Raw genomic sequence first — 45,642 nt, 5'->3', positions numbered from 1 at the left:
GTCAAAAAAAATCTGGGCGGATGGTGGTTATAGAGGTGAAAAGTTTGTTCAATGGGTCAAGGAACAGTTCGACTGCATTTTTGAAGTTGTTGAAAAAAAAGAAAACGGATAAGGGATTTCAGGTTTTACCTCGGCGATGGGTTGTAGAGCGAACCTTTGCTTGGCTCGGGCGATCTCGCCGCTTAAGCAAAGATTACGAACGGAAACCCACATCGAGTACGGGCCATGTTTATATGGCCTCAATTCGACTCATGCTGCGAAGAATTTGTAAAGAACGAGTATTATTACAAGGGACTGCTTTAGAGGTAGCTTAGGTAATTGAGTTTTTTTCACAGCTTCTCAACAAGTAAAGTGCTGGCCGTATATCCAGCAGATCTCGTTCCATTTTGTATAAGTGGATAGTTCTCAAACAGAATATCGTTATAAAGTGGTTTGAAGGTACTTACCAAGAAAGCCTCTGTTTCAGTAGTAAGAAGCTGTACAAAAAACTAACACATTGATATTATTGTATTATTTTTGATAAAATAAGCCAAAATCCAGCAATTATTTTAATTTCAGAGATTCTATTCGAGGTACTGTATGGCTTGGCCAAAAGAAATTCCTGGTAAGAGGTATCCCAGTGATTTGACAGATGAAGAATGGGAAATCTTGGAGCCGATTTTAAAAAAAGCCGATCCTTATACGACGGGTCGGCCGCGTAAAGTCGATCTCCGCGAAGTGATAAATGCCATTTTTTACCTGAATAAGACGGGTTGTCAATGGCGGTATTTACCTAAAGATTTTCCCCACTATACCTTAATAAGTTACTATTATCACAAATGGGTTGACAACAATACTATCGAGCAAATCAATACAGCGATTCATCAGCAACTCCGAAAAGAAATGGGTCGAAATGAGCATCCGAGTGCAGGGATTATCGATAGCCAAACCGTTAAGGGGACACCGGAATCAACCCGGGAATCCGGGTTCGACGGTGGTAAGTTGATTCAGGGCCGCAAGCGGCATATTATCGTAGATACAACGGGTTATCTCATTGTTGCTCTGGTTCATGCGGCAAATATCTACGATGGTCATGCGGCTCGCCAAGTCTTGACCACCTTGTTTTCAATCGTGGATAGCGTCAAAAAAAATCTGGGCGGATGGTGGTTATAGAGGTGAAGAGTTTATTCAATGGGTCAAGGAACAGTTTGACTGCATTTTTGAAGTTGTTGAAAAAAAAGAAAACGGATAAGGGATTTCAGGTTTTACCTCGGCGATGGGTTGTAGAGCGAACCTTTGCTTGGCTCGGTCGATCTCGCCGCTTAAGCAAAGATTACGAACGGAAACCCACATCGAGTACGGGTCATGTTTATATGGCCTCAATTCGACTCATGCTACGAAGAATTTGTAAAGAGCGGGTATTATTACAAGGAGCCGCTTTAGAGGCAGCTTAGGTAATTTGAGTTTTTTTCACAGCTTCTAAGCTCTTCCGATCTTGGAGAGAGATTTGGAGTATGGTAGTTTTCAAACAAGTCATTGTCATCTTCAAAAATCAAAGTGATGAACAATAGGTTCTATTCCTTTTGGTACGGCAAAATCGAACAATGGGAATATATTGGCCTCATCAAATCCATCTATGTCCAATAATAGGAGCGATATTTCAAACGGAGCTTTCAGTGCCCTGGTGTTGAGCGAGTCTTCCAAGGTCAGAATTTTTTTGCATCTTGTGATGACCTGTAAGCCTTTTCCAAATATCTTGCGAGAACGCTTTCCCGATATAGTGAACCGTGTAATCTAAGTAATCCTTGATGTTGCCGCTAATTTCAGCCTTTATGCTCCTCGAAAAGTATTCATACATGAACTTTTGAGGACTAAACCAAACCAAGAACTCTTCATTCACTGTGAATATTTTGAACCCAGCCATGTCATTAAATGGCTGAGACGAATCCGCTGTCTTTTTTATAAAACTGAGCATTGATTAGAAATTCTTCTTCAGGGTTACCAATTCCATTTTCTGATGGCACAAAACTACAATTTAGAGGTGGCGTATTACGATCATCGTTTACATTGAATTTAATAATTCCGTCTTTTGCAGTGAAGTTTTCAATGTAAATCAGCGGACGTTGCAGAATAAAGTAGATTGTGCATGGCTTTAACAGGGACTGAATCTCTTTTTCTGTTTTCAGGAACTCAAATTCATAAGCGGAAACAATCGGATACCTAGTAGTCGCATGTATCTGAATATTCTTTATTCCTTGGCTAGATTCATCTTCCATTCCTGCACCTCTTCTGCACCAATGACTATTTTTAGCGCATAACGGGACGGCGGATAAGCCGCGAGGCCGGAAAAGCCGAAGGCTTTGACGGCCGATGTTGGCTTGATCCGCGTGGTTGTGCGGCGCAGAGTGCCAATCAACCCTGCGGATTGCAATCCCCCGCCCCGCAGTGCGGGCGCGAAGCGTCCGCACTGCAAGTGATTATACGGTTTCTGCATATCTACCAGAATTTGTGATGATTGACAACAACTATTTGATCTAGCTAATCTTTATTAGCGGCATACCCATTCAGTGCTGACCTCGCCACCCTGAAAATCCCACCAGGCTTGCCGTTCTCCGGAACTTACCTATCACTACGAGGCACGGCGTGGTTGACACAACGAGTCTCCTGGCTAGACAGCGTCTGCCCTATCACTTCGTGGTGGCGCTATTAACGGGACTTCTGTCACAAGCATAACCTTACCTCGACAGTTTAGTTGCCGGCCAAGCTGCTGGCGGCGAAGGCGGCTGGTGCCGGGAGGCGCGCTCAAGCAGTGCGGCGGCAACATGGTCGGCGGATGAGCGGTAACGGACGGCGGCGGGCGATGCCGCCCAGCCGCGCCGGCATCCGTCAGCAACGGTGGCATGGCTGTCATGGGGCGAAGCGGTGTACGTGGTGTGTCCCGCATGGCGGGAAAGCGAACAGCGTGGCCTTGGCGGCGGGCGGCGGGTCACGAAGGGGTGGGCTGCCGAGGCAAGGCGAAGCCGGTCAGATAATGGTCCAACAGCGAGCCGGCCACCTCCTCGATCGAATGACCGCCGACGGCTTCCAGTTTCTGACCCAGGCCGAGAATGCAGATGCCGTGAATGCCGCTCCACAGCGCGCGGGAGGCCAGGATGCTGTCGTCCGGCGGTCGTTGGGGACATAGCAACATGAGTTGTTGCTGCACCAGCGCGAACATCCGTGCCACTTTCTCGCTGAAGGAATCCGGCACGGTTTCCCCCTCCGGCAAGCGGTGCTGGTAAATTGCCAGCCAGCGATTGGGTTCGTTCAGCGCGAAGGCAATGTAACCTTGAGCCAAGGCCCGAATGGCGACGGCCGGCGGTGGCTGTCCGGCAACGGCGGCGACCAGTCGCGTGTGCAGCGCATCCAGCGTTCGTTCGTTCATCTGCGCAATCAGGTCGTCGAGGTTGCGAAAGATCATGTACAGGCTGCCGACCGTATACCCGATGCGGGCGGCCACCTTGCGGGTACTCAAGCCGGACAGCCCCTGTGCGGCGACCAGTTCCTCGGCGGCCTCCAGGGCGATCTGTCGGAGTTCCTCGCGCGTGTGCTCGTTGCGTCTGCCCATCAGAACCTCTTCGCCACAATCGTCTAGCCGCCGTTGCGCCGCCAGAAAATGCCGAGATCGGGATAGAAAACCCGCAGGTCGGCCTGCGCCTGCGCTTCCCGCATCGCTTGGCGGATCAGAGCGATGTTGAGCTGGGCGCGCTGCTTGAGGATGTCTGCCTTGATTCTAGACAGTTCTTCGGGACCCGCCAGCAGTTCCCGTTCGATCTGTTGCCGTTGTTGGGCGTGTTGCTGGCGTAGGTTGGCGACGGCAGTCGGATTGGCGGCACCCTTGTCGGGATCGTAACGGAACTGGCGCTCCAGGGTCTGACGCCAAGCCAACAGCGCCGCATAGCGCTGCTGGCCCAAGTGTCGACCAAAACCGGGCACCGCCTGGATCGCGGCCGGGGTGACGTCGGCGGCGGTTTCGATGCCGTAGGATTCCAGCGCCATTCGGTCGGTGGCGCGCAATCCGGCAATCCGGGCCGCATCGACGAAGTGACCCTCCAGAAACGCTTGCAACTGAAGCTGGCGCTGGCCGGTTTCCAGTTGTCGCAGATCGCGTTGGTATTCGGCGTCCAGCTTGCGGTGGCGCTCGCGCAGTTCGCGCAGTGCTTGCAGCTTGTCGGCGAAGGGTTGTGCGGTGGCGTGCCGTTGCCAGGCCGCCCGCAGATCCATCAGCTCCCGGCGGGCGGCCAGCAGCGCCATGCGGCGGCGCTGCCGTTCCCGCCGCGCCGCGTTGTCTCGGGTCAGCGACCAAGCGACGGCCGCCAGCGGCAGCCACAGCCAGCTCAATTGCGGGTGGATCGACGTCACCACTAGGGCGATGCCGGCGATGGCTGCCGTCTTGAGCACGTTGCGATGGCGGATCAGGCGCAGCGGCTCCGGTAGCGGGGTGGGGGGTGATCGGCGTCAGTGGCGTCGAGGCCGGTGCCGGTGGCTCCTCATCCGTCGGTGGCTCCACCGCCAGGATGCGGTTCCAGATCGGTTCCAGATCGGTGTCGCCGAGGCCGGCGCCAGAGCCGCCAGCCGCCGATTGATGGGCCGGTGGCACGAAAAACAGGGTTCCGCTGGTCTGCTCCAACGTACACCATGGACAGGCCGGCGACCGTTGCGGGTATTTGTGCAAGGCGCTGTGCCGGCAGGTGCGCAACTCGCCACCGAGCTGTTCCAGCGCCAACAGCCACTCGCGGGCGGAAGGCCGCCGCTGGGCCGGGTTGGGGGGCGCGAAGGCGCGTTCGAACAGATGCGCGATCGGATGCGGCAGGGCGGTGAATGGCAGGGTGTGCGGCGGCGACTCCATCGAGCGGGCGGCGGCGTGCTGACCGAAGGCGAACCGGTATTCCTTGATGGCGCGCTCGATCGGCATGTCGCCCTTGCCCCGATAGCGGCCGGCGAAGGGGTGGCGCCCCATGAACAGCAGGTGAAAACACAGCAAGGCCAGACCGAAGGCGTCGTGGTCCGGGGTGCGCCGCAGTCCGTGAAACGGCCGGTCCTGCAATTCCGGCGCAGTGAACTGCGGTACGCCGACGTCGCAGGGGAACAGTCGGTTGCCGGTGTCGATCTGGAAGGAGTCGCAATCGATCAGTTTGACCAGCGCCTGGGCCGAGATCACCACGTTGCCGGGATTGACGTCGCCGATGACGTGGCCGCGAGCGTGGATGGTCTCGAACGCGCTGGCCAGATTGCGGGCGGCATGGACCAGAAAGGACCAGTCGGCTTGCGGGAAGGCCCGCTTGCGGTGCGCGGGACCGTACAGGCTGTGGATTTCCTGATAGCCGCTGACCTTGGGCATGACGAAGCCACAAATCGGGCCGGTCGGCTGGGCGCGCAGCACGTCCACCGGCCAGGCGGCGATTTCCAGCAGGCTGGGATGGGCTTGCCGGGCCATCCCTTCCAGTTTGAGCGCCTTGTCGGCGCCGACCGCCTGATGGTAGATCTTGGCGACGAAGCCCGGTCGGCCGACGATGTCATGGACCGCGCCTTCGCCACCACGCCCCAGTGCCTTGCCCGGTTCGACGAGGTGGCCAGCGCCGCTATACAGCCTCGTCACCGGATTCGTCCCGGAGCGCGGATTCGGGGGATGCTGCTTCGCCCCCGTCTTCCCCGGCGGTGGGGTAGAGCGTTCTTGCGGGGTCGCTGGCCGGTTCTCCCGTGCCGTTGGGGGCGGCGGCTGGAGGGAGAGGGTCGATGCCGGTATCGGTGGCGCCCTCGACGGACCGTGTCGCCGCTAGCCGGGTGGCCAGGATCAGGGTTTTGTCGTCGTGGGTGCGCTGGTTGATGGCTGGGCTGGCCAGCAGGCGTTCCAGCGCGGTCACCAGCACCGTCGGACAACCGGGTTCGGGGTGTTCGCGCAAGCGCTGGAACAAGGGACGGAAAAACGGTTGGTGGGCCTGACGGGTTTGATAGTGCAGCGCCAGCCGTTGCAGGCCGTCGGTCAGTAGCGCGATTTCAACGATGGGTTCGGTCAGGATCGCACATTCCAGATGGGCGGCGGCGTCGGTATCGGTGACGAAGTAAGTCTCGTTGGCATATTCGCCGCCCTGTGGCCAGAACACTGGCCGATAGTCCTCGTCCGGGGTGCCGACCACGATGGCGCCGTCACCGATTTGCAAAAACAGCGCGCGGCCGGTGGTCACCACCGCACCCAGCAGGGTGCAGGCGAATTCCCGGATCGGTTGCTCCATGTCCGTTGCGAGACGCTCCAGCGCGTTTCGAACCTGTTGGAACAGTTTTTCGGCCACGGTCGGCGTCCAATCCCCGTCGATGGGAGCCGCCGCCAGCCAGGCCGCGCATTCGACCAGCAGGGTCTGGCAGGCCAACTCGGCGCCGACGCCAGAGAGGCTGGCGCTGCCGGCGCCATCGGTGGCGGCCAGCACCAGCACGGGACCCGATTCCGGTCCGGGCAGTAGTTGGGCCGCGCAGGCATCCTGGCAGCCGATCCCTTCGGCGAGGTGCGCCACGCCCGCCACGCTGGCATGGACATAGCGCCAGCCGTCCGATTCGTTCACACCGAGGCCCAACCATCGGGCGCTGTGGGATTGCCCAGCGGTACTTCGGTGCCTGGCACCGAGCGCGACACCGAGCGCATCGAGTTGGACAGCCATTGGAACATTTCGCGGAATCGCAGTCCCTTCAAGCGCAGCGGCTGACGCGCGGAAATTTGCTGAAGGATATCCAGGTTGGCGCCCTCGACCCCGACCGCGAAGAAGGCGAAGGCGCGGTTTTCCTCGCCCTTGCGGACTTCCCGAGCGGCGGCCTTCCAGTCGTCGGTGGGGCTGCCGTCGGTGATCAGGAACACCCAGGGACGAAAGAAAGGGATACCGTGCTCGCGGTACAGCGCCTTGCGCTGATCCAGCAATTCCAGCCCTTGGATGATCGCCTGGCCCATGGGCGTATCCTTGCGCGCCGTCAGTTGCGGCGGCGTGAAGTGCTCGGCGGTCTGAAATTCGTTGACCACCTGGACCGGACCGAAGCTGACGATGGCGATTTCGACCCGCTTGGCCGCCAAGCTGTCGGCCAGCAGTTCGTCCTTGAAGGTGGCCAGTCCTTCGTTGAGTTCGGCGATCGGGTGGCCGCTCATGGACCAGGAGTTGTCCAGCAGCAGCACGCAGGGACAGCGCGGCTCCGGGTTGTCGGCGAATTCGGCGACGCTGAAATCCGCGCCGAACGGGGTTTGTCGGGACAGATCGAGTTCGTTCATCCTGGGGGTTCCTCTCGGGAAACACTGGTGAAACTGCGTGAAATATACCCTATCCGCAGTGGTTGCAAGCGAACGGGAATCACTATGGCTCGGTCGCTATAATGCTTGATTCATTCCAATGGAAAGCGATCGGGAAAATGACATGAAGTTGCTACGGATCTGGGTGTTGTCCGTCCTGAGCGGGATGCTGGCGGCAGGCTGCGCGACGCTGGAACCGGAACCGGAGCCGCCGGTGGGACAAGCCGTATTGGAGGCGAGGTTGACGGCGCTCGATACCCGGTTGGCGGCGCTGGAACGGCAGATCGTCGAACAGCGGCGAGAACAGTGGGTGACGCTCGATCAGTCGCTGGCCGAAGTCGGCCGCGACATCCAGGGCACACGGGAGAGTGTCGCCGCTCTGCGGCGCAAGGTGGAAAAGCCCGCTGTGGTGGCGAGGCCGGTGAGCGTGGTCGACGATGCGATCTGGAAGGCGTATCGATCGGTCGATGTGCCCTTGGGCGCGTTTCCCGAAGGGGTCGGCAAACAGGTCGTGTTCCCGATCCCCACCACCATTCCGGATTCGGCGCGCGAAATTCTGGTGTATGCGCAAGTCGCCACTGGCTACGTCGAGGGGGGACCCCATCGGTTTCGAGTGGCGGTGGCGCCGGATGGCGGCCGCGAGGTGTCGTTTTACCTGTACGCCACCGGCCAGTCGCAGGCAGGGTGGGGCTACAATTCCGACAACGTTTGGCTGCCGATGCCGCAAAACCGGCAACTGGTCCTGCAGGCGGAGGGCAAGCCGTTTTTCGGTGAGTGGAACAGCGAGACGCGCATCATCGGCTATCGCTGAGGCCGTGCTGCCTGAGGCATGGTTTTGCACGGCCGTTGGCCCGGCACGTTCGCGCCCAGGGAATTTAGCCGGTGGGGCGCTTTGGGGTATGATCGATGGCGAGAGTGGTTGGCGAGAGCCCGGGCGAACTGCCTGTCAGGCGAGTTCCGTGGAGGGTCGCGATGTCGGTATGGGCAAAGGTGTTCTTGATACTGGGCGGCTGTGGGATGCTGCTGGCGGTGATGATGGGCGCGTTCGGCGCGCACGCTCTGAAAAAGACGCTGGCGCCCGACCTCATGGCCATTTACGAAACCGCGGTGAACTATCATTTCTATCATGCCCTGGGATTGCTGGCGGTTGGGCTGCTGATGTCGCATGTGCCGCCGACGGCGCTGCTGCGTGGTTCGGGCATCCTAATGATTGTGGGCCTGTTGCTGTTTTCGGGCAGTTTGTATGCGCTTGCCCTCAGCGGTATCCGCTGGTTGGGCGCCATCACCCCGCTGGGCGGGACGAGCTTTCTGCTGGCTTGGTTGCTGTGGGTGATCGCGGTCGTACGGGCGGGTTAGGCCGGGCAGCGATTCGCGAGGAGCATATCCGGGGCGGACACGACGACGGCAAGCCCTTCAGACGAGGAAGATGGAGTTGAACGTGGAAAGAACCTACGCCTTGGGATTCGATGTCTACGGCACGTTGGTGGATCCGCTGGCCTTGGCCGAACCCCTGCAAGCGCTGGTCGGCGAACAGGCCGTCCGGTTTGCCGAACTGTGGCGGACCAAACAGTTGGAATACTCGTTCCGGCGCGGTCTGATGCAGCGCTACGTGGATTTCGACGCCTGTACCCGGCAGGCGCTGCTTTATACCCAGCAGGCGCTGCGCTGCGACTTGCCGGAATCCGATCAGGGCCGATTGCTGGAGACCTATCTTTACCTGCCGACCTTTCCTGAAGTCACTGCCGCCCTGACCGCGCTCAAGGCCCAAGACCATCGGTTGATGGCTTTTACCAACGGGGTGGAGGTCAGCATTCGCGCGTTGCTGAGCAACGCCGGGGTATTGCCGTATCTGGAGGATGTGGTCAGTGTGGACGATCTGCGCACGTTCAAGCCCGATCCGGCGGTCTATGCCTATCTGGCGCGGCGGGCCGGGCACGCGCCGGGCGACACCTGGCTGGTGTCCAGCAACGCCTGGGATGTGATCGGCGCCAAGGCCGCCGGTTTGCGGGCCGCCTGGGTCCGGCGGCAGCCCGAGGCGGTGTTCGATCCCTGGGATGTCGAACCGGATGTGGTGGTCAGCCGCCTGGACGAACTGGCGGACTGGTTCGCTGGCCAGCCGACGTAAGCCCCCTTACCGGAGATCCGGATTGCGGTGACCGGCCGGAGCAAAACCGCTCCGGCCGGTCACCGCGCTTCGATCCCGGACGGGCGCGGCGGTTCCGTTCTCCTCGCCTCAGGTGATGAAAGGCACCAGAATCAGCGAAACGATGGAAAGCAGCTTGACCAGGATGTTCATGGCCGGGCCGCTGGTGTCCTTGAAGGGGTCGCCCACGGTATCGCCGATCACCGCCGCCGCGTGCGCATCGCCGCCCTTGCGCGAGCCTTCCAGCTTGCCGGCCTCGATCGCTTTCTTGGCGTTGTCCCAGGCACCGCCAGCGTTGGACATCAGCAGCGCCATGGTCATGCCGGTCAGCAGGGCGCCCAGTAGCATGCCCCCCAGCGCCACCGGTCCGAAGAAGAAACCGACGATCACCGGCGCGATCACCGCCATGAGCCCCGGCGGGATCATTTCGCGCAGCGCGGCGTCGGTCGAGATCGTCACGCAGCGCGCCGTATCCGGCTTGGCGGTGCCCTGTAAAAGCCCCGGTATTTCGCGGAACTGGCGGCGGATCTCGGTGACCATCTCCATGGCCGCTCGACCCACCGAACTCATGGTCATGGCTGCGGCCAGCAGTACCACCACCCCGCCCAGGAAGACGCCGATCACCACCCGTGGTTCGGTGATGTCCATCGCCACGGGATGACCGACAGCCAGTTCGACCGCTTCCTTGTAGGCCACGAACAGCGCCAGCGCCGTCAACGCCGCCGAACCGATGGCAAAACCCTTGCCCGTGGCGGCGGTGGTATTGCCGATGGCGTCGAGTTCGTCGGTGATTGCGCGAACTTCGGGGGGTTGGTGCGACATTTCGGCGATACCGCCGGCGTTGTCGGAGATCGGGCCGGAAGCGTCGATGGTCATGGTCACGCCAGCGGTCGCCAGCATCCCGACCGCCGCGATGGCAATCCCATACTGGCCGGCGGTCTGGTAGGCGACGAAGATGGCCAGCACGATGATCAGGATCGGCAATGCGCAGCTTTCCATCCCCACCGCGAGACCATTGATGATATTGGTCGCCGGCCCGGTCTTCGATGCTTGGATGATGCGCATCACCGGCTTGGACGAGGTGTAGTACCAGGCGACGCGGCCAATGGCGACGCCGGCCAGGTTGCCGGCCAGAATGGCGAAGTACACTGGCCAGCCGTAGCCGAACAGCAGCATGACCAGCATCGTGAGGATCAGAAACAGCCCTGCGGAGCTGAACTCCGAAATCGCCAGCGCCTTTTCCGGCCCGTATTTCTTGAAGGCGCTCATTCCATAAATCCCGACCAGCGACGAGAGCAGGCCGATACCCGCCAGCACCAGTGGCAGGGCCAGCAGCATCGGCCGGCTGACGCCTGCCCCGAAATAGTGGGTCAATTCGGCAACGCTGGAGGTGGCGGCCAGAGTGATCGCCGCGACCATCGCGCCGACATACGATTCGTAGATGTCGGCGCCCATGCCGGCGATGTCGCCGACGTTATCGCCCACGTTGTCGGCGATTACGCCCGGATTGCGCGGATCGTCTTCGGGAATGCCGGCTTCGACCTTGCCGACCAGGTCGGACCCGACGTCGGCGGCTTTGGTGAAGATACCGCCGCCGACTCGGGCGAACAGGGCGATGGAGGACGCGCCCATCGAAAAGCCCCAGATGGTGGCGGCGGATTCCGGATTGATGGCGAACTGGTCCGACAACCCGGTGAAAAACAGGCCCAGGCCCAGCAGGCCGAAGCTGGCCACGGCCAAACCCATGACCGCGCCGCCGTTGAACCCGACCAGTAGCGCCTCGCCGGCACCGTGCTCCCGCGCCGCCGCAGTGACACGGACGTTGGCCTTGGTTGCCGCCCGCATTCCGATCAGGCCGGCCAGCGCCGAGGTCAGGGCACCGGTCAGGAATGCGATGCTGGTGCCGAAACCGTGCTGTTTGGAAACGGCCAGCAGGATGGCCACCACCAACGCGAAAATGCCAATTTTCACGTATTGGGCGCGCAGGTAAGTCATGGCCCCCAGTTGGATTTCGGCGGCGATCGAAGTCATCAACTCGTCACCGGTGGAGCGGCGGACAATGCCCCTGTAAAGCCATGCGGCAAAAATGAGCCCGCCCAAGCCCAACACCAGCGATAGAATTCCGACAATCATATAACTCCCTCCACAATGTACTTGTATTTGCGTGGTTCGCATGCGTGGCGGCTAAAGCTGGGTAATAATACCTGAATGCAGCGTTGCCAAGCCGACTAATGTAAGTTCAGATTCCAAACACGGTTTGGGGCGACGACCGAAGCCCGGTACCACCGGTCAAACCCAGCGGGAGAAATAAAATGAAGTGCAAACACTACATGATGTCCGCGCCCACTTACGTGTTCGACACCGCGCCGCTGTCGGAAGCGCTTGCAATCATGGAACGCAAGCACATGCAGGATCTGATGGTGGTCAACGACCAACTGCAATTTGTGGGTACCATCACCTCGTTCATGTTTTCCAAGATGTTGCTACCGCCGGAGCCGCAGTTGCCGGACGACGCCGAAATCGAGACCGCCGAGGATGTCGATAATCGTCTCATTCCGCATTTACACCGCAAGGTGGGCGATTTCGCTGTCGCCCATCCGGTGGTCGAGCCGGAAGCGCCGCTGTCCGATGCGCTTAAGCTGTTGGCGGAGGGCTATATCCGCCTGCCGGTGGTCGGGCCGGATCGCAAGCTGGTCGGCTCGTTGTCCTCGTTGACCATTCTCCGACGGTTCCGCTTTTAAACCGTATCGGGAAAGTGAGTGACGCTCCCCGGCAACGGGGAATGGCCGTGCCGCCGGGGATGTCGTCGCGCGATGATCGCCGTTTGACCTGATGGTGGAGGAAATCGACCATGCAACGTCGTCGTTTTCTCGCGGCCCTCGGCGTGGGGGCATGGACCGGCGCCGGTTTGGCGCTGGGTGGTTATGGCCGCCGGTCATACGCCGGTGAGTCGCTAGCCGGAACCCCCGATCTGGTGGCGATCAGAAACGGCGAACCGGAAGCGCTGTTCGACCATGGCATCGAGGCGCTGGGTGGCATGGGGCGCTTCGTCAAAAAAGGCCAGAAAGTGGTGGTCAAACCGAATATCGGTTGGAACGTGCCACCGGAGCGAGCCGCCAACACCAATCCGCGATTGGTCCGCCGCATCGTCGAGCACTGCCTGCAAGCCGGCGCCAAAGAGGTCTACGTCTTCGATCACACTTGTGATGCCTGGCGCGACAGTTACCGCGCCAGTGGCATCGAGCAGGCGGTGAAGGACGCTGGCGGCAAGCTGGCGCCGGGCAACAGCGAAAACTATTTCCAGACCGTCGCGATTCCAGGCGGGCGTCGGCTGCGTCGAACCCAGGAACACGAGTTGGTGCTGGGAGCCGACGTGTTCATCAACGTGCCGGTGCTGAAGAGTCACGGCGGTGCCCGGCTGAGTGTGGCGATGAAGAACCTGATGGGCGTGGTCTGGGATCGCGGCGAATGGCACTCCAACGACCTGCATCAGTGCATCGCCGACTTCGCCACTTATCGCAAACCCGATCTGAACGTGGTGGATGCTTGGAACGTGATGCTGCGCCATGGACCGCGCGGGGTCTCCACGGCCGATGTCATGAATATGCGATCGCAATTGTTGTCCACCGATCTGGTGACGGCGGACGCCGCCGCCGCGCGGTTGTTCGGCTTGAAACAGCCCGAAGAGGTTGGCTATATCCGCATCGCGGGCGAAATGGGCGCCGGCCGCATGGATCTGGAGAATCTCGCCATCCGGCGGATCGTGCTCTGAACCCGGTGGCGGGAAACTCCCGAACCAACCGGCGCGATTTTCCGCGAGAGAGCCGTCGATGAACCAGGCGTGGCTGAAGAAGATCCGGGTAGTGGTCTCGTTGGTTTTTCTGGCGCTGACCACCTTGCTGTTCGTCGATTTCGACCGCATCGGCGAAACGCCGACCGCGACGGCGGCGTTGTATCCGCAGTTCGTGCCCTCGCTGCTGAAATTCAGCCAGACCATTGCCTGGGGGGCGGCTGGTTTTCTGGCGGTGCTGGCGCTGACCCTGCTGTTCGGTCGGGTGTACTGCTCGACGATTTGTCCGCTCGGCACCTTGCAGGATATCGTGATCCGTGTTGCCGACTGGCTGCGTAAGCCCCGCAAGGTCAAATTCCGCTACCAGCGGTCGCACGATGTCCTTCGTTATGGAGTGCTGGCGCTGGCGGTTGGCCTGTTCCTGAGCGGTAGCACGCTGGCGCTCAGTCTGTTGGACCCGTTCAGCAATTTTGGCCGCATCGCCGGCGACTTGATCCGACCGTTCTATGTCGTTGTCCACAACGGGTTCGAACAGTTGCTGGAAAGCTTCGGGGTTTACGGGCCGTTTCCGCTGCACTGGAAGGCGCCGCCGCTGGCCGCCCTGATCTTTCCGGCGTTGTTTTTGCTCGGGCTGATCGGGCTGAGCGCCGCCAGAGGCCGACTGTTCTGCAATACCCTCTGTCCGGTGGGTGCGCTGCTGGGGCTGGTTTCCCGTTTCGCCCTGTTCAAGATCCGCATTCCCCAGGATGCCTGCGTGCTGTGCGCCCAGTGTTCCATTCATTGCAAGGCCGGCTGTATCCGGCTGAAAACCAAGGAAGTGGATTTCAGCCGCTGCGTGGCCTGTTTCAACTGCATGACCGTGTGCGAGACGCACGGCATCGGTTATGCGTGGTCGGGGCCGGTGCCATTGCGCCGTTCAAGCCCGGTTGCCTTGCCGCCGCGACCGTCGAATTCCCCCGACACCGTGCATCGCGCCGCCTTGTCCAGGGACGGGAAGGCACGACGGGCGTTGCTGCGCGCGGGCGCGACGGCGCTGGTCGGGTTGGCGAGTCTGCCTCGGTCGTCAAACGTCGAAGCCAAGCCGAGCAACCGTGTTCCCACGCGATTGGCCAATGCCAAGACCTGGCCGGTGGCGCCGCCCGGTGCTCGCGACATCGTCCGCTTCAACGATCTGTGCACCGCCTGTCATTTATGCGTAAGCGCCTGTCCTTATGGCGTGTTGCAGCCATCCTTGCTGGACTATGGGTGGTCCGGCCTGTTGCAACCGCGCCTGGATTTCGCGACCGGCTATTGCAGCTACGAGTGCAATCGCTGCGGCCAGGTCTGTCCGACCGGCGCGATTCTGCCGTTGGCATTGGTCGCCAAGCAGACCGTGCAGTTGGGCGTGGCTCATTTCGTTCACGACAACTGCATCGTTTATACCGATCACACCGCCTGTGGCGCTTGCGACGAGTACTGCCCCACCAAGGCGGTGCACATGATCCCGTACCGGGATGGCTTGAGCATCCCCGAGGTGCGACCGGCACTGTGCGTCGGTTGCGGGGCTTGCGAGAATGCCTGTCCGGCCCGGCCGTATCGGGCGATTTACGTGGACGGCCATCCAGTTCACCAACAGGCGCTTCGGCCATCGGCCAAGCCGCTTGAGCACCAGCCAGATAGTGGATTTCCGTTCTGACGGCTGTATTCGCCGCCACCGGAAGCTGTTTCCGAGAGCGGCCTGGATAAGTTGGGAATTTTCCCAGAGGCCGTTTTGTTTTTCCGGGCCGTTTTGCTCACCGACCACCGATTCGAGCGATGAACATCCTTTATTACGATTGTTTTGCCGGTATCAGCGGCGACATGCATCTGGCGGCGCTGCTCGATCTGGGGCTGGATTACGACGAGCTGGTGTTGGAACTGGCTAAGCTGGGGCTGGATGGTTACGGCGTTCAGGCCAGTCGCGCCACCCGCCGAGGAATCGCCGGTACTCAGGTGCGGGTGGTGGTCGATCCCAAGCAACCCGATCGCCGTAACCTGCGACAGATCGAGGCGTTGATCGGCGCCAGCTCGCTCAAGGACAGCGTGCGGGCACGGGCGGTGGCGGTATTCCGCCGTCTGGCCCAGGCCGAAGCTCGTATCCACGACACGTCACCGGACCAGATTCATTTTCACGAGGTGGGCGCCTGGATGCCATCGTCGATATCGTCGGCGGTGCTATCGCCCTGGAGCGATTGCATGTGGACCGGGTTTTGTGCTCGCCGATCGAACTGGGCAGCGGCGTGGCGCACTGCGCTCACGGGATGTTGCCGGTGCCGGCGCCAGCCACGCTGGAGCTGCTCAAGGGAGCGCCGGTCAAGCTGGGCGCGGTGCCGTTCGAGGCGACCACGCCGACCGGCGCGGCGCTGCTGGCGGCCTTCGTGGATGAATTTGTGGCCCGTCCCATGCTGCGGGTCCAGCGGGTCGGCTACGGTATCGGCCATCGCGACGGTCCGATTCCCAACGTGTTGCGGGTCTTGCTGGGCGAAGCCTCCGACGAGGAGGGCGAGCAGAATGAGCTATGCGTGCTGGAATGCAATATCGACGACATGAACCCGGAATGCTACGACCATGTACTGGAACGGCTGTTCGCGGCCGGCGCCCACGATGTCTGGCTGGTGCCGGTGCTGATGAAAAAGAACCGGCCGGGTATGTTGCTTGGCGTGTTGTGCGCCCCATGGCTGGCGCCGGTGCTGACCGACGTCTTGCTGATCGAGACCACTACGCTGGGCGTGCGTCGGCATGGAGTGGCACGGACTGCCCTGAAGCGGGAGGTTCAGCGGATCGCCACCCGTTACGGCGAAGTCGCGGTCAAGATCGCCTACCATCATGGCCGACCGCTGCGCGGCAAGCCGGAATACGAAGACTGCAAGCGGCTGGCGCTGGATAGCGGCGTGCCGATTCACCGGATTTACGAAGCGGCGCGGCAGGTGTTGGCGGAGCGGGACCTGTCGTTGGAACCGGTGGAATGGTTACCGTGACCGCCGAATCGCCTTCTCCCCTGGACGAGCCTGGTTACCGAGATCTGGTGGAATTGCTGCGTAGTCTGGGTTCGGTCGCGGTGGCCTGTTCCGGTGGGCTCGACAGCAGCCTGCTGCTGGCGGCCGCCCACGCGACCTTGGGCGAGCGGGCGCTGGCGCTGACCGCGATGACACCCTATATGGCGTCCTGGGAAATCGCCGAGGCTCGGGAGTTGGCCGCGATGCTTGGCGTGCGCCACCAGGTGCTGGAATTACCTCTCGCGGCGGAAATCGCCCACAATCCCCCGGACCGTTGTTATCGCTGCAAGCTGAAGCTGTTTTCCGAACTGAAAGCCGTTGCCACCGCCGAGGGTTGCGCCTGGTTGGCCGATGGGAGCAACCGGGACGATTTGCACGACTACCGGCCCGGAATGCGTGCCTTGCGCGAGTTGGAGATCCGCAGCCCGCTGCTGGAAGTCGAGTTGGGCAAGGCCGAGATCCGCCGCTATGCCCAGGCCTTGAACCTGCCAGTCTGGAACAAGCCGGCCTACGCCTGCTTGTTGACCCGCCTGCCGCACGATGCCGAAGTCCGGCCCGAACTGCTGCGGCGGGTGGAAGCAGCCGAACGGGCGTTGCTGGCGTTGGGTTTTGGCACGGTGCGGGTGCGTTGCCACGACGATCTGGCGCGGATCGAAGTGGATCGCGCCGGTCAAGCGCGCCTGCTGGACGAGACGGTGGCTGATCAGGTCGTGGCGGCGCTGACCGATTGCGGCTTCCGCCACGTCACCCTGGATATGCGGGGCTATCGCCGGGGAAGCTTCAACGTCGTGACCTGAACGGAGAGACCAGGCATTCTTCAATCACCATCGAGGATCGATGGGGGGTGGGGGCGCCGGCGCCGGGATGCAGGATTTGCTGTCGTAATGCTCCTGATCGCTGCAATCATTGTTCATATAGGAAGGTTCAACCTTGGGAGATGGTGAACCCAGGTTATTGGCGCAGCCTGACACGACAGATAGCGCCAAGCCGAGGAAGGCAAGCAGCAGAGTGGGTTTACGCATGGAATAGTATCGGACAAGGTAGCTTTGATGGAGCTGGACGCGGGCGCCCGGCAGGATTCTTCGAAATGTATATGAAGTGTTGTCAGCAACACAATGGGGCCGCGTTGGCCCATCGAGGGTGATGGTGAACGAAGCCTCCTTGCGCCTGCTGCTGGAACAAGTGCGCTCCGGTGAATTGGCGGTGGATGGCGCAATCGACCGATTGCGGGATCTGCCATTTCGCGATCTGGGCGAAGCGGTGCTCGACAATCACCGCGAACTGCGACGTGGCCAGCCCGAGGTGATCTACTGCGCGGGCAAGACTGTCGCGCAGGTCAAGACCATCGTGGCCGCCATGCTGGAGGGAGACAGCACCATTTTGGCCACGCGCGCCACGGCGGAAATGGCCGACGCGATCACGGAATTGTGTCCCGATGCCCGTTATAACGCCTTGGGGCGTACCGTCGTCGTGCAGCGTTCCTCCCCATCGTTGACCGATGGCTACATTGCAATCGTTACCGCCGGCACCTCCGATCTGGCGGTGGCGGAGGAGGCGGCCGAAACCGCGTTATCGTTCGGCAACCGCATCGAGCGCATCAACGATGTGGGTGTGGCCGGTTTGCATCGATTGTTGGCGCGACTGGAGTCGATTCGCGCCGCGCGGGTCGTAATCGTGGTCGCCGGCATGGAAGGAGCCTTAGCCAGCGTGGTGGCGGGCTTGGTGGCCCGTCCGGTCATCGCGGTGCCGACCAGCGTTGGTTATGGCGCTAGTTTCGACGGGCTGGCGGCGTTATTGGGCATGTTGACGTCCTGCGCCGGAGGCGTGGGGGTGGTCAATATCGACAACGGTTTCGGCGCCGCCTGTCTGGCCAGCATGATCAATCAGCCGTGATGACAGCGGAATCGGGTGGATGAGGGCGGTATGGCGATCAAGGTACATGTGGACATCGTCAGCGCGGAGAAGGAACTGTTTTCCGGGTTGGCCGAAATGGTGGTGGCGACGGCGGAGCTGGGCGAGGTGGGCATTCTGCCGGGGCACAGCCCGTTTTTGGCGCGCTTGAAACCCGGACAGGTGCGAGTACAACTGTCGTCGGAGGAAATGCAAGTGTTCTATATCTCCAGCGGTTTGCTGGAAGTCCAGCCGCAGATAGTCACGGTGTTGGCCGATTACGCCGAAAATGCCGCCAATCTCGACGAAGCCGCCGCCGTTCGCGCCCGCGAAGCGGCCCGATGCACGTTGCTGCAATGTTTGAGCGATATGGAGTGCGCGAGGACCTTGGCGGAAGCCACGGCGCAATTGCAGGCCATCGACCACTTACGGCGCCGAGGCCGACGGTCGATCAAATGATGGAGAACGAGTATCGATGACTGCATCCAATCCTTGCGTGCTGGTGGATGGTTCGTCCTGGCTGCACCGGGCTTTCAATGCGCTGCCGGCCCTGAGCACCAAAGGAGGCGAACCGACCGGCGCCTTGTACGGGGTGCTGAACATGCTGCGCCGCTTGTTGGCCGACTACCGCCCGGACTATCTGGCCGTGGTGTTCGACGCGCCCGGCAAGACGTTCCGTCACGAACAGTTCGCCGATTACAAGGCCCATCGGCCACCCATGGACCCGCTGCTGGTCCAACAGATCGAACCGTTGCATGCTTGCATTCGCGCCTTGGGATTGCCGTTGCTGCAAGTGGGGGGGGGTCGAAGCCGACGATGTGATCGGCACCTTGACCCAGCAAGCGACCGCCAAGGGCTTGCCGGTGTTGATCGTCAGCGGCGACAAGGATCTGACACAGTTGGTGGGCGAGCGGGTGCGCATGCTGGATACCATGAAGAATCTGGTGACCGACGTGGCCGGCGTGGAACAAAAATTCGGCGTGCCGCCGGCGCTGATCGTCGATTGGCTGGCCTTGGTCGGCGATACGTCCGACAATATTCCCGGCGTGCCGGGCGTCGGGCCAGTGAACGCCGCCAAGTGGCTACGTCAATACGGCTCGCTGGATGCGCTGATCGCCGATGCCGCCGCTATTACCGGCAAGATCGGCGAGAAACTGCGCGCCGGTTTGGAACAACTGCCATTGTCGCGGCAACTGGCGACCCTGGATTGTCAGGTCGCGCTGCCCGTCACGTTTGAGGAACTGCGGCCCGCGCCGCCCGATACCGCCGCGCTGCGGGCGCTGTACGAGCGCTTCGAATTCCGTTCCTGGTTACGGGATTTGTCGTCCGCCCCACTAGCCAATCCGGCGCCGACGCCGACTCAGCCGGCGCTCGATTTTCAGGAAACCGCCGCCGAACCGGTGACCTATCAACTTGTCCTGGATCAGCCAGCTTTCGAGGAATGGCTGACGCGATTACAGGCGGCGGATTTGTTCGCCTTCGATACCGAAACCACCAGCCTGAATTATCTGGACGCGCGAATTGTCGGCGTATCTTTCGCGGTGAATCCTTGCGAAGCTGCTTATGTGCCCTTGGCGCACGACTATCCCGGTGCCCCGGATCAATTGAGCCGTGAATGGGTGTTGGAGCGGTTGCGCCCATTGCTGGAGGACCCGGCGCGACCCAAGTTGGGTCAGCATCTCAAATACGATTCGCATGTGCTCGCCAATCATGGCATTACCTTGCGCGGCATCCGGCACGACACCCTGCTGGAGTCCTACGTGCTGGATTCCACCGCCCGCCACGATATGGATTCGCTGGCGGAGCGGCATCTGAAGCTGCGTACCATCCACTTTGAGGATGTGGCGGGGAAGGGTGCCAAACAATTGACCTTCAATCAGGTGGCGCTGGAACAGGCCGGACCCTATGCGGCCGAGGATGCCGACGTGACCCTGCGGTTGCATCGCTGCTTGTGGCCGCGCCTGGAACGGGAGCCGGGCTTGCGGCGGCTGTATGAGGAGCTGGAAATTCCGCTGATCGACGTGCTGGCGCGGATGGAGCGGATCGGGGTGCGGGTGGACGCGGCGGCATTGCGCCAGCAAAGTGGTGAACTCGCCAAACGCTTGTGGGAGCTGGAACAGCAAGCCCACGATTTGGCTGGCGGACGGTTCAATCTGGGTTCGCCCAAGCAGTTGCAGGCGATTTTGTTCGAGCGACTGGGATTGCCATCCGGCAAGAAAACCGCGACCGGTCAGGCATCCACCGCCGAGGACGTGTTGCAGGAACTGGCGCTGAACTATCCGTTACCGAAAGTGATTTTGGAGCACCGCTCGCTGAGCAAGTTGAAATCGACCTATACCGATCGGCTGCCCGAGCAGATTCATCCGCATACTGGCCGGGTCCATACCTCCTATCATCAGGCGGTGGCCAGCACCGGCCGCTTGTCGTCTTCCGATCCTAATTTGCAGAATATCCCAATCCGCACCTCGGAAGGGCGGCGCATCCGGCAAGCCTTCGTGCCGGAACCGGGTTGGGTGATGCTGGCGGCGGATTATTCGCAAATCGAACTGCGGATCATGGCCCATCTGTCCGGCGACGACGGCTTGCTGCGCGCTTTCGCCGCCGGCGTCGACGTGCATCGCGCCACCGCCGCCGAGGTGTTCGGCGTGGCGGTGGAGGATGTCGGCGCCGAGCAGCGACGTAGCGCCAAGGCCATCAATTTCGGGCTGATCTACGGTATGTCGGCGTTCGGATTGGCCCAGCAACTCGGCATCGAACGCGGTGCGGCGAAGGATTACGTGGATCGTTATTTCACCCGCTATCCCGGCGTCAAGGCGTATATGGAGAACACCCGACGCTCGGCCGCCGAGCGGGGTTACGTGGAGACGGTATTCGGTCGCCGGCTGTATTTGTCGGACATCCGCGCCCGCAACCCACAGCTTCGGCAAGCGGCGGAACGGGCCGCCATCAACGCGCCGATGCAGGGCACCGCCGCCGACATCATCAAACGGGCCATGCTGGCGGTGGATCGCTGGTTGCGGGAATCCGGTTTTCCGGCGCGGATGTTGATGCAGGTTCACGACGAGTTGGTGTTCGAAGTGGCCGAGGATGCGGTGACGGAAGCCGGGGAGCGCATCCGGGCGGCGATGATCACGGCGGCGGAGTTGCGCGTACCGTTGGAGGTGGATATCGGCGTGGGCGCGAATTGGGATGAGGCGCATTGAGCGGAGCGGCGCGAAATCGGGAGAACAAGCATGTCCGCGACCAACTTCAATACCAAGAACGATACCTACCGCAAGTTGATGGGTAACGGCCTGACCTATCGTATTCCCCGTTTTCAACGCGACTACAGTTGGGGGGAAGACGAATGGGATGACCTCTGGCAAGACATACTCGGCACTATCGTGGAAGGCGGCGAGCCCGCGCACTATATGGGTTACCTGGTCCTGCAATCGGCGGACGACCGGGTTTTCGACGTCATTGATGGCCAGCAGCGGCTCACCACCCTCAGCATCATCGTGTTGACGGCGCTCAAGAACCTGCAACGCCTGATCGACGAAAACAAGGAGCCCGAGCGCACGCGCCAGCGACTCGACCAACTTCGTCAAACCTATATCGGCTATCTCGACCCCGTCACCTTGGTGCCCCGGTCCAAACTAACCCTGAATCGAAATAACGACAACTACTACCAAACCTATCTCGTTCCTTTGGCCGAGAACCTGCCACAGCGCAGAATCCGTGCTTCGGAACACGGTCTGCGTAGGTCTTTTTGAATGGTTCGATCGGCGCATTCGCGATTATGTCAAGAGCAACCCCTCAGCGGATGTTGGCATGGTAATCGCCCAACTCATTGAGAATATGAGCGATCGATTGTTTTTTTACCGTCATCACCGTCACCGATGAACTCAACGCCTATAAGGTGTTCGAGACCCTCAACGCGCGTGGTGTCCGTCTTTCCGCCACCGATTTGCTGAAGAACTATTTGTTCTCGGTATTGCACCGGCAGCGGGAATACGAGTACGAACTCAAGAATCTGGAAGATCGTTGGGAAAACATGGTGGGACGATTGGGCAGCGAAAGTCTCCCAGATTTTCTGCGCATGCACTGGAATAGTCGCAACGCTTTCGTGCGTCAATCTGATCTGTTCAAGGTAATTCGCAGACAGGTGGCTACTCGCGAGCAAGTTTTCGAGTTACTGCGTGGCATGGATGAGGATGTGGATCTCTATCTCGCCTTGACCAGCCCGGAGGGGTCGCAGTGGCCGCCGGTATGGCGTGGCTATGCCAGCGAACTACGCATGTTCAGCGTGCGGCAGCCTTTTCCTTTACTGATGGCCGCCAAGCGCCGCCTGACGGACCCTGAATTCGAGATGCTGTTGCGTGCCTGCGTGATGATTGCTTTCCGTTATAATGTAATCGGTGGTTTGCATACCGGTGATCAGGAGCGGGTTTACCACGGTGTGGCGCAGCGCATCGCCAATGGCACGCTCACAACGTCGGCCAGCGTGCTAGAGGCGCTGAAAAGCATCTATCCGGCCGATGATGCTTTCCTCGACGCTTTTGCCGACAAATGCATCAAGACCACAGCGAGTCGAAACAAGAAAAATCGTACGCTACATCCTATGCGCGCTGGAGAAACAGGCTTCCGGTCAGGATGTTGAATTTGAGAGCGCCAGCTACAATCTGGAACATATCCTGCCGCAAAATCCCTCGGCCGGGTGGGAGGCGTTCAGCGATGAAGACCTGGATACATTTGTGTACCGTCTCGGCAATATGGCGCTGATGGAAACCGGACCGAACCGCGAGGTTGGGAACGCCGATTACGCCACCAAGCGAGCTGTCTACGCGGTCAGCATATTCTCGTTGACCCGCAAGGTGGCCGAAGAAAACGCGGACTGGACATCATCGCGCATCGAGGCCAGACAGCGGACACTAGCGAAGATGGCTACCAGCGTTTGGCGTGTGGCCCAATTGGCTTGAATGTTGGGTGCTGTTCGCACCCAAACTGGATCGGATACTGGCGCAGTATGGGTGGCTTTTTCCGAGCGTAGGACCTGGCCAGTCGCCAATATCCGAGTGATGCGCCATGCTCGTTGCCGCATTTCGTCGGTTGGCAACGGAATGCGGCAGTCGCCACATGCTCAGCTATTATTTTCGAATAGAGGTTCGGCGCATCCCTGGCTTCCACGACCGCGCCGCGCCGGTTTTCGAGGTGGCTGAAGTTGTTGAAAAGCAAGTGTCAGATGCGGTTTTATGAGGAGCTGAACGACTTTTTGCCGCTCGCGCGACGCAAGGTCCGTTTCATTCACGAATTCCAGCGGCGGGCCTCCATCAAGGATATGATCGAGGCGCTTGGCGTACCGCATACGGAAATCGATCTAATTTTGGTCAACGGCCAATCCGTGGATTTTAGCCATATCGTTCGGGATGGTGACCACATCAGTGTCTATCCCCTGTTCGAAGCGCTCGACATCCAGCCACTGGTTCGGGTTCGCCCGCACCCGCTGCGAGTCAGTCGCTTCGTGCTGGATGTGCATCTGGGCAAGCTGGCGCGTTATCTGCGTCTGCTGGGATTCGATACGTTGTACCGCAACGATTACGAGGATGCCGAACTGGCGCGGTTGGCCAGTACCGAGCGACGGATTCTGCTGACCCGCGACCGTGACTTGCTGAAGCGGGCGGTGGTGACGCACGGTTACTACGTGCGCGCGGTCGAGCCGCGTCGGCAGGTCGAGGAGGTGGTGGCCCGGCTGGATTTGTACCGCGCGATCCAACCGCTCCAGCGCTGCGCCCGCTGCAACGGCCTGCTGGCGGCGGCGCCCAAGCAACGCGTCTGGGAACGACTACCACCGGAAACCCGCCGCTACATCGAAACGTTCTGGGAATGCGGCGAATGCGGCCATTTATATTGGGAAGGCAGCCATATGCCGCACATCCGTCGCTTCATCGACGGCCTCCGGGCGCGCGCCGGAAACGACATGCCGAACACCGACTCGGTTGCCGAGCCCAACCCATGATGCGCACGGCTTCGACGTGCGAGTTGCACGGATTCGGACGGAGCCATCGGCGCATTCACTTACTCCACCATTCTTGAAAGGATCAACCATGCGCTCGCGCTTTATTTTTCCGTTGTTGCTGGTGTCGGGCCTGGTTTGGGCCCAGGACGCTTCACAGCCGCCCGCCGGTTTGGAACCCATTCCAGACGGCTCGCCGACCGGGAGCGCCGAGCAAAACGTCCCGGCGCCGGAAGTGACCATCCGCCGCCGCGGCAGTGAAGGTACGATCGAGGAATACCGGGCCGGCGGGGTGCTGTATATGGTCAAGGTCAATCCCGCCAAGGGGGCTTCCTACTATCTGGTGGATACCGACGGCGATGGGAGCCTGGAAACCCGCTTCAACGACCTGGCAAGCAATTTGGTGATCCCGGCCTGGGTGCTGTTGCGCTGGTAGCGGATTTGGCGGGGGCGAGGAAGGCCAAACCTTCAGTCACGCCACTGCCGCCACTCGCTGGCATCCCGCTTCAATTGGGAGCGGGTCTTGGCGCGTTCCGCCGTTTTCGATTTCAGGTGCGCGCCGCCCTTGCGCAGGATCGGCGCGGCGGCGACCGGGTTGCGGCGCTGCCGCTGGCGATTGTTTTCCATGAGGTATCCTCCATCCCTGTTGGTGGTCAGCCCTTGACGCACATGACTTGCTTGAGGGTATGCACCACCTCGACCAGGTCCGACTGGTTGGCCATTACGGCGTCGATGTCCTTGTAGGCACCCGGAATTTCATCCAGGACGCCGGCATCCTTGCGGCATTCCACCCCGGCGGTCTGGGCGATCAGGTCTTGCGGGTCGAACTTCTTTTTGGCCTGACCCCGGCTCATCCGCCGGCCGGCGCCGTGCGAGCAGGAGCAGAACGATTGCGGTTCGCCTTTGCCGCGCACGATGTAGGACTTGGCGCCCATGCTGCCGGGGATGATGCCTAAATCGCCCGCGCCGGCGCGGATGGCGCCCTTGCGGGTCACGAACAGCTCTTCCCCAAAATGATGCTCCACCGCCACGTAATTGTGGTGGCAGTTGATGGCCTCCTTGGTCGCGGTGAACGGCGGCAGTTGCCGGGCCAGCGCCTCCAGGATCAGCCGCATCATCTCGCGGCGGTTGGTCATGGCGTAATCCTGCGCCCAGTGCACGGCGTCCACGTAATCGTCGAAATGTTCGGCACCTTCCCGCAGATAGGCCAGGTCGCGATCCGGCAGGTTGGCCAGGTGCTTGCCCATGTCCTTGCGGGCCAGTTCGATGAAGTAGCGACCGATGATGTTGCCGATGCCGCGACTACCGGAATGCAGCATCACCCACACGTCCTGGTTTTCGTCCAGGCACAGTTCGATGAAGTGGTTGCCGCCGCCCAGGGTGCCGAGTTGCCGCATCCAGTTCCGCTCGACGTTCTTCTGCATTTTCAGAATACCAGGATGCCGCTTGACGATGCGGTCCAGCCCGCCGGACATGGCGCGCACGGTCGAGGCCAGCGCGCCATGTCCCTCGGAGTGCATGTCGAAGCCGACCGGCACCGCCGCTTCCACGACGTGGCGCAGGGGTCGCAGGTTGTCCGGCAACTGTCCGGCCTTGAGACTGAGGCGAACGGCATTCATGCCGCAGCCGATATCGACCCCGACCGCCGCCGGGATGATCGCGCCCTTGGTGGGAATGACCGCGCCCACGGTCGCGCCGATGCCGACATGGACATCGGGCATCGCCGCGACATGGCCGTGGACGAACGGTAGCTGGGCCATGTTGCTCAGTTGGACCAGTGCCTTGGGGTCTACGTCGTCGGTATAGATTTTGACCGGGACCTTGCCTCCGGTCAGGATTTGCTGGATCGGCATGATGGGTTCTCGACGGTGATACGCGGCCTGCTTCCCAAGCAAGAAACCCTGGACGATGGGAGTCATCCAGGGTTTTCCAAAGTCGCGGGGGGAAGCAGACTCGGAAGACCAGAAATGCCTTCCGAAGGTCGCTCGGAAGGCGTCACATGGGGATCTGTTCTTGTACGGGCATGTCGTTCGCCTTCCGCGCGTTGGGACGATATGGGGCGTCCCGTGAAAATCTATAGGCTTACCGTAAAAATTACATTTAAATTATGCGGATGTTCTGGGCGATTGTCAAAAGTCCACACTGGCGGCCAGCCGCGATGCCAACCGAAAGCCAGTCTCAATGCGCGGGATGCAATCCGGCTTGGGTCTGATAGAGTTATCCATGTCAGGACTGGCAATTTGTCCAGTATCCAGGACGTTGGAGCAGCATTGCATACCAATAACCATGTGGAGATAGTGATGGAGCGTCGCGATTTCATTAAAAAAACCGGCCTGGGTTTGGCCGCCGCCGCCGGTACGGCCGCCATCCCGGCGATGGCGCAGACAGCAGCAACTTTGCCCACCATCAAATGGCGGCTGGCGTCGAGTTTTCCGAAAAATCTGGACACCCTCTACGGCGCGAGTGAAGTGTTGGCCCAACATGTCGCCGCCATGACGGAGGGCAAGTTTGAAATCCGCGTCTTTGCCGGCGGCGAGATCGTGCCGCCGAATGGTGTGTTGGACGCTGTGCAGCAGAATACCGTGGAATGTGGCCACACCTGCGGTTATTACTATCACGGCAAGAACAAAGCCTTTTCCCTGGATACAACGGTTCCGTTTGGTCTGAACGCCCGCCAGATGAATGCTTGGTGCTATTACGGCGGTGGATTGGCCTTGTTGCGTGAATTCTTCGCCAAGTACAACGTCGTCAATTTCCCAGGTGGCAATACCGGCGTCCAGATGGGGGGATGGTTTCGCAAGGAAATCAAATCGCTGGATGATCTCAAAGGTTTGAAGATCCGCATTCCTGGGTTCGGCGCAGAGGTGTTCTTGGCGCTGGGCGCGGTGCCGCAACTGTTGCCGGGGCCGGAGATTTATCCAGCGTTGGAGCGGGGCGCGATCGACGCCGCCGAGTGGGTCGGCCCTTATGATGATGAAAAACTGGGTTTCTACAAGGTCGCTAAGTTCTATTACTACCCAGCTTGGTGGGAGCCAGGCCCGATGATTTCGTTCTACGTCAACAAGGAACAGTGGGAGAAGCTGCCTGCAGCCTATCAAATCGCGTTCGAGACCGCTGCCGCCGAGGCCAACGTCAAAATGCTGGCCAATTATGACGCCAAGAATCCACTGGCGATCCAGCGGCTGGTGCAGAACGGTACGCAGCTCAGGCGCTATCCAGACGACGCGCTGAAAGCCGCTTATAAGGCGGCCCATAAGATTTACGCAGAAGAGTCTGCGAAGAATCCAGATTTCAAGAAGCTTTTCGAGTCGATGCATACCTTCCAGCAGGCATCCGATATTTGGATGGGATTGGCTGAAGATACGCTGGCGAATTTCATGCAGGTTGCGTTGCGCACCAAGACATAAAGGGAACGGTTGTTAGAAACCCGGCGTAAACACGCGCCGGGGTGAGCGGATTACTGCCTCGGTTGAGGGAGCTGCTTGAGCAACTCAGTGGCATCATTCTGGTTTGAAGAGGGCGGGGCGGCGTTTGGGACGTCGAGCGGTGCCAATAGCTGTACCGGTGCGGGTTGCCCCGTGTGAACCGGACGGTCGAGACCTACGGTCACCAGCCCTGGAAACACGATAATCAACGTCACCATGATGACTTGAATCGCCACGAACGGTATGGCGCCCCAGTAGATGTCGCTGGTGCGTATCGTAGGTGGCGCGACGCTGCGCAGAAAAAACAAGGCGAAGCCGAAGGGCGGGTGCATAAAGGAGGTCTGCATGTTGACACTGAGCAGGATGCCGAACCAGATTGGATCGATGCCCAATTTCTCAGCGACGGGTGCCAGCAGCGGTAGGATGATGAAGCTGATCTCGAAGTAATCGAGGAAGAATGCCAACAGAAATACCAGCGTGTTCACCACGATCAAAAAAACCGATGGGACCACCGGGCAAATCCAACAGCAAATGTTCTACCCAAAGATCGCCGTCGACGCCTCGAAACACCAAGCTGAATACGCTGGAACCGATCAAGATGAAGATGACGAAGCTAACGATCTTGGCGGTGGCCTGCGTCGCTTCGGTCAGCAAGCGCAGGTTCAGTCTGCGCTTGAGCAGAGCCAGCAACAGCGCGCCCACCGCACCCAACGCGCCGCCTTCGGTCGGAGTGGCCCAGCCGATGAAGATGCTACCCAGCACTAGGAAGATCAGTGCCAGCGGTGGTGCCATCGCGACGGCGACGCGGCGAGCCAGCGCCCAACCGCGCAGCGTGCGAGCTTCTGGCGGCAGCGCCGGGGCAGTGTGGGGCCACAGGATCGTGCTCAGGAAAACCCACAGCATGTAAAGTCCGGTGAGGACGAGGCCGGGAATGAACGCGCCCTTGTACATATCACCGACTGAACGGCCGAGCACGTCAGCCATCACGATCAACACGAGCGATGGTGGAATGATTTGCGCCAAAGTGCCAGAAGCCGCGATGATGCCAGTGGCCAAGCGTTTGTCATAGCCGTAACGCAGCATGATCGGCAGCGAGATTAAACCCATCGCAATCACCGACGCTGCAACCACGCCGGTGGTCGCGGCGAGCAAAGCGCCAACAAAAACGACTGCATAGGCCAAGCCACCGCGAACGCCGCCGAACAACTGACCGATGGTTTCGAGCAAATCTTCGGCCATACCGCTGCGTTCCAAGATCAACCCCATGAAGGTGAAGAACGGCACCGCTAGCAGAATTTCGTTCTTCATGATGCCGAAGATACGGGCCGGGAACGCTTGCAACAAGTTTGGGGTGAGCAGCCCCAGATGGATGCCAAGCACCCCAAAGGTCATGCCCACCGCCGCCAGCGAGAAGGCCACTGGATAGCCCAGCAGCAGAAAAAGCACCAATGCCAAAAACATGATCGGTGCCATGTTGGCGATCAGGAGTTCAGCCATCTCAATGCCCTCCCTTGCGCACCGGCAACGGACGATCACCGGTCAAGATCGCTATGTTTTTGATGGTTTCGGAAATTCCTTGCAGGCTGAGCAGTACGAAAGCGACCGGGATTGCCAGCTTAAGCGGCCACCAGAGCAGTCCGCCGGGATTCGGTGAGGCTTCGCGAGTCTGGAACGCGATGAGAAAATAATTCCAAGCATCGATGGCGATCAGCAGGCACGCTGGCAACAAAAAGAGTAATGCACCAAGAATCTCAATCCAAATTTGCACGACTGGCGGCAGTTTGGCATGCAGGATGTCAATGCGAACATGGCCGCCTTCCCATAAGGTCCAAGCTGAACAGAATAGGAACACTAGCCCGAACATGAACCATTGCGCTTCCAGCAGCGCATTGGATCCCCAGTCGAGGGTGTAGCGTAATGTGGCGGTGACGGCACTGGTCAGGGTGCAAAACAGTATCAGCCAACTCATCCAGCGTCCGATGGTCGTGTTCAATGCATCAATGGCAGCGGCGATACGGAGCAGGAATTTCATGATATTTCCTGCGCGAGAGTGTGAAATGGAATAGTCATTGGAATGGAGTACAAGAGTGCGAGCGTAAAATGCGGCAACAAGACCAGCGACAGTGTAGGGTGACTCGGTTGGAAACGCTACGAGTGTGCGCCAAGGTAGAGCGCGATTTCCTGGAATGATAATGTTATTCCCTATTGTGGAATGCCCAGTAGACATGATGGGCTATTTTTGCTGATAGCGTCACCTAACTTGAATGAGATTTCACATGCAGTATAGGGACCTGCGCGATTTTATCGCCCAACTGGAGCGGCTCGGCGAGCTGAAACGTATCCGAGTCGCCGTCGATCCGCACTTGGAGATGACCGAGATTTGCGACCGGGTTCTGCGGGCCGGTGGGCCGGCGTTGCTGTTCGAAAATCCTAAGGGTCATGTGATTCCGGTGTTGGGCAACCTGTTCGGCACGCCGCGTCGGGTGGCGCTGGGCATGGGCGCGGACGACGTGGAAGCGTTGCGCGAGGTCGGCAAACTGCTGGCTTTTCTCAAGGAGCCGGACCCGCCCAAGGGAATGCGCGATGCCTGGGAGAAATTGCCGATCTTCAAGAAGGTGCTGGACATGGCGCCGAAGAAGATCGGTCGGCCACCCTGTCAGGAACGAGTGATCGAAGCGGCCGATGTGGACTTGGCGCGATTGCCGGTGCAGCACTGTTGGCCGGAGGATGCCGGGCCGTTGATCACCTGGGGTCTGGTGGTGACCCGAGGGCCGAACAAGCCGCGCCAGAATCTGGGGATTTACCGCCAGCAGGTGATCGGGCGGAATAAGGTGATCATGCGCTGGCTGGCCCATCGCGGCGGAGCGCTGGATTTCCGTGACTGGCGGCAGGCCCGACCCGGCGAGCCGTTTCCCATCGCGGTGGCGCTGGGCGCCGATCCGGCGACCATTCTGGCGGCGGTGACGCCGGTGCCGGATACCCTGTCGGAATACGCGTTTGCCGGGCTGCTGCGTGGCTCGCGCACCGAGCTGGCGCAATGTCTGGGCAGCGAATTGCAGGTCCCGGCCAGCGCCGAGTTGGTGCTGGAGGGACACATCGCCCCCGACGAAACCGCGTTGGAAGGGCCGTTCGGCGACCATACCGGCTACTACAACGAGGTGGATCGCTTTCCGGTGTTCACCATTGAGCGCATCACTCACCGCGAGCAACCGATTTATCACAGCACCTACACCGGTCGCCCGCCGGACGAACCGGCGATTCTCGGCGTGGCCTTGAACGAAGTGTTCGTGCCGATCCTGCAAAAGCAGTTTCCCGAAATCGTCGATTTCTACCTGCCACCGGAGGGTTGTTCCTACCGGCTGGCGGTGGTGGCGATGCGTAAGCAGTATCCGGGGCATGCCAAGCGGGTGATGCTGGGGGTCTGGTCGTTCCTGCGCCAATTCATGTACACCAAGTTCGTAATCGTGGTGGACGAGGACGTGAACGCTCGCGATTGGAAAGACGTGATCTGGGCCATGACCACCCGCATGGACCCGGTACGGGATACGGTCATGATCGAAAATACGCCGATCGACTATCTGGATTTCGCCTCGCCGGTATCCGGTTTGGGTTCGAAGATCGGCTTCGATGCCACCAACAAATGGCCCGGCGAGACCACGCGCGAATGGGGTCGGCCGATTGCGATGAGTCCGGCGGTGAAACAGCGGGTGGATGCGTTGTGGGATGAGCTGGGATTGTAGGTTCGGCGAACCGAGCGGGCGAATACGCTTCTAAACAGCCCGCGTCCAATAAAAAAGAGAGACAAAATCGATCATGTCTTATCACGTCACCCTCCAGCCGAGCGGCCATGAATTTCAGGTCGAGAACAATGAGTCGGTGCTGGACGCCGCCCTGCGCGAGAAGGGCAATGTGTTGCCCTACGGTTGCCGTAATGGAACTTGTGGGTCTTGCATGGCGACGATTCTGTCTGGCGAGGTCGGCTATCCCGATGGCCGCCCGCCGGCTTTGAGCGAGGCCGAGCAGAATGCCGGTAAGGCGCTACTGTGTCAGGCCCGGCCGCGTTCGGATCTAGTGATCGAAGCGCGTGAGGTCAAGAGTGTGGCTGATATCGTGGTTCGGACTTTGCCCTGCCGGGTGGAGCAGCGGGAATTGTTGGCGCCGGACGTCATGAGGCTTTATCTACGGCCGCCGAGCATCGAGCGTTTGCAATTTCTGGCCGGTCAGTATGTGGATATCCTGCTGGCCGATGGGCGGCGGCGCGGTTTTTCGCTGGCCAACCCGCCTCATGCCGACGATCTGCTGGAACTGCATGTGCGCCATGTGCCGGGCGGGTTTTTCACCGATCACGTCTTTGAGCGGATGAAGGACAAGTCACTGCTGCGGTTTCAGGGACCATTGGGGACGTTCTTCCTGCGCGAGGATTCTCCTCGGCCGATTATTCTGATGGGCGGCGGCACCGGCTTCGCGCCGCTGAAAGGCATGCTGGAGCACGCCTTTCACATTGGGCTGGAGCAGCCGTTGCATTTGTATTGGGGCGCGCGGGCGAAAGTCGATCTGTATCTGGACGCGTTGCCGCGTCAGTGGGCGGCGGAACATGCGAATTTCCGCTATACGCCGGTGTTGTCGGAGGCACGTCCAGAGGACGATTGGCAAGGACGTACTGGCTGGGTGCATGAGGCGGTCGCAGTGGATTATCCCGACCTGAGCGGTCATGACGTCTACATGAGTGGCCCGCCGCCGATGATCGAAGCCGCCAAACCGGTGTTCGCCGCTCTTGGGCTACCAGTCGAACAACTGTTCTACGATTCCTTCGAGTTTTCGGCGCGATAAAAACCGGATGCATGAGATGCAAATGCTCCCAAATGGGTGAAAATGACTCCTGATTTTACTTTAGCTTGCGCTCGCGACCAGTCGACGTAAGCCATCGCGCAGTTTGCAAAAACTGGGTGATGTATTTTGCTCCGGGTCCATTAGCGGCCCGATTTTTTCAGCCCATCCGTACTTCACCTGTCCCGGCAATGGCCATCCGGCTTTTTTGATGGCTGCCGAGCCTCCTGGATATATTGCGTCCGCGAGTAGCTCCCAAGTCCCACAGGTGCTATCTTGTATATAGCTGTCTAGCACTTTCCGCTTGGCCCGTGGATAAGCTTCCATCAAGGCTTGTTGGTCGCCAAGATACCAAGCTTCCATCTCTTCAATGGCTAGTCGGAACAAGGTTTTTGGTGCATGAGGGTGACAAGATTCAGTCACGACTTGCAGCTCGTGCAAAAATTCAATGCAATTGCGTTTGTCTACATCCAATATCACCACAACCGCATCAATTCCAGGTGTTTTCCCATAACCACGTAACAGTTTCGGCAATTGATCGAGCAGAATCCGTTTGGAAGGGTCGCCTTTCGTAGATAATCCTTGAGGGATGCGGCCAATGCCTTTGTAGGCGAATAGGCGCCAAGTATGAGGTTCGCCTTGTGATCCCAGTAGTTGTGGCAGCAGCGTTTCCAACAATTTTTCCCCCGATTGATCTTCGACCAGAATCTCGATGTGCATACTCACCTCACATCGAGATAATCGCTGTACCACAATCCCCCCCAGTGGTAATCCCTCAGCAACCAGATTTTTCACGATTTCTAGGTCGGAGGCACGATGCACGGTAGAATAACCATCTTCCTCTTTCTCCAGCGTCCACACCTCTTTTTGGTGTTAGAGCGTCGACAAAATATGGCTGATGTGTAGTCACGAAAATCTGTGACGCATTTTTTTCTTCCGGTTGCGTGGGAGCGGAACTCCTCAGCTAATGTTTCCAGTAGCTTGTGATACAGACCATTTTCTGGTTCTTCAATGCAAATGAATGGTGGAGGATCTGGATCTTCCAGTAGCAATAAGTAAGCGAAAATTTTCAATGTGCCATCAGACATTTGTTGGGCAAAAAAAAGGATCTTTGAAAGCGCCATCATTGAAACGAAGCAGCACCCGCTTATCCTCGGTTACATGAGTATCAATACTGGTAACGCCCGGAATTTTGGCTGCAATGTGTTCCAGAATAGTTTTGAATCGTGCCTTATGTTCCCGCTCCATAAATTGCACGACGTTGCCGATATTGTCTCCATGCACGTTTAAGTGTTTCTGCGGACCCGCACTGGGAAGACTACGCGCAGCGTCCGGATGGAAATAAGATAGGTACCAGCCTTTTAGGAAATCGCGGAAGCGTTTGATGCGAGGATGTTCTCTGAGCGTCCCTAGCGTAGCGATGCCGAGTTGGCGTGGATCAGTCAATTCAACTGTCTCCTGGGCACGGTCCTCCTCGTTCTCGGTTCTTGCATCGTCTTCTACTGCATCCTCGCCAGCCCACACCATACCTCTGCCATGGTGGAGGCGCAGAAAAGGATAAGGTCGACCGTACTTTTGTCCTTTGCGGCGTTGTTTCAAGACCTCAGACTCGACAAATGGTCTTCCAAAATCATCTAATCCGATTGCTAGTTCATAGGTAATAGGTCGTTCGTTAGTTGCTTCGCGGTAATGGATTTCGAAGCGGATCGCTTCTTTTGATCCCATCGAACGTAGACGCTCGAAACCGCCACGCTGTTTTTGATCACAAGCGGTTTCTACATCCAGCGTCAAACAATCAGCGACAAAACCGAAGGCATCGAAGAGCGTGCTTTTACCTGTGCCGTTCTTTCCAATCACCACTGTAAAAGGGGTTAGCGAATCAATTTTTGGTTGACCGGAGAGTTTACCGAGCGTTACGTCTCGTAGTGCGCGGTAATTTTGTACACGAAACCCCTCGATCAGCGCCACTTCGTTTATCCTCGCGATTTTTACGCTAGGCCATGGCAGAGCATGGCTGGCAGTAGCTGATGCCCTTGGAAATACCGGCGGGCGGTTTTCGCAACCACCCACCGGTTTAGTCAGGTTTAGCTCGGTTTAGCCAGCCGTCGCCGGTGCGGGCGTCTGATTCGCCGGTCCTTCAAGTTGTTGCATCGATTCGCTGGCGGGCAGCATCGCGCCCTGTTTCTCCTGCGGTTTGCCGACCAGCAGCCGCAAGCCGGCGTGGAAACATTGGCCGGCATAGGTGAGTTCATGCAGGGATTGCAGCAGTTCGCCCAGTTCCTGATAGGCGTCCGGCGTCGGCATCAGCCGGATGCTGCGTTCCAGGTAGTCGCGGGCCTTGCCGTTCTGCTGGCAGCGCTTGGCCAGCCGACCCAGTGTCAGCAGCAGATAGGGGTCGTCACCGTGCTTGGCCAACCAGCCCTCGGCGGCGGCCAGTTGCGCGGTGGCGTTGCCGCGCCCCAGCATCCCGTAACCGACCACCAGCTTCACGCTCCAGCGCCGGTCGATCGCTTCGCGCAGCAACGCCTCGGCATCGTCGATCGCTTCGCAATCGCACAGGGCGATGGCGTAATCAACCAGGAATGCTTCGTCTTCCTCGCGGAGTACCACCGGCGTTTTTTTTCCACAGTGCCCGCAGCCGGTCCAACGAACCGCTGGCGGCGGCACTTTCCAGTAGCGCTCGATAGGTTTGGCTCTGCAACTCGGCAAACGATTCGGCGCTCAATGCCTTTTGTTTCTGCGCCTCCGGCAGCAGTTTTTGCAACGGTTCCCAGGCATGCAGTTGCTGGTAGGCTTTGGCCAGCCATTGCAGTATGCCTGGATGGCGCGGGTTGAGGTTGTGCAGCGATTCCAGGATGACGCGGGCCTGTTCGGCGTCCCCGTCGTCCAACAGGAATTCCGCGCGGGTCAGTTGCACCGTCAGCTTGTCGGCGTCCGGTGCATCCTCGGCCCGGCGCAAGTGCAGGTCGCGGCGCCACCTGATGTCGTTGATGTGGTGAATGGCGCGCGCCGCGCCCAGGTAGTGCAGGGCGGGGGTTTCGCTGTACTCCGCGCCTTTCAGCAGGGTTTTCTCGGCGGTCAGCCACTGACCGGCCGCCAGTTGCCGGTTGCCGAGGTCCAGCAAGCGTCGCGCCTTCTTGTTCAGCCGACGCTGGTTGGCCTGCAAGGTTTGTCCCGGTGTCTGCCACAGCCGGACCGCCAGCCGGACCAGCAGATAAAACACGAAGAAGGCGATCGCCAGGAAAATGGCGAAGAAGGCAAGGCTGGTTTCGACGGTCCACTGACCCATGCTGAACATGGCATAGCCGGGGTCTTGCCGGAGCGACAGCGCCATCCAGACCGAGATGAACAAAGTGACGATAACACCGATCAGAAACCTCATTGTTGTTCCTCCTCGGCCGCCGGCTGTTCGGTCGAAACTTCCGCCGTCGGGGCCGTCGCCGGCACGACCGTCGAGGTTGCCGGCGTCCGCCGCACGGCGCGAATGGGATGCCGTTGGGTCATGAAGTCGTTGAATGCCCGGTTCAGACTGGTCAGATCCGGGATGTAGGGATTGAACTGCACCGCCCGCAGGGCTTGCAACTCCGCAAGGAACGCGGTGACCCGCGAGTCCTGAGTATCGAAATACGTTTCGATCCAGTCGCGAATTTGTTGATTGGAGTCCTGGAAGGCTTGGGCGTTGTCGCCCAACAGCGCCATGCGCATGCTTTCCAGTTCCAGTTGCAGGTTCTGGCGCAGGAAATACTCCGCTTCGCGGGCGATCAGCGGCGGCGCTTCATTACGCTCGCGCCGAATTACCACGATGTCCTTGAACTGATTCCAGATCGCTTCGGTGGCACGGTCCCACCAGGGACGGTTGACGTCGTCGCTCACGGCAACGTCGGTGGCCGGCTTGACCCGGTTCTTGATGTCGGGTACGCCCGAGTCGATCTTCAGCGGCAATGCAGTGGCTTCTTTTTCCAGCTCCAGCACCTTGTGCGCCAGGCCGGAGAGATCGGGCAGCTTAACGCCGCGCAGGCTGGCGATGGCCTCACCCAACATGGTTCGCAGTGAAGCTAGCCCATTTTCGTTGACGGCCTGGAGTCGCTTCTGAGCGGTTTCCAATGCCAGTTGGGCGGCGGGAACATTGCGTTCCAGCTTGAGCTTGGTGTCGGCCAAGCGCAGCAGGAAGTCCGCTTCCGCCAATGGGAAGGCATTGACGTCGCCACCCTGCGAGGCCACGGTTTTGACTGTTTCCAGATTTTCCGACAAGCCGTTATGGCTGAGTTGCAGGTTCTGGAGGTGCTCGCTCAGTTTACCCAAGCGGGTTTCCTGCTCCCGCAACGCGGCGTCGAGCTGTTCTTTCTGCTGCTGGACGTTGGCCTTGTGGGAGTCCTGGCCTTCCCGCAGCAGCTTGATTTCACTCTTGACGACCTCGACTTCGCCCTTGCTCAGTTCCGCGGCGTTTTTCAGCGGTTGCAAATCGCCGGTCAAGCCCAGCAGTTGCTCCTTGAGCGCCTGATCGTCGGTGCGCAACTGATCGAGCCCACCCTTGAACGCTTGCAGTTGCTGGATCTGGCTCTTCAGCGCCTGAAACTCGGGGTCGCGCTGGGCGATGGCCTGTTTGACCGCTTGGTCCAGCCGAGCGGTCTGGGCCGCCTGATCCTGCTGCCCCTGGTACCAGAGATAGCCACTGCCGCCGCCGGCGCCCAGCGCGACTAGTAAGGCGAACGCCGCCAGTCCTCGACCGCTCTTGGGCGCGGGTGGCGGAACGGGTGGGGCGGTTTTGGCGAGTTGCGGGGTGATTGGAGTTTCGGGCGCGGCGGGCGCGGCGTTGGTGGTTCCGGGATCGGTTGCTTTGTCTGTCATGTCATGGTTACCGAGCGGGTGAGAGGGCATTCGTCGTTAGGTCGAGTAGCGCGGCGACGATGGCATCGTCGCCGGCGTCCCGGGCGAGCAAGAGGCGGCGGCAGCCGTATTCCGCGGCGATCCGCTGGATGCGGGCGCTGACCACGATCAGAGGTGTATCACATAAATAATCTTGCCCGGCTACGCCAAGCATATCAAACAGATTCCGCAGATTTTCACCGCTGGTGACGGTCACGGCACCGATTTCGCCGCGCTTCCAGCGTGCCAGCAGTCCCTCGATATTAGCGGTCGTTGGCCGCTCGCGCCGGTAGACTTCGGCGCGGTCCACCCGTGCCCCGCGAGCGCTCAGGGTTTCGACCAGTAGTTCCCGGCCGCCTTCGCCACAGACGATGACGATGCGCTGACCGGTCACCTCCCGTAACCGTGGCAACGCCAGCAACCCTTCACTGCTGAAGTCGTCTCCGGGTTGCAGGCAGCGGTCGATGCCGTGGCGGGCCAGCGCCCGGCCGCTGGCTTGGCCGATGGTGGCGATGTCCAGTCGATCGGGAATGCCGCCGCGCTCGTGGATGGCCGGCAACGCCCACTCCACGGCGTTGGCGCTGGTGAAAATCGCCAGATCGTAAGTGGCCAACCGGTTGAACAGGGCCAAAGCCGGCGCGGGGTCGCGCGGTGCGGCGATGACCAGGGTCGGCCAGCGAATGGCGATGCCGCCATGGTCTTCGATCAGCCGGCACAGCGTATCGGCTTGGTGTTTCGGCCGAGTGACCAGCACGCCGAGATCGTGCAGGGTTGGAGGTGCATCCATCGCGCTTTCACAACAGTCGTTGCAGGATTTCGCCGGCGCCGCGCCCGAGCAGCTCCTCGGCCAGCGCGATCCCGAGCGTGTTGGCATCGGTGGCCGGGCCTCGAATCTCACCGGCCACGATTCGGCTGCCGTCGGGTTCGCCGACCAGACCGCGCAGCCAGATCCGATCCTGTTCCAATAGAGCGTGACCGGCGATCGGCACCTGACAGCCGCCTTGCAGACGAGCATTGAAGGCTCGTTCCGCCGCGACTCGGGTATGGGTGGCGGTATCGTCGAGCGCGGCGATCAAGGTTCGGGTTCGGGCGTCGTCCAGCCGGCATTCCACGCCGATCGCCCCTTGGCCGATGGCCGGCAGGCTGAATTCCGGCGCCAAGGCGACGGTGATACGTTTCGCCAATCCCAGCCGCTTCAGGCCGGCGGCGGCCAGGATGATGGCGTCGAACTCGCCCGCATCCAGTTTCGCCAGCCGGCTGTTGACGTTGCCGCGCAGGCCATGAATCCGCCAGCTTGGATAACGGGCCGCCAACTGACATTGCCGGCGCAAGCTGGAGGTGCCGATCCGCGCGTCGGTCGGCAGGGCGTCGGGGTGGGGATAAGCGTTGGAAACGAAGGCGTCGCGCGGGTCCTCGCGCGCCAGAATCACGGCGAGGCCCAAGCCGGGGGGGAAATCCACCGGCACGTCTTTCATGGAATGGACGGCGAGATCGGCGCGACCGTCCAGCAGACCTTGTTCCAGTTCCTTGACGAACAGGCCCTTGCCGCCGATCTTGGCCAGCGGACTGTCGAGAATCTGGTCGCCGCGGGTGACCATGCCGACCAGTTCGACCCGCAGCTCGGGATGAAGCTGGCGCAAGCGCGCGGCGACGTGTTCGGCCTGCCAGAGCGCGAGCGGACTTTTACGGGTGGCGATGCGCAAGATATCGGAAGGCATGATTTTGTTAAGCTATGGCTTCTCTTTATTTAACCTACAGAATATCTCATGAGCGACACACAGACCAATCAGACTTGGGGCGGACGATTCACCGAGAGCACCGATGCGTTCGTGGCGGCGTTTACCGCCTCGGTCGAGTTCGATCGGCGGATGTACCGCCAGGATATCGAGGGTTCGATGGCCCATGCCCGGATGCTGGCGCGGGTGGGTGTGTTGTCACGGGAGGATTGCGAGGCCATCGTGCGCGGCTTGGAGGAGATTCGCGCCGAGATCGAACGCGGCGAATTCGAATGGTCGCTGGCCTTGGAAGACGTGCATATGAATATCGAGGCACGGTTGATCGAGCGGATCGGCGACGCCGGCAAGCGACTGCACACTGGCCGCTCGCGCAACGATCAAGTCGCCACCGACATCCGGTTATATCTGCGCGATGCCATCGACGCGATTCAAACCGAACTGCGCCGCTTGTTGGGTGGGTTGGCGGAACTGGCGACCCGCGAGACCGATACCATCATGCCCGGCTTCACTCACCTGCAAGTCGCGCAGCCGGTGACTTTCGGTCATCACCTGCTGGCCTGGTTCGAGATGCTCAAGCGCGATTACGAGCGCTTGGTGGATTGTCGCAAACGAGTCAACGTCATGCCGCTGGGCGCGGCGGCGCTGGCGGGCACGAGTTATCCGCTGGATCGGCATTACACCGCGCAACTGCTGGATTTCGCCGCGCCCTGCGCCAATTCCCTGGATGCGGTCAGCGATCGCGATTTCGCCATCGAATTGACCGCCGCCGCCGCGATTCTGATGACCCATTTGTCGCGGATGGCGGAGGAGTTGGTGCTGTGGTCGTCGGCGCAGTTCGATTTCATCGATCTGCCGGATCGGTTCTGCACCGGCTCCTCGATCATGCCGCAGAAGAAGAATCCCGACGTGCCGGAACTGGTGCGCGGTAAGGTCGGGCGGGTCAACGGCCATCTGATCGCGCTGTTGACGCTGATGAAGAGCCAGCCCTTGGCTTATAACAAGGATAATCAGGAAGATAAGGAGCCGCTGTTCGACACAGTCGATACCGTGCTGGGTTGTCTGCGTGCTTTCGCCGACATGGTGCCGGCCTTGCGTCCCAAGCGTGACAACATGCGGCGCGCGGCACGCCAGGGATTCGCCACTGCCACCGATTTGGCCGACTATCTGGTGCGCAAGGGGGTGCCGTTCCGCGATGCCCATGAAGTCGTCGGTAAGGCGGTGCGCCTGGGCGTTGAGACGAATCGCGATTTGGCGGATATGACGCTGGCGGAACTGCAACGGTTCTCGCCATTGGTCGAGGACGACGTGTTCGCGGTGCTGTCGTTGGAGGGTTCGGTGGCGGCCCGCGACGTGTTGGGCGGCACCGCGCCGAATCGAGTGCGGGAGGCGGCGGCGCAGGCGCGGACCTGGCTGGCGGAATTGGCTTGATGCGAGAGCATAGTTTCTGGCTGGATATGTTCGAATTCTATTGGTTAGAATAGTTGACATGGATAGTGTCGGTGGCATGTGCGCTGATGATGCAATTACTGGCGTGTGGTTGGCCTAATTCGCTGACAGACCGACTCAACTTGTTGTCAGCTTGCAACTCTTATTGTCTATCAATAAGTTGAATTGGTCTGTCGTGATTATGCGTCAAAATCGACGTAAAGTAAGGCGTCATTTATGAGGTCTACTTCTTGTTCATCGGCGCTACGCGCCGATGAACGGGCGCGAGTTGTTCCCAAGTTCGGGTTCTCGGCGCGCAGCGCCGTCGAACCCTCATTGGAGCGTCACCCCTTCGGGGCGACTTCGTCGTCCCGTACTCACGTCCCCGCCGCCCATCACTGCCCGAAAAAAACTCCAGCGTTTTTTCGGCCGGGCGGCGGTTCCGCTCCGTGCGGGATGATGCTCAACTCGCGCCCGTTAGGCGGCAGGGTCGTCAGGTGCGAACCACAATGACGAAAGTATTCGCAATAATTCTGGTCATGCTTGTAGGCTTGCCGGCATATGGCTCTTTCGGGGCGGCACCATGCCGTGACTTTAGCTGTCATTTCGTTGTGTGGGGTCTGCTGGTCGGTATCGCCGGCATACCGGTGTCGTGCATTGCGTTCGTCGTTCTACACATTCTGTTTTGCAATTCTGAGCGTTCGAGCGTTACGCAAGCGGTTATAGGTGGGCTCCTAGGAATTGTGGCTTACGAACTCGCAGCCGTCTGTGGGGCGTTCATGGGTTCAATGGGAAAGGACCCGATGGTGGGGTTGGTGCTTGGGTGGACTGTCATTGCATTTGTTTCAGTACTCAGGGTGCGCGCAAACCCAAAGTAGCGTCATGCATATCGAGAGTGGAATGCCGCCTAACCCGTGCTTCGAGCCGACCGCCCACCAGCGGCGCTGGTGGGTCCCCTCCGCGCTGCGCGCTCCGGCGGCGGCTCAAGCACAACGTTAGAGGGGCTGCGCCGTGCTCGTACTTGAAATGAAGAGGCCAGACTTTAAAGAAGGAGCATATGGCGTTGTGTTCTTTACTTCGGATGGCCGAGCTACGAAGGTTTTTCGTCGCCGCACCGACGCTAGCGAAGAGCATGTCGAGAGTGTCTTTCAGAGTGAGGTGTGCGCATATAAGCTAGCCACTTCCGATGCAAATTTGCGTTGCCTTATTCCTGAATTCTTTGGGTGCGTCTCGGTGGAGAGAATTACCAATGCAGCAGGCTGCGATGTATCCAGTCAGTTCTTTCTTCACCGCGCTTATCAAATGCAACGAATCGAAGGTGACTTTGTAAAGCTGGGAACTCTGCTGGAATCTATACGGCAGCCCGTAATTGACAACTTTCGATCCGCTGGCATTCGCCACACATGCGACGTATCGGTCATTGTGAAAAATGGTGCAGTCACGAGCGTCATTGACTTCGCTACACAGAAGTTTGTTCTTGAGCACCAACCCCTCTAACCCCGCGTTCGAGGCGACCTGCGCGAAAAGCCGCGCAGGCGCTTCAACTCCACGTTCGTCGGCGCTTCGCGCCAACGAACGGGGCTCGAGTTGAGCACGGTAGGGCGGGTTAGCGACAGCGTAACCCGCCATTCCCGAGACTTAACCATCTTTATCCAACATGTCGGCATGAAATCAGTCTATATAGAATCATCAGTCATCAGCTACATTACGGCTCGTCCAAGCAGAGATGTCGTGACATCCGCACGGCAGGCTATAAGCATAGAATGGTGGGATGTTTATAAGGATTCATTTGAGATATTTGTTTCGGAATTGGTCCTAGAGGAAATAGGTTCAGGTGATTTGCGAGCGGCAAGCAATCGGCTGGCAATTGTTGAGGGTATTCCTGTGCTAGTGGCAACAACCAACGCAGTAGTTTTAGCCAAGTCACTGATTGCGGAGAATGCAATTCCCGCATCAAGCATGGAAGACGCGCTTCATATTAGTATTGCTGCTGTGCAACGTATTGATTTCCTGCTTACATGGAATTTCAAACACATCAATAATGCAAACACGCGAATATAGAATAACTAAAGCCATTAACCTGTCTGGTTTTAATAGCCCAATACTTTGCTCTCCAGAGGAATTAATCAATGAAAGATGATCCAATAGTGGAAGAAATTCGTAGGGTTAGAAGTACCCACGCAGCAAAATATGGCAATGACCTTGATCGTATTTTTGCCGCAATTAAAGAGGAAGAAAAAAAAGTGTGCAGCTAGATTGGTTAATCGTGAGCCAATAATGCAGCCGATACGCAATATCGGAGAACATGGGCAAACTACAGCCTAACAAGGCGCTGCACCGGACTCCGCTTCGCTCCGCCGGTGAGCTTTTTCGTTCATCGGCGCTACGCGCCGATGAACGGGCGCGAGTTGTTCCCAATATCGGGTTCTCGGCGCGCAGCGCCGTCGAACCCTCATTGGAGCGTCACCCCTTCGGGGCGACTTCGTTGTCCCGTACTCGCGTCACCGCCGCCCATCACGACTCGCGGAACTTGACAGTTCCTCGGTCGGGCGGCGGCTCCGCTCTGTGCGGGATGACGCTCAACTCGCGCCCGTTAGGGTTCACTCGGGGAGTTCATGGCACGCCAAAAATCCGAATTCGCAAGATGGCTCGGCCCGGTCCTGGATGCGCTTCGGGCGCTTGGCGGCTCCGGCAAGCCCCGCGAGGTTTGCGATCACGTTGCGGAGCACGCGAACGTTCCAGCCGCAACCCTCGAAGCCACTCTCAAGTCGGGACAAACCCGCTTTTACAACCAAGTTCATTGGGCGCGCCAGTACCTCGTGTGGGAGGGGCTTTTTGATGCGTCCACTCACGGTGTGTGGTCTCTGACTAAGGCCGGGTACCAAGCCAAGTTAGATGAGCCGGCCGCCCGAAAAATCGTCGCCAAGTGGGTAAAGATCCATGCGGCAGCCCGCAAGTCATCGTCACCCGGAGAGCCAGAAGCCGACGAAGCGACGGCGGCCCCTGAGACGGATGAAGAGCAAGGTGCAGTGCTCCTCGAAATTCTCAAGAAGGTCACGCCTGAGGGCTTCGAGCGCATTTGTGCTCGACTTCTCCGGGAGTCAGGGTTCGAGCGCGTTACGGTCACCGGTCGTCCGAGAGATGGGGGCATTGATGGCTTCGGTGTCCTTCAAATCAATCCATTCGTGTCCTTCCGCGTGCTCTTTCAGTGCAAGTGGTACAAGAACACGGTGTCGCGCGCCGAGGTCGGAGATTTCCGAAACGCGATGATCGGTCGCGCAGACAAAGGCATCATCCTTACAACAGGCATATTCAGCGCAGACGCTCGCGCCGAGGCTGAGCGTGAGGGAGCGCCTCCCGTCGAGCTTGTGGACGGAGAGAAGCTCGTATCGATGTTTGAGCGCGTTCGCCTGGGCGTCAGGGAACGAACCATTTACGAGGTTGATCATGCGTTCTTTGCGGATTTCATGGGCAGTGAAACCTAACAATTCATTCAAGCCGACGCCGCTTCGCGGCGCGCCTTAATTCAGGCGTTCATCGGCGCTACGCGCCGATGAACGGGCGCGAGTTGTTCCCAATATCGGATTCTCGGCACGTAGCGGCGTTGAACCCTCATTGGAGCATCACCGCTTCGCGGCGACTTCGTCGTCCCGTACTCGCGTCCTCGCCGCCCACCAACGACTCGCGGAAGACCTACGTTCCCCGGTCGGGCGGCGAGTCCGCTCCGTGCGGGATGATGCGCAACTCGCGCCCGTTAGCTATGAAAATATGAAAGAACGTGAATTAAAAATGAATTCGTACATAACAAAGCCGACTGTAGCAGGTATAGTCGCCATCCTTTGCTGGAGCGTGACAATAGCCTTTGCCAAGAGTTCCTCAGACAGCATCGGCCCAATTACTACATCTGCGATAATTAATTTGCTCGGCAGTCTAGGAGGAATAATTTACTTATTAATTAGAAATCGCTCAATCATAACAAATACAACCAAGGCCTATTCGTTTATTTGCGGCTTACTATTCATCTACTATATGCTGGCGATATTCATGGCAGTTGGATCTACAAAATCCGTGGTAGATGCTGGCACCATAGGGTTGATAAACTATCTTTGGATTCCGTTAACCATCGTATTTTCCGTTATTTTTAATAAGGTACCATATAAGAAGACACTATATTTAGGTTTAGTGGTTTTCTTTGTTTGGCGTTTTTTATGTCCTCTCCATATAGCTTGTCTTTGCAAGAACTGGCATCATCCGGAAATTTATTTCCCGCATACTGGGCTGTATCTGCCGCGATTGCTTGGGCCTTGTACAATGTCTTTGCAAACAAACTAGGAAATGATAGCGAAGGATCTGTAACAGTATTTATGTTTGGTTCAGGTGTAGTTACCTCGCTATTGCTCTTAGTAATCAACGAGCGTCGTGATTGGTCTACTCAAACATTATTAGAATTAGGATTCATGGCTTTAGCTACAAATATTGGTTATTTTATGTGGGATTACTCAATGCGAAAAGGAAATGCGGCTTTTATCTCATTACTTTCGTACTTTATTCCGATTACTTCCACTATCGTAACGGTAGTGTATTTACATGTAGTTACTACGTTGTATCTATTTATTGGTGCATTCTTGGTGGTGGCTGGCGCGTATATAACTCATCTATCAATAAATAATGACCGAAAAGCTAGCTAACAATGCCATAAGCTCGGACCCAAAAAAGCTATGCCGTGCTCCGCTTTTTTTGGTCCGGTTATGGCTGGCGTTCATCGGTGCTACGCGCCAATGAACGGGCGCGAGTTGTTCCCAATATCGGGTTCTCGGCGCGAAGCGCCGTCGAACCCTCATTGGAGCGTTAGAAGCTGTACAAAAAACTCAATTACCTAAGCTACCTCTAAAGCAGTCCCTTGTAATAATACTCGTTCTTTACAAATTCTTCGCAGCATGAGTCGAATTGAGGCCATATAAACATGGCCCGTACTCGATGTGGGTTTCCGTTCGTAATCTTTGCTTAAGCGGCGAGATCGCCCGAGCCAAGCAAAGGTTCGCTCTACAACCCATCGCCGAGGTAAAACCTGAAATCCCTTATCCGTTTTCTTTTTTTCAACAACTTCAAAAATGCAGTCAAACTGTTCCTTGACCCATTGAACAAACTTTTCACCTCTATAACCACCATCCGCCCAGATTTTTTTTGACGCTATCCACGATTGAAAACAAGGTGGTCAAGACTTGGCGAGCCGCATGACCATCGTAGAT

The 45,642-nt window shown here is 59.0% G+C and carries 44 protein-coding genes and 6 pseudogenes; 31 read left to right on the top strand and 19 right to left on the bottom strand.

Features of this window, described 5'->3' with window-relative positions; genetic code table 11:
- Nucleotides 1-116: 116 nt before the first annotated feature.
- From E4P82_RS23470 to E4P82_RS23465, 3 genes and pseudogenes are all read left to right on the top strand, one after another.
- Nucleotides 117-204: pseudogene (locus E4P82_RS23470) on the top strand (transposase); the annotation flags it as partial.
- A gap of 375 nt (nucleotides 205-579) precedes the next feature.
- On the top strand, nucleotides 580-1,152 hold the full coding sequence (locus E4P82_RS01860; RefSeq protein WP_420887053.1) for an IS5 family transposase: 573 nt from the start codon (nucleotides 580-582) through the stop codon (nucleotides 1,150-1,152).
- Nucleotides 1,140-1,433, top strand: a complete 294-nt coding sequence (locus E4P82_RS23465) for a transposase (RefSeq protein WP_420887051.1) — start codon at nucleotides 1,140-1,142, stop codon at nucleotides 1,431-1,433. Before E4P82_RS01860 ends, E4P82_RS23465 begins: the two co-directional genes overlap by 13 nt.
- Before the next feature lie 474 nt (nucleotides 1,434-1,907).
- On the opposite strand, the gene E4P82_RS01855 is transcribed toward E4P82_RS23465, so the two are convergent.
- The 4 genes from E4P82_RS01855 to E4P82_RS01840 all read right to left on the bottom strand — a co-directional run bounded on the left by E4P82_RS01855 (nucleotide 1,908) and on the right by E4P82_RS01840 (nucleotide 4,419).
- Entirely contained in the window at nucleotides 1,908-2,255 is a 348-nt protein-coding gene (locus tag E4P82_RS01855; protein ID WP_169247308.1) for a hypothetical protein, read from the bottom strand.
- Nucleotides 2,228-2,473 (bottom strand): hypothetical protein, encoded by a 246-nt coding sequence (locus E4P82_RS01850; RefSeq protein WP_169247307.1) that lies wholly within the window; start codon nucleotides 2,471-2,473, stop codon nucleotides 2,228-2,230. The genes E4P82_RS01855 and E4P82_RS01850 overlap by 28 nt, the downstream gene beginning before the upstream one ends.
- 492 nt (nucleotides 2,474-2,965) lie before the next feature.
- Complete coding sequence (locus E4P82_RS01845) at nucleotides 2,966-3,586, bottom strand: TetR/AcrR family transcriptional regulator (RefSeq protein ID WP_169247306.1); 621 nt, start codon at nucleotides 3,584-3,586, stop codon at nucleotides 2,966-2,968.
- A 23-nt stretch (nucleotides 3,587-3,609) separates the two neighbouring features.
- Complete coding sequence (locus E4P82_RS01840) at nucleotides 3,610-4,419, bottom strand: hypothetical protein (RefSeq protein WP_169247305.1); 810 nt, start codon at nucleotides 4,417-4,419, stop codon at nucleotides 3,610-3,612.
- Between the two features lie 938 nt (nucleotides 4,420-5,357).
- On the opposite strand from E4P82_RS01840, the gene E4P82_RS01835 reads away from it, so the two are divergent.
- Nucleotides 5,358-5,495, top strand: a complete 138-nt coding sequence (locus E4P82_RS01835) for a hypothetical protein (protein ID WP_169247304.1) — start codon at nucleotides 5,358-5,360, stop codon at nucleotides 5,493-5,495.
- A 105-nt stretch (nucleotides 5,496-5,600) separates the two neighbouring features.
- Here the strand turns inward: E4P82_RS01835 and E4P82_RS01830 are convergent, their stop codons facing one another.
- Both E4P82_RS01830 and E4P82_RS01825 read right to left on the bottom strand, forming a co-directional pair.
- Nucleotides 5,601-6,575: a PP2C family serine/threonine-protein phosphatase gene (locus tag E4P82_RS01830; protein WP_169247303.1), complete on the bottom strand. Its 975-nt coding sequence runs from the start codon at nucleotides 6,573-6,575 to the stop codon at nucleotides 5,601-5,603.
- Nucleotides 6,572-7,267, bottom strand: a complete 696-nt coding sequence (locus E4P82_RS01825) for a vWA domain-containing protein (RefSeq protein WP_169247302.1) — start codon at nucleotides 7,265-7,267, stop codon at nucleotides 6,572-6,574. Before E4P82_RS01825 ends, E4P82_RS01830 begins: the two co-directional genes overlap by 4 nt.
- 142 nt (nucleotides 7,268-7,409) lie before the next feature.
- On the opposite strand from E4P82_RS01825, the gene E4P82_RS01820 reads away from it, so the two are divergent.
- The 3 genes from E4P82_RS01820 (at nucleotide 7,410) to E4P82_RS01810 (ending at nucleotide 9,410) form a co-directional block, all read left to right on the top strand.
- Nucleotides 7,410-8,096 (top strand): hypothetical protein, encoded by a 687-nt coding sequence (locus tag E4P82_RS01820; RefSeq protein ID WP_169247301.1) that lies wholly within the window; start codon nucleotides 7,410-7,412, stop codon nucleotides 8,094-8,096.
- 161 nt (nucleotides 8,097-8,257) lie between these two features.
- Nucleotides 8,258-8,641, top strand: coding sequence for a DUF423 domain-containing protein (locus tag E4P82_RS01815; protein ID WP_169247300.1), 384 nt, complete (start codon nucleotides 8,258-8,260; stop codon nucleotides 8,639-8,641).
- 82 nt (nucleotides 8,642-8,723) lie between these two features.
- Nucleotides 8,724-9,410, top strand: a complete 687-nt coding sequence (locus tag E4P82_RS01810) for a haloacid dehalogenase type II (RefSeq protein ID WP_312913841.1) — start codon at nucleotides 8,724-8,726, stop codon at nucleotides 9,408-9,410.
- Nucleotides 9,411-9,518: 108 nt separating this feature from the next.
- On the opposite strand, the gene E4P82_RS01805 is transcribed toward E4P82_RS01810, so the two are convergent.
- The gene (locus E4P82_RS01805; protein WP_169247298.1) at nucleotides 9,519-11,561 is read right to left on the bottom strand and encodes a sodium-translocating pyrophosphatase; all 2,043 of its coding nucleotides are present in this window, start codon (nucleotides 11,559-11,561) and stop codon (nucleotides 9,519-9,521) included.
- Between the two features lie 179 nt (nucleotides 11,562-11,740).
- On the opposite strand from E4P82_RS01805, the gene E4P82_RS01800 reads away from it, so the two are divergent.
- The 14 genes and pseudogenes from E4P82_RS01800 (at nucleotide 11,741) to E4P82_RS01740 (ending at nucleotide 24,550) form a co-directional block, all read left to right on the top strand.
- Nucleotides 11,741-12,169 (top strand): CBS domain-containing protein, encoded by a 429-nt coding sequence (locus tag E4P82_RS01800; protein WP_169247297.1) that lies wholly within the window; start codon nucleotides 11,741-11,743, stop codon nucleotides 12,167-12,169.
- Nucleotides 12,170-12,279: 110 nt separating this feature from the next.
- Nucleotides 12,280-13,200: a DUF362 domain-containing protein gene (locus E4P82_RS01795; RefSeq protein ID WP_169247296.1), complete on the top strand. Its 921-nt coding sequence runs from the start codon at nucleotides 12,280-12,282 to the stop codon at nucleotides 13,198-13,200.
- Nucleotides 13,201-13,258: 58 nt separating this feature from the next.
- Nucleotides 13,259-14,893: a 4Fe-4S binding protein gene (locus E4P82_RS01790; RefSeq protein ID WP_169247295.1), complete on the top strand. Its 1,635-nt coding sequence runs from the start codon at nucleotides 13,259-13,261 to the stop codon at nucleotides 14,891-14,893.
- A 119-nt stretch (nucleotides 14,894-15,012) separates the two neighbouring features.
- Nucleotides 15,013-16,214, top strand: a pseudogene (larC, locus tag E4P82_RS23460) (nickel pincer cofactor biosynthesis protein LarC).
- Nucleotides 16,211-17,029, top strand: a complete 819-nt coding sequence (gene larE / locus E4P82_RS01780; RefSeq protein WP_312913832.1) for an ATP-dependent sacrificial sulfur transferase LarE — start codon at nucleotides 16,211-16,213, stop codon at nucleotides 17,027-17,029. Before larC ends, larE begins: the two are co-directional and overlap by 4 nt.
- Nucleotides 17,030-17,378: 349 nt before the next feature.
- Nucleotides 17,379-18,125 (top strand): nickel pincer cofactor biosynthesis protein LarB, encoded by a 747-nt coding sequence (gene larB / locus E4P82_RS01770; RefSeq protein ID WP_169247292.1) that lies wholly within the window; start codon nucleotides 17,379-17,381, stop codon nucleotides 18,123-18,125.
- A 30-nt stretch (nucleotides 18,126-18,155) separates the two neighbouring features.
- Nucleotides 18,156-18,581: a F0F1 ATP synthase subunit epsilon gene (locus E4P82_RS01765; protein ID WP_169247291.1), complete on the top strand. Its 426-nt coding sequence runs from the start codon at nucleotides 18,156-18,158 to the stop codon at nucleotides 18,579-18,581.
- Nucleotides 18,582-18,597: 16 nt separating this feature from the next.
- Nucleotides 18,598-21,325: pseudogene (gene polA / locus E4P82_RS01760) on the top strand (DNA polymerase I).
- Between the two features lie 30 nt (nucleotides 21,326-21,355).
- On the top strand, nucleotides 21,356-21,874 hold the full coding sequence (locus E4P82_RS23030) for a DUF262 domain-containing protein (RefSeq protein WP_312913826.1): 519 nt from the start codon (nucleotides 21,356-21,358) through the stop codon (nucleotides 21,872-21,874).
- Between the two features lie 146 nt (nucleotides 21,875-22,020).
- Complete coding sequence (locus E4P82_RS23025) at nucleotides 22,021-22,761, top strand: hypothetical protein (RefSeq protein WP_312913825.1); 741 nt, start codon at nucleotides 22,021-22,023, stop codon at nucleotides 22,759-22,761.
- The gene (locus E4P82_RS23020; protein ID WP_312913857.1) at nucleotides 22,643-23,080 is read left to right on the top strand and encodes an HNH endonuclease family protein; all 438 of its coding nucleotides are present in this window, start codon (nucleotides 22,643-22,645) and stop codon (nucleotides 23,078-23,080) included. Before E4P82_RS23025 ends, E4P82_RS23020 begins: the two co-directional genes overlap by 119 nt.
- A gap of 106 nt (nucleotides 23,081-23,186) precedes the next feature.
- Nucleotides 23,187-23,357, top strand: coding sequence for a hypothetical protein (locus E4P82_RS01750; RefSeq protein ID WP_169247290.1), 171 nt, complete (start codon nucleotides 23,187-23,189; stop codon nucleotides 23,355-23,357).
- Nucleotides 23,344-24,117: a Mut7-C RNAse domain-containing protein gene (locus E4P82_RS01745; protein WP_169247289.1), complete on the top strand. Its 774-nt coding sequence runs from the start codon at nucleotides 23,344-23,346 to the stop codon at nucleotides 24,115-24,117. Before E4P82_RS01750 ends, E4P82_RS01745 begins: the two co-directional genes overlap by 14 nt.
- An 88-nt stretch (nucleotides 24,118-24,205) precedes the next feature.
- Complete coding sequence (locus E4P82_RS01740; protein WP_169247288.1) at nucleotides 24,206-24,550, top strand: DUF2782 domain-containing protein; 345 nt, start codon at nucleotides 24,206-24,208, stop codon at nucleotides 24,548-24,550.
- A 32-nt stretch (nucleotides 24,551-24,582) separates the two neighbouring features.
- Here E4P82_RS01740 and E4P82_RS01735 read toward each other — a convergent pair whose 3' ends face one another.
- Together E4P82_RS01735 and E4P82_RS01730 are read right to left on the bottom strand one after the other, a co-directional pair.
- The gene (locus E4P82_RS01735; RefSeq protein ID WP_169247287.1) at nucleotides 24,583-24,741 is read right to left on the bottom strand and encodes a hypothetical protein; all 159 of its coding nucleotides are present in this window, start codon (nucleotides 24,739-24,741) and stop codon (nucleotides 24,583-24,585) included.
- Nucleotides 24,742-24,767: 26 nt separating this feature from the next.
- Nucleotides 24,768-25,967 (bottom strand): RtcB family protein, encoded by a 1,200-nt coding sequence (locus E4P82_RS01730; protein WP_169247310.1) that lies wholly within the window; start codon nucleotides 25,965-25,967, stop codon nucleotides 24,768-24,770.
- 447 nt (nucleotides 25,968-26,414) lie between these two features.
- On the opposite strand from E4P82_RS01730, the gene E4P82_RS01725 reads away from it, so the two are divergent.
- Entirely contained in the window at nucleotides 26,415-27,521 is a 1,107-nt protein-coding gene (locus E4P82_RS01725) for a TRAP transporter substrate-binding protein (RefSeq protein WP_169247286.1), read from the top strand.
- Between the two features lie 50 nt (nucleotides 27,522-27,571).
- Here E4P82_RS01725 and E4P82_RS01720 read toward each other — a convergent pair.
- A pseudogene (locus tag E4P82_RS01720) lies at nucleotides 27,572-29,036 on the bottom strand (TRAP transporter large permease).
- A 1-nt stretch (nucleotide 29,037) separates the two neighbouring features.
- A complete protein-coding gene (locus E4P82_RS01715) occupies nucleotides 29,038-29,571 on the bottom strand; it encodes a TRAP transporter small permease subunit (protein ID WP_169247285.1) in 534 nt (177 codons plus the stop codon).
- A 244-nt stretch (nucleotides 29,572-29,815) separates the two neighbouring features.
- Between E4P82_RS01715 and ubiD the strand changes: the two genes are divergently transcribed.
- Both ubiD and E4P82_RS01705 read left to right on the top strand, forming a co-directional pair.
- The gene (ubiD, locus tag E4P82_RS01710; protein WP_169247284.1) at nucleotides 29,816-31,279 is read left to right on the top strand and encodes a 4-hydroxy-3-polyprenylbenzoate decarboxylase; all 1,464 of its coding nucleotides are present in this window, start codon (nucleotides 29,816-29,818) and stop codon (nucleotides 31,277-31,279) included.
- A gap of 73 nt (nucleotides 31,280-31,352) precedes the next feature.
- A complete protein-coding gene (locus E4P82_RS01705) occupies nucleotides 31,353-32,369 on the top strand; it encodes a CDP-6-deoxy-delta-3,4-glucoseen reductase (RefSeq protein WP_169247283.1) in 1,017 nt (338 codons plus the stop codon).
- A gap of 60 nt (nucleotides 32,370-32,429) precedes the next feature.
- Here the strand turns inward: E4P82_RS01705 and E4P82_RS01700 are convergent, their stop codons facing one another.
- The 7 genes and pseudogenes from E4P82_RS01700 to hemC form a co-directional block, all read right to left on the bottom strand.
- Nucleotides 32,430-33,086 (bottom strand): DUF4276 family protein, encoded by a 657-nt coding sequence (locus E4P82_RS01700; RefSeq protein WP_169247282.1) that lies wholly within the window; start codon nucleotides 33,084-33,086, stop codon nucleotides 32,430-32,432.
- A gap of 2 nt (nucleotides 33,087-33,088) precedes the next feature.
- Nucleotides 33,089-34,334: pseudogene (locus E4P82_RS01695) on the bottom strand (AAA family ATPase).
- 126 nt (nucleotides 34,335-34,460) lie between these two features.
- A complete protein-coding gene (locus tag E4P82_RS01690) occupies nucleotides 34,461-34,976 on the bottom strand; it encodes a heme biosynthesis protein HemY (RefSeq protein WP_169247281.1) in 516 nt (171 codons plus the stop codon).
- Nucleotides 34,939-35,748, bottom strand: coding sequence for a heme biosynthesis HemY N-terminal domain-containing protein (locus E4P82_RS01685; RefSeq protein WP_169247280.1), 810 nt, complete (start codon nucleotides 35,746-35,748; stop codon nucleotides 34,939-34,941). The genes E4P82_RS01690 and E4P82_RS01685 overlap by 38 nt, the downstream gene beginning before the upstream one ends.
- Nucleotides 35,745-37,214, bottom strand: a complete 1,470-nt coding sequence (locus E4P82_RS01680) for a uroporphyrinogen-III C-methyltransferase (RefSeq protein ID WP_169247279.1) — start codon at nucleotides 37,212-37,214, stop codon at nucleotides 35,745-35,747. Before E4P82_RS01680 ends, E4P82_RS01685 begins: the two co-directional genes overlap by 4 nt.
- Before the next feature lie 7 nt (nucleotides 37,215-37,221).
- On the bottom strand, nucleotides 37,222-38,019 hold the full coding sequence (locus E4P82_RS01675; RefSeq protein WP_169247278.1) for a uroporphyrinogen-III synthase: 798 nt from the start codon (nucleotides 38,017-38,019) through the stop codon (nucleotides 37,222-37,224).
- Between the two features lie 7 nt (nucleotides 38,020-38,026).
- Complete coding sequence (gene hemC / locus E4P82_RS01670; protein ID WP_169247277.1) at nucleotides 38,027-38,950, bottom strand: hydroxymethylbilane synthase; 924 nt, start codon at nucleotides 38,948-38,950, stop codon at nucleotides 38,027-38,029.
- A 48-nt stretch (nucleotides 38,951-38,998) separates the two neighbouring features.
- On the opposite strand from hemC, the gene argH reads away from it, so the two are divergent.
- The 7 genes and pseudogenes from argH (at nucleotide 38,999) to E4P82_RS01640 (ending at nucleotide 45,081) form a co-directional block, all read left to right on the top strand.
- The gene (argH, locus tag E4P82_RS01665; RefSeq protein WP_169247276.1) at nucleotides 38,999-40,396 is read left to right on the top strand and encodes an argininosuccinate lyase; all 1,398 of its coding nucleotides are present in this window, start codon (nucleotides 38,999-39,001) and stop codon (nucleotides 40,394-40,396) included.
- A gap of 1,008 nt (nucleotides 40,397-41,404) precedes the next feature.
- Complete coding sequence (locus tag E4P82_RS01660; protein WP_169247275.1) at nucleotides 41,405-41,890, top strand: hypothetical protein; 486 nt, start codon at nucleotides 41,405-41,407, stop codon at nucleotides 41,888-41,890.
- Nucleotides 41,891-41,980: 90 nt separating this feature from the next.
- Nucleotides 41,981-42,454 (top strand): type II toxin-antitoxin system VapC family toxin, encoded by a 474-nt coding sequence (locus tag E4P82_RS01655; RefSeq protein ID WP_246327301.1) that lies wholly within the window; start codon nucleotides 41,981-41,983, stop codon nucleotides 42,452-42,454.
- Between the two features lie 68 nt (nucleotides 42,455-42,522).
- Nucleotides 42,523-42,648: a hypothetical protein gene (locus E4P82_RS22690; protein ID WP_281383631.1), complete on the top strand. Its 126-nt coding sequence runs from the start codon at nucleotides 42,523-42,525 to the stop codon at nucleotides 42,646-42,648.
- A 360-nt stretch (nucleotides 42,649-43,008) separates the two neighbouring features.
- Nucleotides 43,009-43,878 carry a restriction endonuclease gene (locus E4P82_RS01650; protein WP_169247274.1) on the top strand — a complete coding sequence of 290 codons (870 nt, stop codon included), beginning with the start codon at nucleotides 43,009-43,011 and terminating at the stop codon, nucleotides 43,876-43,878.
- Nucleotides 43,879-44,161: 283 nt separating this feature from the next.
- A pseudogene (locus E4P82_RS23455) lies at nucleotides 44,162-44,575 on the top strand (EamA family transporter); the annotation flags it as partial.
- Between the two features lie 26 nt (nucleotides 44,576-44,601).
- Nucleotides 44,602-45,081: an EamA family transporter gene (locus tag E4P82_RS01640; protein WP_246327300.1), complete on the top strand. Its 480-nt coding sequence runs from the start codon at nucleotides 44,602-44,604 to the stop codon at nucleotides 45,079-45,081.
- A 188-nt stretch (nucleotides 45,082-45,269) separates the two neighbouring features.
- On the opposite strand, the gene E4P82_RS01635 is transcribed toward E4P82_RS01640, so the two are convergent.
- Complete coding sequence (locus tag E4P82_RS01635; protein ID WP_312913854.1) at nucleotides 45,270-45,572, bottom strand: transposase; 303 nt, start codon at nucleotides 45,570-45,572, stop codon at nucleotides 45,270-45,272.
- Between the last annotated feature and the right edge of the window lie 70 nt (nucleotides 45,573-45,642).

Origin of the sequence: Candidatus Competibacter phosphatis (assembly GCF_012939995.1) — a bacterium.
Classification (GTDB): domain Bacteria; phylum Pseudomonadota; class Gammaproteobacteria; order Competibacterales; family Competibacteraceae; genus Competibacter; species Competibacter phosphatis.
Note: the sequence above shows the minus strand (reverse complement) of the source record. Positions and strands in the feature narration are given on the sequence as shown.

Coding starts and splice junctions, on each gene's coding strand:
- E4P82_RS22690 (WP_281383631.1), top strand. CDS start 42,523: ATGAAAGATGATCCAATAGTGGAAGAAATTCGTAGGGTTAGAAGTACC.
- E4P82_RS01820 (WP_169247301.1), top strand. CDS start 7,410: ATGAAGTTGCTACGGATCTGGGTGTTGTCCGTCCTGAGCGGGATGCTG.
- E4P82_RS01850 (WP_169247307.1), bottom strand. CDS start 2,473: ATGCAGAAACCGTATAATCACTTGCAGTGCGGACGCTTCGCGCCCGCA.
- E4P82_RS01705 (WP_169247283.1), top strand. CDS start 31,353: ATGTCTTATCACGTCACCCTCCAGCCGAGCGGCCATGAATTTCAGGTC.
- E4P82_RS01795 (WP_169247296.1), top strand. CDS start 12,280: ATGCAACGTCGTCGTTTTCTCGCGGCCCTCGGCGTGGGGGCATGGACC.
- E4P82_RS01765 (WP_169247291.1), top strand. CDS start 18,156: ATGGCGATCAAGGTACATGTGGACATCGTCAGCGCGGAGAAGGAACTG.
- E4P82_RS01845 (WP_169247306.1), bottom strand. CDS start 3,586: ATGGGCAGACGCAACGAGCACACGCGCGAGGAACTCCGACAGATCGCC.
- E4P82_RS23030 (WP_312913826.1), top strand. CDS start 21,356: ATGTCCGCGACCAACTTCAATACCAAGAACGATACCTACCGCAAGTTG.
- E4P82_RS23020 (WP_312913857.1), top strand. CDS start 22,643: ATGCTTTCCTCGACGCTTTTGCCGACAAATGCATCAAGACCACAGCGA.
- E4P82_RS01735 (WP_169247287.1), bottom strand. CDS start 24,741: ATGGAAAACAATCGCCAGCGGCAGCGCCGCAACCCGGTCGCCGCCGCG.
- hemC (WP_169247277.1), bottom strand. CDS start 38,950: ATGCCTTCCGATATCTTGCGCATCGCCACCCGTAAAAGTCCGCTCGCG.
- E4P82_RS01745 (WP_169247289.1), top strand. CDS start 23,344: ATGCGGTTTTATGAGGAGCTGAACGACTTTTTGCCGCTCGCGCGACGC.
- E4P82_RS01750 (WP_169247290.1), top strand. CDS start 23,187: ATGCTCGTTGCCGCATTTCGTCGGTTGGCAACGGAATGCGGCAGTCGC.
- E4P82_RS01685 (WP_169247280.1), bottom strand. CDS start 35,748: ATGAGGTTTCTGATCGGTGTTATCGTCACTTTGTTCATCTCGGTCTGG.
- E4P82_RS01700 (WP_169247282.1), bottom strand. CDS start 33,086: ATGCACATCGAGATTCTGGTCGAAGATCAATCGGGGGAAAAATTGTTG.
- E4P82_RS01825 (WP_169247302.1), bottom strand. CDS start 7,267: ATGAACGAACTCGATCTGTCCCGACAAACCCCGTTCGGCGCGGATTTC.
- E4P82_RS01640 (WP_246327300.1), top strand. CDS start 44,602: ATGTCCTCTCCATATAGCTTGTCTTTGCAAGAACTGGCATCATCCGGA.
- E4P82_RS01715 (WP_169247285.1), bottom strand. CDS start 29,571: ATGAAATTCCTGCTCCGTATCGCCGCTGCCATTGATGCATTGAACACG.
- E4P82_RS01740 (WP_169247288.1), top strand. CDS start 24,206: ATGCGCTCGCGCTTTATTTTTCCGTTGTTGCTGGTGTCGGGCCTGGTT.
- E4P82_RS01860 (WP_420887053.1), top strand. CDS start 580: ATGGCTTGGCCAAAAGAAATTCCTGGTAAGAGGTATCCCAGTGATTTG.
- argH (WP_169247276.1), top strand. CDS start 38,999: ATGAGCGACACACAGACCAATCAGACTTGGGGCGGACGATTCACCGAG.
- E4P82_RS01790 (WP_169247295.1), top strand. CDS start 13,259: ATGAACCAGGCGTGGCTGAAGAAGATCCGGGTAGTGGTCTCGTTGGTT.
- E4P82_RS23465 (WP_420887051.1), top strand. CDS start 1,140: ATGGTGGTTATAGAGGTGAAGAGTTTATTCAATGGGTCAAGGAACAGT.
- E4P82_RS01730 (WP_169247310.1), bottom strand. CDS start 25,967: ATGCCGATCCAGCAAATCCTGACCGGAGGCAAGGTCCCGGTCAAAATC.
- E4P82_RS01725 (WP_169247286.1), top strand. CDS start 26,415: ATGGAGCGTCGCGATTTCATTAAAAAAACCGGCCTGGGTTTGGCCGCC.
- E4P82_RS01855 (WP_169247308.1), bottom strand. CDS start 2,255: ATGGAAGATGAATCTAGCCAAGGAATAAAGAATATTCAGATACATGCG.
- E4P82_RS01815 (WP_169247300.1), top strand. CDS start 8,258: ATGTCGGTATGGGCAAAGGTGTTCTTGATACTGGGCGGCTGTGGGATG.
- E4P82_RS01805 (WP_169247298.1), bottom strand. CDS start 11,561: ATGATTGTCGGAATTCTATCGCTGGTGTTGGGCTTGGGCGGGCTCATT.
- E4P82_RS01675 (WP_169247278.1), bottom strand. CDS start 38,019: ATGGATGCACCTCCAACCCTGCACGATCTCGGCGTGCTGGTCACTCGG.
- E4P82_RS01800 (WP_169247297.1), top strand. CDS start 11,741: ATGAAGTGCAAACACTACATGATGTCCGCGCCCACTTACGTGTTCGAC.
- E4P82_RS01650 (WP_169247274.1), top strand. CDS start 43,009: ATGGCACGCCAAAAATCCGAATTCGCAAGATGGCTCGGCCCGGTCCTG.
- ubiD (WP_169247284.1), top strand. CDS start 29,816: ATGCAGTATAGGGACCTGCGCGATTTTATCGCCCAACTGGAGCGGCTC.
- E4P82_RS01680 (WP_169247279.1), bottom strand. CDS start 37,214: ATGACAGACAAAGCAACCGATCCCGGAACCACCAACGCCGCGCCCGCC.
- E4P82_RS01835 (WP_169247304.1), top strand. CDS start 5,358: ATGACGAAGCCACAAATCGGGCCGGTCGGCTGGGCGCGCAGCACGTCC.